General features: G+C 33.4%; 54 protein-coding genes and 1 pseudogene (2 of these 55 cut by a window edge). 24 read left to right on the plus strand and 31 right to left on the minus strand.

The genetic code is table 11. The annotated features are described in order from the left end of the window. The 3 genes from ABZP37_RS10235 to ABZP37_RS10245 all read right to left on the minus strand — a co-directional run. On the minus strand, positions 1-415 hold the start of the coding sequence (locus ABZP37_RS10235) for an aspartate aminotransferase family protein (protein ID WP_366182733.1). It extends 791 nt beyond the left edge of the window; the window shows 415 of its 1,206 coding nt (coding positions 1-415); its start codon is at positions 413-415; its stop codon lies off the left edge, out of view. Positions 416-515: 100 nt separating this feature from the next. Continuing rightward, a complete protein-coding gene (locus ABZP37_RS10240; protein WP_366182735.1) occupies positions 516-2,147 on the minus strand; it encodes an OstA-like protein in 1,632 nt (543 codons plus the stop codon). Between the two features lie 89 nt (positions 2,148-2,236). Beyond that, entirely contained in the window at positions 2,237-3,112 is an 876-nt protein-coding gene (locus ABZP37_RS10245; protein WP_366182737.1) for a DUF808 family protein, read from the minus strand. A 298-nt stretch (positions 3,113-3,410) separates the two neighbouring features. On the opposite strand from ABZP37_RS10245, the gene ABZP37_RS10250 reads away from it, so the two are divergent. Continuing rightward, complete coding sequence (locus tag ABZP37_RS10250; RefSeq protein ID WP_366182739.1) at positions 3,411-5,201, plus strand: alpha-amylase family protein; 1,791 nt, start codon at positions 3,411-3,413, stop codon at positions 5,199-5,201. 61 nt (positions 5,202-5,262) lie between these two features. On the opposite strand, the gene ABZP37_RS10255 is transcribed toward ABZP37_RS10250, so the two are convergent. From ABZP37_RS10255 to rsfS, 7 genes are all read right to left on the minus strand, one after another. Then, on the minus strand, positions 5,263-6,042 hold the full coding sequence (locus tag ABZP37_RS10255) for a superoxide dismutase (RefSeq protein ID WP_366182740.1): 780 nt from the start codon (positions 6,040-6,042) through the stop codon (positions 5,263-5,265). After that, positions 6,029-6,322: an acyl-CoA-binding protein gene (locus ABZP37_RS10260; protein ID WP_366182741.1), complete on the minus strand. Its 294-nt coding sequence runs from the start codon at positions 6,320-6,322 to the stop codon at positions 6,029-6,031. Before ABZP37_RS10260 ends, ABZP37_RS10255 begins: the two co-directional genes overlap by 14 nt. Continuing rightward, positions 6,322-6,975, minus strand: coding sequence for a phosphatidylserine decarboxylase family protein (locus tag ABZP37_RS10265; protein ID WP_366182742.1), 654 nt, complete (start codon positions 6,973-6,975; stop codon positions 6,322-6,324). The genes ABZP37_RS10260 and ABZP37_RS10265 overlap by 1 nt, the downstream gene beginning before the upstream one ends. Next, complete coding sequence (locus ABZP37_RS10270) at positions 6,965-7,810, minus strand: phosphatidate cytidylyltransferase (RefSeq protein WP_366182744.1); 846 nt, start codon at positions 7,808-7,810, stop codon at positions 6,965-6,967. Before ABZP37_RS10270 ends, ABZP37_RS10265 begins: the two co-directional genes overlap by 11 nt. A 1-nt stretch (position 7,811) precedes the next feature. Next, entirely contained in the window at positions 7,812-8,414 is a 603-nt protein-coding gene (locus ABZP37_RS10275; protein ID WP_366182746.1) for a lactate utilization protein B/C, read from the minus strand. A 114-nt stretch (positions 8,415-8,528) separates the two neighbouring features. Beyond that, complete coding sequence (gene ftsH / locus ABZP37_RS10280) at positions 8,529-10,457, minus strand: ATP-dependent zinc metalloprotease FtsH (protein ID WP_366182747.1); 1,929 nt, start codon at positions 10,455-10,457, stop codon at positions 8,529-8,531. A gap of 16 nt (positions 10,458-10,473) precedes the next feature. Next, positions 10,474-10,845, minus strand: a complete 372-nt coding sequence (gene rsfS, locus ABZP37_RS10285; RefSeq protein WP_239866498.1) for a ribosome silencing factor — start codon at positions 10,843-10,845, stop codon at positions 10,474-10,476. Between the two features lie 98 nt (positions 10,846-10,943). Between rsfS and ABZP37_RS10290 the strand changes: the two genes are divergently transcribed. Continuing rightward, positions 10,944-11,675, plus strand: coding sequence for a biotin--[acetyl-CoA-carboxylase] ligase (locus ABZP37_RS10290; RefSeq protein ID WP_366182750.1), 732 nt, complete (start codon positions 10,944-10,946; stop codon positions 11,673-11,675). 80 nt (positions 11,676-11,755) lie between these two features. On the opposite strand, the gene ABZP37_RS10295 is transcribed toward ABZP37_RS10290, so the two are convergent. Then, complete coding sequence (locus tag ABZP37_RS10295; protein ID WP_366182752.1) at positions 11,756-12,148, minus strand: SRPBCC family protein; 393 nt, start codon at positions 12,146-12,148, stop codon at positions 11,756-11,758. Positions 12,149-12,154: 6 nt separating this feature from the next. Continuing rightward, positions 12,155-12,808, minus strand: coding sequence for an orotate phosphoribosyltransferase (gene pyrE, locus ABZP37_RS10300; protein WP_366182754.1), 654 nt, complete (start codon positions 12,806-12,808; stop codon positions 12,155-12,157). Positions 12,809-12,815: 7 nt separating this feature from the next. On the opposite strand from pyrE, the gene ABZP37_RS10305 reads away from it, so the two are divergent. Beyond that, positions 12,816-13,421: an NUDIX domain-containing protein gene (locus ABZP37_RS10305; RefSeq protein ID WP_366182756.1), complete on the plus strand. Its 606-nt coding sequence runs from the start codon at positions 12,816-12,818 to the stop codon at positions 13,419-13,421. Between the two features lie 152 nt (positions 13,422-13,573). Here the strand turns inward: ABZP37_RS10305 and ABZP37_RS10310 are convergent, their stop codons facing one another. Further along, a complete protein-coding gene (locus ABZP37_RS10310) occupies positions 13,574-14,527 on the minus strand; it encodes an aldo/keto reductase (RefSeq protein WP_366182758.1) in 954 nt (317 codons plus the stop codon). Between the two features lie 257 nt (positions 14,528-14,784). Here ABZP37_RS10310 and ABZP37_RS10315 point away from each other — a divergent pair, with 257 nt between their 5' ends. Further along, positions 14,785-16,140 carry a DEAD/DEAH box helicase gene (locus ABZP37_RS10315; RefSeq protein WP_366182760.1) on the plus strand — a complete coding sequence of 452 codons (1,356 nt, stop codon included), beginning with the start codon at positions 14,785-14,787 and terminating at the stop codon, positions 16,138-16,140. A 187-nt stretch (positions 16,141-16,327) separates the two neighbouring features. On the opposite strand, the gene ABZP37_RS10320 is transcribed toward ABZP37_RS10315, so the two are convergent. The 3 genes from ABZP37_RS10320 to ABZP37_RS10330 all read right to left on the minus strand — a co-directional run bounded on the left by ABZP37_RS10320 (position 16,328) and on the right by ABZP37_RS10330 (position 18,541). After that, positions 16,328-16,906, minus strand: coding sequence for a PhnA domain-containing protein (locus tag ABZP37_RS10320; protein ID WP_366182761.1), 579 nt, complete (start codon positions 16,904-16,906; stop codon positions 16,328-16,330). Positions 16,907-16,964: 58 nt separating this feature from the next. Next, complete coding sequence (gene coaD, locus ABZP37_RS10325; protein WP_366182763.1) at positions 16,965-17,426, minus strand: pantetheine-phosphate adenylyltransferase; 462 nt, start codon at positions 17,424-17,426, stop codon at positions 16,965-16,967. A 143-nt stretch (positions 17,427-17,569) separates the two neighbouring features. Next, the gene (locus ABZP37_RS10330; protein WP_366182764.1) at positions 17,570-18,541 is read right to left on the minus strand and encodes a D-alanine--D-alanine ligase; all 972 of its coding nucleotides are present in this window, start codon (positions 18,539-18,541) and stop codon (positions 17,570-17,572) included. Positions 18,542-18,793: 252 nt separating this feature from the next. Between ABZP37_RS10330 and ABZP37_RS10335 the strand changes: the two genes are divergently transcribed. Next, positions 18,794-19,411, plus strand: a complete 618-nt coding sequence (locus tag ABZP37_RS10335; protein WP_366182766.1) for a PASTA domain-containing protein — start codon at positions 18,794-18,796, stop codon at positions 19,409-19,411. Continuing rightward, entirely contained in the window at positions 19,401-20,441 is a 1,041-nt protein-coding gene (locus tag ABZP37_RS10340; protein WP_366182767.1) for an RluA family pseudouridine synthase, read from the plus strand. The genes ABZP37_RS10335 and ABZP37_RS10340 overlap by 11 nt, the downstream gene beginning before the upstream one ends. A gap of 63 nt (positions 20,442-20,504) precedes the next feature. Here the strand turns inward: ABZP37_RS10340 and ABZP37_RS10345 are convergent, their stop codons facing one another. Next, on the minus strand, positions 20,505-23,783 hold the full coding sequence (locus ABZP37_RS10345; protein WP_366182769.1) for a T9SS type B sorting domain-containing protein: 3,279 nt from the start codon (positions 23,781-23,783) through the stop codon (positions 20,505-20,507). Between the two features lie 350 nt (positions 23,784-24,133). Here ABZP37_RS10345 and ABZP37_RS10350 point away from each other — a divergent pair, with 350 nt between their 5' ends. Beyond that, complete coding sequence (locus tag ABZP37_RS10350; RefSeq protein ID WP_366182771.1) at positions 24,134-24,514, plus strand: hypothetical protein; 381 nt, start codon at positions 24,134-24,136, stop codon at positions 24,512-24,514. Positions 24,515-24,605: 91 nt separating this feature from the next. Here ABZP37_RS10350 and ABZP37_RS10355 read toward each other — a convergent pair whose 3' ends face one another. From ABZP37_RS10355 to ABZP37_RS10365, 3 genes are all read right to left on the minus strand, one after another. Next, positions 24,606-25,931 carry a TIGR00341 family protein gene (locus ABZP37_RS10355; protein ID WP_366182772.1) on the minus strand — a complete coding sequence of 442 codons (1,326 nt, stop codon included), beginning with the start codon at positions 25,929-25,931 and terminating at the stop codon, positions 24,606-24,608. Then, entirely contained in the window at positions 25,915-27,099 is a 1,185-nt protein-coding gene (gene nhaA / locus ABZP37_RS10360) for a Na+/H+ antiporter NhaA (protein ID WP_366182774.1), read from the minus strand. The genes ABZP37_RS10355 and nhaA overlap by 17 nt, the downstream gene beginning before the upstream one ends. A gap of 215 nt (positions 27,100-27,314) precedes the next feature. Next, positions 27,315-28,574, minus strand: a complete 1,260-nt coding sequence (locus ABZP37_RS10365; protein ID WP_366182776.1) for an MFS transporter — start codon at positions 28,572-28,574, stop codon at positions 27,315-27,317. A gap of 150 nt (positions 28,575-28,724) precedes the next feature. Between ABZP37_RS10365 and yaaA the strand changes: the two genes are divergently transcribed. Continuing rightward, positions 28,725-29,483, plus strand: a complete 759-nt coding sequence (gene yaaA / locus ABZP37_RS10370; protein ID WP_366182778.1) for a peroxide stress protein YaaA — start codon at positions 28,725-28,727, stop codon at positions 29,481-29,483. Between the two features lie 399 nt (positions 29,484-29,882). Here the strand turns inward: yaaA and ABZP37_RS10375 are convergent, their stop codons facing one another. From ABZP37_RS10375 to ABZP37_RS10390, 4 genes are all read right to left on the minus strand, one after another. After that, the gene (locus ABZP37_RS10375; RefSeq protein WP_366182779.1) at positions 29,883-31,463 is read right to left on the minus strand and encodes an MDR family MFS transporter; all 1,581 of its coding nucleotides are present in this window, start codon (positions 31,461-31,463) and stop codon (positions 29,883-29,885) included. Between the two features lie 183 nt (positions 31,464-31,646). Further along, positions 31,647-32,726, minus strand: a complete 1,080-nt coding sequence (locus ABZP37_RS10380; protein WP_366182781.1) for an HlyD family secretion protein — start codon at positions 32,724-32,726, stop codon at positions 31,647-31,649. 5 nt (positions 32,727-32,731) lie between these two features. Further along, a complete protein-coding gene (locus ABZP37_RS10385) occupies positions 32,732-34,060 on the minus strand; it encodes a TolC family protein (RefSeq protein ID WP_366182783.1) in 1,329 nt (442 codons plus the stop codon). After that, a complete protein-coding gene (locus tag ABZP37_RS10390) occupies positions 34,050-34,676 on the minus strand; it encodes a TetR family transcriptional regulator (protein ID WP_366182785.1) in 627 nt (208 codons plus the stop codon). The genes ABZP37_RS10385 and ABZP37_RS10390 overlap by 11 nt, the downstream gene beginning before the upstream one ends. A gap of 267 nt (positions 34,677-34,943) precedes the next feature. Here ABZP37_RS10390 and ABZP37_RS10395 point away from each other — a divergent pair, with 267 nt between their 5' ends. Both ABZP37_RS10395 and ABZP37_RS10400 read left to right on the plus strand, forming a co-directional pair. Beyond that, positions 34,944-35,843 (plus strand): glycosyltransferase family A protein, encoded by a 900-nt coding sequence (locus tag ABZP37_RS10395; protein ID WP_366182787.1) that lies wholly within the window; start codon positions 34,944-34,946, stop codon positions 35,841-35,843. A 2-nt stretch (positions 35,844-35,845) separates the two neighbouring features. Beyond that, a complete protein-coding gene (locus ABZP37_RS10400) occupies positions 35,846-36,250 on the plus strand; it encodes an FdtA/QdtA family cupin domain-containing protein (RefSeq protein ID WP_366182789.1) in 405 nt (134 codons plus the stop codon). Here ABZP37_RS10400 and ABZP37_RS10405 read toward each other — a convergent pair. The 3 genes from ABZP37_RS10405 to ABZP37_RS10415 are packed head-to-tail and all read right to left on the minus strand — an operon-like array spanning position 36,233 to position 38,799. Beyond that, entirely contained in the window at positions 36,233-37,159 is a 927-nt protein-coding gene (locus tag ABZP37_RS10405; RefSeq protein WP_366182791.1) for a glycosyltransferase family 2 protein, read from the minus strand. The genes ABZP37_RS10400 and ABZP37_RS10405 overlap by 18 nt on opposite strands. 6 nt (positions 37,160-37,165) lie before the next feature. Then, positions 37,166-37,909 carry a methyltransferase domain-containing protein gene (locus tag ABZP37_RS10410; protein ID WP_366182792.1) on the minus strand — a complete coding sequence of 248 codons (744 nt, stop codon included), beginning with the start codon at positions 37,907-37,909 and terminating at the stop codon, positions 37,166-37,168. Between the two features lie 2 nt (positions 37,910-37,911). After that, positions 37,912-38,799: a glycosyltransferase gene (locus ABZP37_RS10415; protein ID WP_366182794.1), complete on the minus strand. Its 888-nt coding sequence runs from the start codon at positions 38,797-38,799 to the stop codon at positions 37,912-37,914. 190 nt (positions 38,800-38,989) lie between these two features. On the opposite strand from ABZP37_RS10415, the gene ABZP37_RS10420 reads away from it, so the two are divergent. Beyond that, positions 38,990-40,090 carry a glycosyltransferase gene (locus ABZP37_RS10420; protein WP_366182796.1) on the plus strand — a complete coding sequence of 367 codons (1,101 nt, stop codon included), beginning with the start codon at positions 38,990-38,992 and terminating at the stop codon, positions 40,088-40,090. A 31-nt stretch (positions 40,091-40,121) separates the two neighbouring features. Here ABZP37_RS10420 and ABZP37_RS10425 read toward each other — a convergent pair whose 3' ends face one another. Beyond that, positions 40,122-40,808 (minus strand): ATP-binding cassette domain-containing protein, encoded by a 687-nt coding sequence (locus tag ABZP37_RS10425; RefSeq protein ID WP_366182797.1) that lies wholly within the window; start codon positions 40,806-40,808, stop codon positions 40,122-40,124. A 235-nt stretch (positions 40,809-41,043) separates the two neighbouring features. On the opposite strand from ABZP37_RS10425, the gene ABZP37_RS10430 reads away from it, so the two are divergent. The 6 genes from ABZP37_RS10430 (at position 41,044) to gatB/aspS (ending at position 51,890) form a co-directional block, all read left to right on the plus strand. Further along, positions 41,044-44,058 (plus strand): tetratricopeptide repeat protein, encoded by a 3,015-nt coding sequence (locus tag ABZP37_RS10430; RefSeq protein ID WP_366182799.1) that lies wholly within the window; start codon positions 41,044-41,046, stop codon positions 44,056-44,058. A gap of 86 nt (positions 44,059-44,144) precedes the next feature. Continuing rightward, positions 44,145-45,905, plus strand: coding sequence for a TonB-dependent receptor (locus tag ABZP37_RS10435; RefSeq protein ID WP_366182801.1), 1,761 nt, complete (start codon positions 44,145-44,147; stop codon positions 45,903-45,905). A gap of 350 nt (positions 45,906-46,255) precedes the next feature. Next, positions 46,256-46,705 (plus strand): hypothetical protein, encoded by a 450-nt coding sequence (locus ABZP37_RS10440; RefSeq protein ID WP_366182803.1) that lies wholly within the window; start codon positions 46,256-46,258, stop codon positions 46,703-46,705. Positions 46,706-46,888: 183 nt separating this feature from the next. Continuing rightward, positions 46,889-47,158, plus strand: coding sequence for a hypothetical protein (locus tag ABZP37_RS10445; RefSeq protein ID WP_366182804.1), 270 nt, complete (start codon positions 46,889-46,891; stop codon positions 47,156-47,158). Positions 47,159-47,160: 2 nt separating this feature from the next. Continuing rightward, positions 47,161-48,558, plus strand: a complete 1,398-nt coding sequence (locus tag ABZP37_RS10450) for an amidase family protein (RefSeq protein ID WP_366182806.1) — start codon at positions 47,161-47,163, stop codon at positions 48,556-48,558. Beyond that, positions 48,558-51,890 (plus strand): bifunctional amidotransferase subunit GatB/aspartate--tRNA ligase AspS, encoded by a 3,333-nt coding sequence (gene gatB/aspS, locus ABZP37_RS10455; RefSeq protein ID WP_366182808.1) that lies wholly within the window; start codon positions 48,558-48,560, stop codon positions 51,888-51,890. The genes ABZP37_RS10450 and gatB/aspS overlap by 1 nt, the downstream gene beginning before the upstream one ends. A 135-nt stretch (positions 51,891-52,025) precedes the next feature. Here the strand turns inward: gatB/aspS and ABZP37_RS10460 are convergent, their stop codons facing one another. Together ABZP37_RS10460 and ABZP37_RS10465 are read right to left on the minus strand one after the other, a co-directional pair. Further along, a complete protein-coding gene (locus tag ABZP37_RS10460) occupies positions 52,026-52,310 on the minus strand; it encodes a hypothetical protein (RefSeq protein WP_366182810.1) in 285 nt (94 codons plus the stop codon). After that, positions 52,307-52,774, minus strand: a complete 468-nt coding sequence (locus ABZP37_RS10465) for a hypothetical protein (protein WP_366182811.1) — start codon at positions 52,772-52,774, stop codon at positions 52,307-52,309. The genes ABZP37_RS10460 and ABZP37_RS10465 overlap by 4 nt, the downstream gene beginning before the upstream one ends. A gap of 664 nt (positions 52,775-53,438) precedes the next feature. On the opposite strand from ABZP37_RS10465, the gene ABZP37_RS10470 reads away from it, so the two are divergent. The 6 genes and pseudogenes from ABZP37_RS10470 to ABZP37_RS10495 all read left to right on the plus strand — a co-directional run bounded on the left by ABZP37_RS10470 (position 53,439) and on the right by ABZP37_RS10495 (position 55,769). Then, positions 53,439-53,969 (plus strand): hypothetical protein, encoded by a 531-nt coding sequence (locus ABZP37_RS10470; protein ID WP_366182812.1) that lies wholly within the window; start codon positions 53,439-53,441, stop codon positions 53,967-53,969. Positions 53,970-54,109: 140 nt separating this feature from the next. Then, entirely contained in the window at positions 54,110-54,499 is a 390-nt protein-coding gene (locus ABZP37_RS10475) for a hypothetical protein (protein ID WP_366182814.1), read from the plus strand. Between the two features lie 75 nt (positions 54,500-54,574). After that, positions 54,575-54,778 (plus strand): annotated as a pseudogene (locus tag ABZP37_RS10480) (transcriptional regulator); the annotation flags it as partial. Between the two features lie 223 nt (positions 54,779-55,001). Continuing rightward, entirely contained in the window at positions 55,002-55,214 is a 213-nt protein-coding gene (locus ABZP37_RS10485; RefSeq protein WP_366182815.1) for an addiction module component CHP02574 family protein, read from the plus strand. Positions 55,215-55,227: 13 nt separating this feature from the next. Further along, the gene (locus ABZP37_RS10490; protein WP_366182816.1) at positions 55,228-55,470 is read left to right on the plus strand and encodes a hypothetical protein; all 243 of its coding nucleotides are present in this window, start codon (positions 55,228-55,230) and stop codon (positions 55,468-55,470) included. A 47-nt stretch (positions 55,471-55,517) separates the two neighbouring features. After that, entirely contained in the window at positions 55,518-55,769 is a 252-nt protein-coding gene (locus ABZP37_RS10495; protein WP_366187523.1) for a type II toxin-antitoxin system RelE/ParE family toxin, read from the plus strand. Positions 55,770-55,925: 156 nt separating this feature from the next. On the opposite strand, the gene ABZP37_RS10500 is transcribed toward ABZP37_RS10495, so the two are convergent. After that, positions 55,926-56,384, minus strand: coding sequence for an RNA methyltransferase (locus ABZP37_RS10500; protein WP_366182818.1), 459 nt, complete (start codon positions 56,382-56,384; stop codon positions 55,926-55,928). A gap of 746 nt (positions 56,385-57,130) precedes the next feature. Here ABZP37_RS10500 and gyrB point away from each other — a divergent pair. After that, a protein-coding gene (gene gyrB / locus ABZP37_RS10505) for a DNA topoisomerase (ATP-hydrolyzing) subunit B (RefSeq protein ID WP_366182820.1) crosses the window boundary here: on the plus strand, positions 57,131-57,671 show its 5' portion. 1,406 nt of this gene lie beyond the right edge of the window; only the first 541 of its 1,947 coding nucleotides appear in the window; its start codon is at positions 57,131-57,133; the stop codon falls past the right edge of the window.

The raw sequence follows: 57,671 nt of genomic DNA on the forward strand, positions 1-57,671 counted from the left end.
AACCCATTGTGTTTCCATGGTAAGCGTTGTGACACGAGATTAACTGACTTCGACCAGTAACACGCTTGGCTAGTTTTAAAGCACCTTCTATGGCTTCGGTTCCTGAATTGACTAAATAGGTTTTATCTAAAGGAGCGGGTAGGAGAGATGCCAATAGCTTACAGTATTCTACCGCTGGACTTTGTGAATATTCACCGTACACCATAACGTGAGAATATTTGTCTAATTGGTCCTTAATGGCTTGATTTACTCTAGGATGTTGATGTCCTAATGTACAAGCCGAAACTCCCGCAACAAAATCTAAATACCTCTTGTTATTAGTGTCGTAAATATAAGAGCCTTTTGCATATGAAACTTCCATCCCTAAAGGATAGGGTGATGTTTGAGCTTGATATTTTATAAAATCTGAATTCAATATTTTTTTATTTAACCACAAAGATCACAAAGTATATTACTAAGATCACAAAGTTTTTTATTTTAATATGCACTAAGAACTAAATTATAATCACTAATTCTTATTTTTTCTTTTTCTTCTTGTCGTAATCCAAAGTTTCCTTTCTGATTTTCATCGGGACGCTTATTTTTGCTTTGTCAATTTCGCCTTCTTTGACTAACTGATTATTCATTTCGTTGTCTTCTTCTGAGAAGATATCATCTTTGGATTTAATACGTTCTTCTCCTCTCCAGTTGAGACCTCTAAGTTTTCTTGCATTTTCTGGTAATTCTTCCTCGGGATAAATATTTCCATCGACTTGGTTGTAGAAAGTAATAGTCTCAGTGGTATTGTTCTCCATAATCATGTTGATTTTACTGCTTACATTTTTATTAATACCAATTAATTCCTGAGCATCATTTCGCATGTAATAAATTACTTCGGCATTTTTGACAATATCGACTTCATGAAGCTTTCCTTCTCTAAATTTTCCGTATAAATTCAGTCCTTTGACCTGATTGTATCCTGTTCCTAAAGTATCTTTGGAAACTAAAAAAGTATTGTTCAGTACTTTTAAAGAATCTAGTTTTTGGGTTTGATTATCTCCAATAAGATGCATGATGTCACCGGTAATTTGGTTTTCTCCATTCCATAAAATAGGATTTCCAATCAATTTAGTCAGAGCCTCTTTAGAACTGGAATGTAACGAATCACATTTTCCGCTCATATCCGTTTTGTAAAACCGAACGTTATTAAAAGCACGAATAACTCGGTTGCCTTCAGGACCTGTAACCATTAGTCTTTTTCCATGAATGTAAACAGAATCATTATCAACCAGATTAATAGCTACTGCTCTTTTGGTTACAAAAAGAGAATCTTTTTTCTTGTACATTTCAGCATAATGTCCTTTTATGATCCCTTTATTTATGGTGTCTGTGATTTTTACATTCCGTGTCGCTGATGCAAATTCCTTATTTCGGTCATAATATAAACTATCCCCTTCAATAAGTCGGTCATCGTATCGGATGTAAGACTTCCTTAAAAAATGGGCTAGATTTTTCTTCGTATCATAAAAACCTTTTTCCGTATAAATATAATTGGCTTTACTCGTAATTGTTGAAGGCCCAAATAGATACGAGTGCCCAGAATTACTAAAATAATCCAAATGATTCGATTTGATTACATAAGTTGGATTGGTAATGGTTACTGCTGTCAAAAACTGAAATTTCTTTTGTGCCACATAGTAGCGACCTGATTTAGATTTCAATGTGTTTTCACGATTTATAATTGTTCCTTGTGTATTGTAATAGACTTCTTGTGTGTTACGGTTAAAGTTAATTGTATCTGTTGCCAAAGTCGCATCTGGAGAACTCATCACGGCATTTCCAGTAGCAAATGCTTGTTTCATGTTTCCGTTATATTCCGCATATTTACTATTTAGGTAAAGGGTATCACCTTGTACAATTTGTACGTTTCCAAAGGCTTTGATGTAATTTTCTTTTTGAAAATAGTACGCTTTATTACACGTTAAAACAATTCCGTCGTGATTGACACTTACATTACCCGTTAATAAAAAAGCATCCGGTATCTCGGTTTCATTTACATCAGCAAAATCCGAATGTTCAATGATTATTTTTTTTGGAGTTTGTGCCACAAGTGAGTGAATACTTAGTACAAACAAGAAACAACTAATAAAAAAATGAAATGGCTTCAATGGAAATATTTTTGTCAAATTTATGAAAAAGGAAGCAATCATAGAGGGAATTGCTTTCAAGTTTTTAAAAGATGTGTATGTGTATGTGATTATTTTATTTTTTTTGCAAAAAACTTAAAACTACTCACACCAATTAGTGCAATTACTCCAAAAATTAGTCCTAAAACAAACTCGCTTGCAACAGATGGTAAATTATCTAGAAAGTGATGTAAATAAGGAATATTATGTTTGAAAATACCTCCCGATACAAGCAATAAAGCGATAGTTCCAATAAAAGCAAGGGATTGAATTACTTTAGGTAAAGCCTGTATTAATAGGTTTCCAATGAATTTGCTAGTACTGTTTTGTTTTTTACTCAAAATAAAACCAAAATCATCCATTCTAACTATGATTGCTACAATGCCATAAACACCCACCGTGGCAAGTATTGCAATGAATGAAACGACTATGACTTGAATCTCAAGTGATGGCAGCTTTTTTTGATCTTGTACAGTTCCTAAAGCAATGATTATGATTTCTATTGAAAGAATAAAATCAGTGATGACGGCAGATTTTATTTTGTTTTTTTCTTCTGCCAAAATTTCGATTTCTGTTAAGTTTTGAATAACAGGTTTTTCGGCAGAATGATGGTGGGGTACAAAGTATTCATATATTTTTTCGACACCTTCGTATGCTAAATAAACCGCTCCTAAGAAAAGGATAATTGTAATGGATACAGGGACAAAATAACTTAATACAAATGCAAGAGGTAGAATAATCAATTTGTTAAGGAAAGAACCCTTGGTGATTGCCCAAAGAACAGGAATTTCCCTAGAGGACACAAATCCAGAAGCTTTTTCGGCATTTACAGCTAAATCGTCGCCTAAAATCCCTGCTGTTTTTTTGGTAGCAATTTTACTCATTACAACCACATCGTCCATCAATGCAGCTATATCATCTAATATTAAAAAAATTCCCGAAGCCATACGTTTTCTGTTGTATTATTTTGAGTCTAAATAAGTTTTGAGTCTAAAACTGCATCAAATTTAGTACAACAAAAGGAGTAATGAAAACATATTTTAAGTTTTAATAATTTGAAAAAATAATTCAAGTCAAAATTGAGTTTTTATATTTTTAATGGAACAGTATAGTTTTAGAAAAAAAAAGTAAATCCATAGAAAGATAGTTTTTAGAAAATAGTATATTTAGAAAATTGAAATAAATACTGTTATTCATTGGTAACAAAAAATACCAAATAATAAAGCAGAGCGCAATTAACTAAATATGAAAAAAGGAGAAGAAAACACAACGGAAACCAAAAAAGTAGTTTATCACGTTTTTACAAGACTTTTTGGGAATACTAATACAACTAATAAGCCTTGGGGAACCATTGAAGAAAATGGAGTAGGGAAGTTCAACGATTTTACACCAAAAGCATTACGAGAAATTAAAAAATTGGGAGTGACTCATATTTGGTACACAGGAGTGCCACATCATGCATTGATTAATAACTATACAAATATTGGAATTTCTAATGATCATCCCACAGTTGTAAAAGGAAGAGCGGGGTCGCCTTATGCTGTTAAGGATTATTATAATGTAAATCCTGATTTAGCCGTGAATCCCGAAAAGCGCTTAGCCGAATTTGAAGCTTTGATTACACGTACACATAAAGCAGGAATGAAAGTAATTATTGATATTGTTCCCAATCATGTGGCTCGTAGATATGAAGGAAAGACAAATCCAAAAGGGGTAAAAGATTTTGGTGCCAATGATGATACTTCAGTAGAATACAGTCGTGATAATAACTTTTATTATATCCCTAATTCACAGTTTGAGTTGCCTGATATTGAAAAGCCTTTGGGTGGAGAATCCAATCCTTTACTGGATGAACCATTTGTAGAAATCCCTGCCAAATGGACGGGAAATGGCTCTAGAATGGCACGTCCAGATAAAAATGACTGGTACGAGACAGCCAAAATAAATTATGGTGTTCGTCCTGATGGTGGATTGGATTTTCCTAATTTACCATGGGGTTATGATACTGAATCTTATGAAAAACATCACGAATTTTGGAAAGATAAAGTAGTGCCTGATTCCTGGTACAAGTTCAGAGACATTGCTTTGTATTGGACTAAAAAAGGTGTGGATGGATTTCGTTATGATATGGCAGAATTGGTTCCATTTGAGTTTTGGAGTTTTATGAATTCGTCTATAAAAATGAAAAATCCAGATGCTTTTTTGTTAGCGGAAGTTTATAATCCGGATGCTTATTATAACTATATCAAAATGGGTAAAATGGATTATCTATATGATAAAGTGGGGACTTATGATAAGTTGAAAGATGTGATTCAAGGGCGTTCATGGCCAGATGAATTGACTCAAATCCAATATGATTTATGGGATGTTAGCCACCATATGTTAAAGTTTTTAGACAATCATGATGAGCAACGGGTAGCAAGTCCTGAATTTGCAGGTTGTGGAGAAAAAGGAAAACCCATGATGGTTATTTCGGCAACGATAAGTTCTGCGCCAGTAATGATTTATTTTGGTCAAGAAGTAGGAGAAGCAGCTAATGAAAATGCCGGTTTTGGAACTCATTCTCGAACTTCAATTTTTGATTATGTAGGTGTTCCGTCTCACCAACGTTGGGTAAATAATGGAGAATTTGATGGAGGACAACTTACTTCTGAAGAAACTTCGCTTCGTGATTTTTACAAACGTTTGTTAAATTTCACTTTGAAAAGTCCAGCATTGATGGGAGATTTTCAAGAAATTCAATTTGCTAACCGTTATCATACACAGGGTTATGATACCGGTATTTATAGTTATACACGTTGGTCTGATACTCAAAAGTTAATTATTGTAGCTAATTTTTCAGCAGATACAACCAGTACATTTGAATTGAAAGTTCCTAATCTTGTAATTGAAAAATGGGGATTAAAGGATGGTAAATACAAATTAACCGATCAGTTATACAAGAAAACAAAATTAATCATGCAGGTTGTAAATGGAGATGGCTTAATTTCAATCCAGTTAGCTCCTTTGGAATCATTTGTGTTAGAGTTACAATAGAGAATTGATTTTACAGATAATAAAAAAAGCTGATGTGTAAATTTACACATCAGCTTTTTTATTATCTGTATTTTCTTCGGGTGGTTGCTAAGTAAGCTTCGTTTATTTTTTTCCAGTTTAGGACGTTATAAAAGGATTCAATGTAGCTTCTACGTCTGTATTGGTAGCCCAAATAGTAAGCATGTTCCCATAAATCTAAAGCAATAATTGGTGTTCCTTGTATTACTGCATTTCGCATCAAGGGGTTGTCTTGGTTTTGAGTGCTTGTTATTTGAAGTTTTCCTGCTTTATCCACAACAAGCCACACCCAAGAGGAAGCAAACTGTTTGCTGGCTTCAGCTGAAAAGTTTATTTTAAAATTTTCATAAGATCCAAAATCTCTATTAATAAGAGAGGCTATTGTGTCAGTAGGTTTCCCGCCAGCATTAGGAGCCATTGATTTCCAATATAAGTTGTGGTTATAATATCCGCCAGCATTATTTCTTAATTCGGAATTATTTAGATCTAGTTTTGCTAAAACTTCCTCAATAGATAAATTTTCTAAACCTGTTCCAGCAATGGCTTTATTAAAGTTGTTGGTATAGGTAAGATAATGTTTAGAGTAATGAGTTTCTAAAGTTAATGGGGAAACTGTTGGCGCAAGGGCATCATATGCATATGGTAATTTATCCATTAAGAAAGAACCTGGTTCAGCTCTAACGTCTTCAGGGAAACCTATGGTAATCTTTTCTTGGGCAGTAGGCAAAGGAACCTCGACTACTTCGGTATATTTTTTTTTGTTACAGGAAATAAAGAAAAGGACTGATAATGTACTTACTATAAAGAAATTATTCGTTTTCATTGGAATTAGGGTTTTCTAAAAGTGAGTTGATGATTTCGATATATCTTTTCTTGGCTTCTGATGTAGAGATATGACTAATTTGCATCCAAGCATTTGTTTTAAATGCGTCTCTTAGATGGAATGTTGCGTTTGCTTGTTTTGATTCAATTGTCCCAAAAGTTGCTTGTTTGTAATAGGCATATAGGCGCAATTGAACGTCTTGTGGTAAAGAGGCTTGACTCATTTCCGAAGCCTTTTGTAATGCCTCTTGGAACTGTATTTCTAGATCTTTTTTACCCATTATTCTTTAGTTGCAATAATTGTTTTTCCTCCTATGGCTTTTTGGTTTAGAACCACATTTAATTTAGTTCCGATAGGTAAAAATAAATCTACTCTTGACCCAAACTTAATAAAACCAGCATCAGTTCCTTGAACGACTTGCATTCCTTCTTGTGCGTAATTTACAATTCTACGTGCTAATGCACCAGCAATTTGGCGATACAAAATAGAACCAAAAGTTTTATTGTCAATAACAATCGTTGTTCTTTCATTTTCTTCACTAGCTTTAGGATGCCAAGCAACTAAAAATTTACCTGGATGGTATTTACTAAATTTGATCAATCCAGTCATCGCGTAACGGGTAACGTGTACGTTGATTGGCGACATAAAAATAGATACTTGTAGGCGTTTGTCTTTGAAATACTCACCTTCGTATACTTCTTCGATAACCACTACTTTACCATCTACAGGAGCCAGAATATGGTTCTCATTGATAATGGCAGATCTTTTAGGGTTTCTGAAAAATTGTAAAATAATGATCAAAATTAAAAGGGCACTAATTTGCATTAGTTTTTTTACCCATTCGATATCAACAATTTGATCCGATACTAATAGTACAGTTACAGTGAAAATAATTCCTAATAAAATGGTCTTGATTCCTTCTTTATGAAACATAATTTAAAATTTGATAAAATAAAAATACAATTGGTGCTACAAATATAACACTATCTAGTCGATCTAGTACGCCTCCATGTCCTGGCATTATTTTTCCGCTGTCTTTAACTTCAGCTACTCGTTTGAATTTGGATTCAATTAAATCACCAATGGTGCCAAAAACGCCAACAATTACGGCAATCACAATCCAAATATACAAATTTGACTCGGCAATTTGAATATAATATTTAGCAATAATATAACTAGCTAATACGGTGAAAAAAACTCCTCCAAAAAAACCTTCGAATGTTTTTTTAGGTGAAATTCGTTCAAATAGTTTAGTTTTTCCTATAGATTTCCCCACGATATAAGCAAAGGAATCGTTAGTCCAAATCAAAATAAAAATACTAATAAGAATTTTAGGGTTGTACCCTGTTTTTCCAAATGGAATTTTAGTAATAATTATAAATGGAAGTATAATGTATCCAATAAGATAAATGTATTTTGATAATGAGTTTATTGTTAATGCTTTACTGTCAAATAAGAAATGAATGCATTTTGCGGATACAAATAATGTTGTGCCTAATACGATTAAATCAAACGTTTTGTTGAATTTAAGAGAAAGTAAAATGCCATTTGTTGCGAAAGTTATACTATAGAAAAAAGCATAACATAGTGTCGCTATCAAAAATGGAGCTATTTTGTTAATTTTTACCAACGAGCAAAATTCAACCGTAGCAGTTAATAGGAATGCACCAAAAAGTATAAAAAAACTTTCTGTAGAATATAAGATGCTAAATATTAATAAAAATACATATACAGCGCCTGACAAAGATCTCTTGAGGGTTTCATTCATTTTAAAGATCTTCTAGAAGCAATAGATAAAGGTTTTTTGCAGAACTTCCATATTGTGTAAAATCTTCTTCTTTTGCTTTTTCAAAATATTTTATGGCTGTAATATTCGTTGGGTAATTCCCTTCGTATTTCTTTTTTATAGCACTAAGACCATCAGTTTTAAAAGCAAGTATTTGACTTGTTTTTGCGAAAATGATGATGTTAGCAGGTAGCTCATGTGGTTTGTGTTGTTTGATTTGTCGAGATGAAAACAAGACAGAACCTTCTTCCGCAATAAGATTTTCACAACCTGAAAATAAAAATTTAGGAACACTAGCTTTTGCGTATGTTAGTTTATTTTCATCCAAGATGTTAAATAGATTGGACTCATAACAGAGGACTTCACTTTCGTACCAATCATTTTCTTCTAATATGTTTTCAAATTGGTCTTTAACTTCTTCTTGGTTTTCGCAATATAAAAATTTACCACCATTTTTTTTAAAATTATACATGAACTGCTCATCTATAGTCATGTTTTTTTCAGAAAAAGAATTTTCATTTTCTTTGTCATTATCTTCTTCTGAAGCCGGACTACTAGAACCAAAAAGTTTACTGAAAATACTCATATTATAAAAAGGGGCTTTATTTGTTATCTGAAAAACGTTCAAAGATAAAAAAATCTTAATTCAAAAGTGTTTTTTGAATTAAGATTTTAAAATTATTTATAAATAAAGTCTTTATTAAGACACTACTTCCCCTAGATTTTTGTCAAAAGTTCTTTTTCCAAATATTGTTTCTAAGTCATCTTTGAAAATCACTTCTTTTTCAATCAAGATAGCAGCAAGGTCATTCAGTTTATCTTTGTTTTCTTCTAAAATAGCAATAGCCCTTTGGTATTGACTTTCAATAAGTAAGGATATTTCGCTGTCAATGATCTTAGCAGTTTCTTCAGAATACGGTTTTGCGAAATTGTATTCGTTTTGGCCTGTTGAATCATAATAAGTAACATTTCCTATTTTGTCATTCAAGCCATATATAGTAACCATAGCACGAGCTTGTTTGGTTACTTTCTCTAAGTCACTTAAAGCTCCTGTAGAAATTCGGTTAAAAATCACTTTTTCTGCCGCTCTACCACCCATTGTAGCACACATTTCGTCTAGCATTTGATCTGGACGAACAATTTGGCGCTCTTCGGGTAAGTACCAAGCCGCTCCTAAACTTTGACCTCTAGGAACAATAGTTACTTTGATTAGTGGGGCAGCATGTTCTAGCATCCAACTTACTGTGGCGTGTCCTGCTTCGTGAATAGCAATTGCTTTCTTTTCTTCAGGAGTTACAATTTTGTTTTTCTTTTCTAGACCTCCCACGATACGATCTACAGCATCTAAGAAATCTTGTTTGTCAACTGCTGTTTTGTTGTAACGTGCAGCAATCAAAGCTGCTTCATTACATACGTTAGCGATATCTGCTCCAGAAAAACCAGGTGTTTGTTTGGCTAAAAAGTCTAAATCAAGACCTTCTACTTTTTTCAATGGTGCTAAATGCACTTTGAAAATTTCGGCACGCTCGCGAATGTCTGGTAAGTCAACAAAAATTTGTCTGTCAAAACGTCCGGCACGCATTAAAGCTTTATCCAGAACGTCCGCTCTGTTAGTTGCTGCTAATACAATTACATTTGTATTGCTGCCAAAACCATCCATTTCTGTTAGTAATTGGTTTAATGTGTTTTCACGTTCGTCATTACCACCTGACATATTATTTTTCCCTCTCGCTCTACCAACAGCATCAATTTCATCAATAAAAATGATAGAAGGCGATTTTTCTTTAGCTTGTTTAAATAGGTCACGTACTCTAGAAGCACCAACACCTACAAACATTTCCACAAAGTCAGAACCGGATAAAGAGAAAAACGGTACTTGAGCTTCACCAGCGACAGCTTTCGCTAATAAAGTTTTACCTGTTCCAGGTGAACCTACTAGTAAGGCTCCTTTAGGGATTTTACCTCCCAAATTGGTGTATTTTTCAGGATTTTTCAAGAATTCTACAATTTCTTGTATTTCTTCTTTAGCTCCTTCAAGACCAGCAACATCTTTAAAAGTTGTTTTTACATCTGTTTTTTCGTCAAAAAGTTTGGCTTTTGATTTGCCAATGTTGAAGATTTGACCTCCGCCACCTCCGCCACCACCTGACATTTTACGCATGATAAACAACCATACTCCAATGATGATGATGATAGGTAATAAACTGATGATGATATCAGACCAATTGCTTTTAGCTAAAAAGTTAAAATCTTTTAGTTTTCCTTCTTCAACAGCTTTTTCTAACTTGGTTTGAAAAATTTGATCGTTTCCAATCTCAAAAGTATATTGAGGACCTTTGGTATTTGGTCTGTCAAATAGGTCTTTTGATACTTTTTTATGTTCAGCAAGTTTTAAAGCATCTGCTTTTAAGAAAACTTCTGCTTCTGATTTGTTGTAAACAATTACTTTGTCAATTTGCCCTTTATCTAAAAAAACATTGAATTTAGATGAAGTCAATTGAGCAGGTTCTTGAATATTTGAACCACCAGTTACGAAACTAATAAATAAGAAAATAAGTAATATGGCCGTATAAACTAACCAAGGGCTTACTTTAAATTTATTTGGAGTTGGATTATTATTTTTTGCCATTCTATATTTTTGTCTTTTAGTATTTGTTTTCTATAGTAGTGATTTTAGCATCGCCCCATAGACTTTCAATATTATAATATTCTCTGATATGTTTTTGGAAAACATGTACTACAATATTAACATAATCCATAAGAACCCACTCAGCGTTATCTGTTCCCTCGATATGCCATGGCTTATCTTTTAGTTCCTTAGATACTGTTTTTTGGATGGAGTTTACAATGGCGTTAACCTGAGTATTTGAATTTCCGTTACAAATAATAAAATAATCACAAACGGAAGTATCTATATCTCTTAAATCAAGAATATCTATGTCATTACCTTTTACTTCTTCTATTCCTTTTATGATGTTCGCTAAGAGATCATCATTATTTACTGTTTTTTTTGCCATGAATTATTTTATGTGTGTAAGTTCGCAAAGTTATCATTTTTTGTCATTATTTTTGAACCTTAACATAATATTAAATTACGTCTGTCAAATAATAACTAATGAAACTAATCAAACTCAATGCCATAGATTCTACAAATGATTTTCTCAAAGCCTTAATAATAAAGGAAAAGGTTGAAAACTTCACCGTTGTTACAACCGAAAGACAGACAAATGGAAAAGGACAAATGGGGTCTATTTGGGAAACAGAAGAGGGTAAGAATCTCATAATGAGTGTTTTTGTTAAGGATTCTATTTCAGGTGTTGATGAGATATTTAATTTAAATGTAACCGTTGCAGTTTCCATAATTCAAGCCCTAGAAACTTTTAAGATCCCTCAATTGAGTATTAAATGGCCTAACGACATTATGTCATATCAATTTAAAATAGGTGGCATTTTAATAGAAAATAGCCTAAAGCCAGATGGAAACGTTCATTCTGTTATCGGTTTGGGGTTGAATGTTAATCAAATTAAATTTGATCATTTACCCAAAGCTTCCTCTTTATCGGTAATTTGTAAAAAGGAATTTGATAAAGTGGCCATTTTACAAGCGATTATTGAAAAAATAAAAGAAAACGTAATACTCCTTTCTGAAAATCCACTAACAATTTGGAAGACCTATTCGGGTTTACTATTCAAAGTAGGAATTCCAATGGCTTTTAAAAATAGTAGAACTCACCAAAATTTTATGGGTATTATCCAAGGTGTTGATTCAAATGGTCAACTTCAAGTACAATTAGTAGATGACAGTATTGCAAACTACGGAGTTAAAGAAATTCAAATGCTATATTAGGAAATTTAAATTATCTTATAAACAACAATTCCCTTTTAGTCAAAACTAAAAGGGAATTGTTGTTTATAATGTATGGTTGTTTATAGTTTACCCATATTACCAGCCAATGTTTCAATTAATTTACTAATAGGACCTTTAACCATCATTGCCATCATGGCGTTAAATTCGCCTTCAAAATCAAATTTAATAGCACTTGAGTTATCAGAAATACTATCAATGTTAGCTACTAAAGTAAACGGTAGTTTTCCTGATGCAGCCACTAATACAATTTTATTTGGAGCAGTTTTTTCTTTTATTTTAAGATGGATTTCAGGCATACCTTTCAGGCCAAAAATAAAAGATTCATTTTCAACTACTTCAAATTTAGCGATGTTTTCAGGCATTAATTTTTTAAAATTGTGGACATCTGTCAACAAATTAAATAATTCTTGAGCTGATTTTTCAACAGTTACTTTTGGGCTTTTTAGATTCATCTTAAATTATTTTTCTATGACTACATTCCATGTTGATGGGGTAACGCTCCATTCTCTCAAAGTGGTCTCTTCTTTCTCTGTAATATAACTTTTAGCTACCGCAAGATTTAATAAATTTTGGTAGTTACTCAGTGTATATAAATCAATATTTGCCGATTTAAAGTTTTGTTCCGCAACATCAAAACCATAAGTAAAAATTGCTGCCATCCCTTTAATGTTTGCGCCAGCAGCTCTTAAGGCTTCTACTGCCATCAAACTACTGTTTCCAGTACTGATTAAATCTTCTACAACAACAACATTTTGTCCTTTTTGTAAAAAACCTTCCACTTGGTTTTGACGACCATGCTTTTTAGCTTCTGGTCGCACATATACAAATGGTAACCCCAAGCTTTCGGCAACGAGCATACCAATTCCTATGGCTCCAGTTGCAACACCAGCAATAACATCAGGTTTTCCAAATTGTTTTTCAATGTTCTTAGAAAATTCATCTCTTACATAATTTCTTATGGCTGGAAAGGATAGAATTAATCTATTATCGCAATAAATTGGCGATTTCCATCCTGAAGCCCATGTAAAAGGATTTCCTGGATTCAATTTAATTGCATTTATTTGTAAAAGCAATTCGGCTGTCTTTTCGGCTGTTTCTTTATTAAAAATCATATTACAAATGTATAAAGTTTTTGTGAACGACAAACCACTTTTTTTGACAAATAAAATATCAAAAGAAACCGATTTTCAATTATTTCTCCTTGAAAGTATTGATATTAAGCAACTTATTGTCAAAATTTTTCAAAATAAAATTCAAAAAGCCTATCTCTATCATCCTGATGAGAGCGAAATTTTGAAAACTTTAAAGACGAAAATTCCTGTAAATAAAGCAGGTGGAGGCTTGGTCTACAATAAAAAAGGGGAAGTTCTTTTTATTTTTAGGAACGGAAAATGGGATTTACCCAAAGGTGGTACAGAAAAAGGAGAAGATATTGAGCAAACTGCCATGCGTGAGGTCGAGGAGGAGACTGGAGTCAATCAATTAAGAGTAACTAATAAGCTTCAAAAGACCTATCACGTTTTTAAACGTAATGGTATTTATAAGTTAAAGATTACGCATTGGTTCGAAATGCAATCCGACTTTGAAGGGGTTCCAGTAGGACAATTAGACGAAGGAATCGAAAAAGTAGCTTGGATTAACCCAAATGACATTCCAGACGTGTTGAAAAATTCCTACGAAAATATTAAATTATTGTTTGAAGAAGAAAAAAAGATAAATATTTAAAATTTTTTTGGGCGTACCACCAGTCAGAAAAAAGGGCTAATTAATTTTGCAATTAGGAGCCCTTTTCTCTGGTTGCTGTCGTGCTATGCGCTCCGCCGTGGCGGATTGCTTCTATCACTCACGTGGAAAATGCCTAGACCAATTTTGTGTCCTTAATTCCATTCTAATTGTTTTCGTTCTGACCAATAATCAGTGGATTTAACACCAAAAAATTGAAGTTGCTTTAATTCTTCATCAGATAATTTAAAATCATTTACTTTCCAGTTTTCTTGCAGTTGATGCGTATCTCCTGCACCACTTAATATCATAAAAGGTTCAGTTGTTTGCATACAAAAACGCAATGCAACGGCATCAATACCAACCCTGTATTTAGTGGCAAGTTGTTCCAATAATCCATACATTTTTTGATAATGCGGAAAATTTGTATTAGGTAAAAGTCTGCCATTAGCCAACCCTTCTTTAATGATAATTCGGCTGCCTTTCTCTTTTAGAATATCCAAAATACTTGATAAACTTTGTTCTAATATGTTATACGTAACTTGAAATACATCAAAAAGAGGTTGATTGTCTATATTGATTTCCATCGCTTTTTTCAAAACATCCACTTGATTATCGCCTGAAGTCGTTATTCCAATTCGGATATCATAGTCTGATTTTATTTGGGCTAATTTTTGTAAAACAGCTTCGTTTTCTAAAACTCCTGTGTCAAAAGTGGCGGAATGAATTTGTAAAGTGGTGAGGTTTGGTAACAATTCCTTCGAAACTTCCCATTGTTTGATCAGTTGTTCTAAGCTGTGATCTTTCACTTCATGAATAGTTGCGCTAGGATCAAAATTAGCGGTATAAACATAGCCCCACTTGGTCGCTACTTCTATCATTGGATCATTCTTAGTTTTTACCCAATCCAGCAATAATTGTTCTGCCAGTCCATACCCAGGAGCGGTGTCGTAATAGCGAATCCCTTTTTTATAAGCGATTTCCAAAACGGCAATTCCTTTGGATTTGAAGTTTTCTAAGTCAAAAGGTTCTCTTTCTTTATTTTGGATATTTATATATAAAGGGCGACCTATGGCTGCCGTTCCTAATCCTAATTGAAGTGTATTCATTTCTTTTTTTTTCAAATATATTTAAAATAAAGCCTTTAATAAAGGATTCTAAACAGTTTGATACGATTTTGTGTTTCAAATTCGCTAATTATAATTTCAGAACGAAAAAATTCGTGGAATTATTCTTTTCTACGTTTTAAAATTAGTGCAAATTGGTGTAATTCGTGTCCAAAAAATAATGCTGTGTTTGCGCTGAGATTCTACAAAGTACTCAATCTCTGCCAATATTTTTAACTACCTTTGCCTAAATTATAAAAATGAATCCAAAGCACCTTCCACAAAATATTCTTAAAAATTTAGGAATAGAACAACTAAACGAAATGCAAGAAATGGCACAAGATGCTATTTTACATGATAATAATATATTGTTATTGTCACCTACGGGTTCTGGAAAAACATTAGCTTTTTTGTTGCCTGTTTTGGAGTTGTTGCAACCTGAGATTTTGTCTGTTCAATGTCTGATACTTGTTCCTTCACGTGAGTTAGGATTACAAATAGAACAGGTTTGGAAAAAAATGGGAACGGATTATAAAGTGAATGTATGCTACGGTGGACATTCTATAGATACTGAAATTAAAAACTTAAGCAATCCACCAGCTGTTTTAATTGGAACTCCTGGGCGTATTGCAGATCATATAGAAAGAGGAACTTTTCGTTTGGATAAAATCCAAACCATGATTTTGGATGAATTTGACAAGTCGTTGCAATTGGGCTTCCATGAGCAAATGTCTTTTATCATTGGGAAATTACCAAAGTTGAATAAACGCGTTTTAGTATCCGCAACTTCTGATATTGAGATTCCAAAATATACAAGAGTTGTCAATCCTACTATTTTAGACTTTATTCCTGAAGAGGAAGAAAATGATAGCAATCTTGCCATGCGATTAGTGGTTTCTAAGGAAAAAGATAAAATTGGGACTTTGTTCAATTTGATTTGTTCGTTAAAATCCGAGTCGGCGATTGTTTTTTGCAACCATCGTGATGCAGCAGAACGCATTAGTGATACACTAAACGAAAAAGGAATTTATGCTACATATTATCATGGTGGGATGGATCAAGATGAGCGTGAGCGTGCTTTGATTCAGTTTCGTAATGGTAGTATGAGTTATTTAATCACTACTGATTTAGCCGCCCGTGGTTTGGATATTCCAGAGATGAACCACGTAATTCATTATCATTTGCCTTCTAAAGGGGATGAATTTACACATCGTAATGGACGTACTGCACGTATGTTAGCCTCAGGGACAGCCTATATTTTGACACATGACAGTGAGAAAAAAGCAGATTATTTAGATTATTCGATTCCGGTTTTGGAAGTAGAAATTGCTAAAAACATCCCAAAACCGCCACAATTTCAAACGATTTACATCAGTGGTGGAAAGAAAAATAAATTAAATAAAATTGACATCGTAGGTTTCTTTTCTCAAAAAGGAAAACTAGAAAAAGGTGATTTAGGTTTAATCGAGGTGAAAGATTTTATTTCATTCGCAGCAGTAAAATTCGGAAAAGTACAGGAACTTTTGAAAAATATTCGAGACGAAAAAATGAAAGGTAAAAAATTCAAAATTGAAGTCGCTAGAAAAGTGATTAAGAAAGTAGAGGAGGAGAAGTAGGTTTCAGTGTTCAGCTTACAGTGATTGTGGTGAGAAAGTATTCAGTCTCAGTTTAAAGTAAATAAAAAACGTTAGTAGAAATTTTCTGCTAACGTTTTTATGATTTTTCATGTAATATCATTCTGAGTCAGAAAACTGATCACTAAAATATCCACAATTTAAATAAACTGAACACTGAATACTGGAACTAAGTTTTCTTTACGTATTGCGTTATAATCACAATCGTTTGGCCATCTACTTTTCCTTCAATGTATTCGGCGTTTTCGTGGTCTAAGCGGATGTTCCTTACTGCTGTTCCTTGTTTGGCAACCATGCTAGAACCTTTTACTTTTAAATCCTTGATCAAAACTACAGAATCTCCGTGTTCTAGGATCACTCCGTTACTGTCACGGTGAATGATTTTGTTTTCGTCTTCTTCGCCTTCACCTGTAGCTTGTGCCCAAGCCAAAGTATCTTCGTCAAAATACATTTGTTCCAATAATTCCTGTGGCCATCCTGTTGAACGCAAACGGCTCAACATTCTCCATGCTACAACCTGAACGGGAATGTGCTCGCTCCACATGCTGTCATTAAGACATCTCCAGTGGTTTAGGTCTTCGTTTCCTGGGGTTTCAATTTGGTCAATACAGGTTGAACAAGCAAAAATACTTTCGTCTAGTCCTCCTTTTTGAGTTGGTAATACGGCGTATACTTTAAGGTTTTCTGTTGCGGCGCAAAGTTCGCATTGGGATCCACTGCGTTTGTTTAATTCTCTATCTATGCTCATTGTTTTGTTTTAAGGTAGCTAAGGTACTACCATTTTTAGCCTAATTGATTTTTTGGTGTTATTTTTTGCTTACTATAACTGCTTTCGGAACTAGTTTTTGATACTCTCCGCCATGTCTAATTACGTCACGCACAATGCTCGAACTAATATAAGAAGTGCTGGCAGCGGTCAATAAAAAGACTGTTTCTATTTTTGATAAATCCCTATTGGTATGTGCGATGGCTTTTTCGAATTCAAAGTCGGCGGGATTGCGTAAACCACGAAGAATAAAATCGGCATTTATTTTTTGACATAATTCTATGGTCAATCCTTCGTAGGAAATCACAGAGATTTTAGGTTCGTCTTTGAAGGTTTCCTCAATGAAACGGATTCTTTCTTTGAGTGAGAACATGTATTTTTTTTCGGCATTGACACCAATGGCAATCACGATTTCGTCAAAAAGTGGAATGGCTCTTTTAATGATGTCTTCATGACCGAGGGTTATGGGGTCAAAGGAACCGGGGAATATGGCTTTTCTCATGTTTTTTTTTATATAAACACATAGGTTCATAGGTTTTGTAGCTTAAAAAAAAGACGTTTTACTTAATTTAAGGAAACATTGCTATGAGTTATTATTGTGTTTGTTTTACTATTTGAATATAAAGTTAATCAAATAATGATCAATTAGTTTATCGCCAATTCAATCGCATTACCAAACAAATCTTGTAATGAAATCCCCGCTACTGCGGCTTGTTGCGGTAGTAAACTTTCGTTTGTCATTCCAGGAATGGTGTTCATTTCTAGCATGTGTGGTTCGTCGTTTACGATGATGAATTCTGAACGGGAGAATCCTTTCATTTTTAAAACTTCATAAGCACGTTTGGCGATGGCTCCTACTTTTTCGGTCATTTCATCTGAAATTCTGGCTGGAGTGATTTCTTGCGATTTCCCCAGGTATTTGGCTTCGTAGTCAAAGAAATCATTTTCGGACACGATTTCGGTCATTGGAAGCACGGTTACCGTTCCTTTGTAGTTGATTACACCTACAGAAACTTCGGTTCCGTCAAGGAAGCTTTCGATGATGATTTCGTTATCTTCTTTGTAAGCTGTTTCGATTGCTGTTGGCAGTTCTTCAATCGTTTTTACTTTTGAAATTCCAAAGCTAGAGCCCGCTTTGTTTGGTTTTACGAAACAAGGTAAGCCAACTTTTTTGATGATTTCGTCAATATTGATTTCATCACCCAAATTTAGGTAATAAGAAATAGCTGTTTTGATTCCGTATGGTTTTAGAACCGACAATAAATCTCTTTTGTTGAAAGTCAGTGCAGCTTGGTAATAATCGCATGCAGTTTGTGGCATGTTGATTAATTCAAAATAGGCTTGCATCAATCCATCCTCGCCTGGTGTGCCGTGGATGGCATTGAAAACACAGTCGAAAGTGATTTTGGTCCCATCTACGGTTGTTGAGAAATCGTTTTTGTCGATTGAGTATTCATTATCGTCTGCATCGACATAGACCCATTTTTCTTTGAAGATGTGTATGCGAAATGGATTGTATTTGGTTTTATCTAAATTTTGATAAACTACGTTTCCGCTAATCAAGGAGATTTTGTATTCGCTTGAATAACCGCCCATGATGATGGCAATATTTTTCATTTAGTGCTATTTTTACTTTTGTTGTATGTTCTATTCCAGTTCTAGTTTAAAAAATGAGTTTGTTTTGGAACGAGTATTTTAGCCCCGATAGTAGCGAAAATCCTTGTGGGGGCGGGCTTTATGCCCCCATAAGATTGAAGCGGATAGCGGGAAATAGCTCCTAAATAAAGCAGTCATCCTTTTGTTAAACAAAATTATCATTTTTTTTGGAACGAAATAGCTATATCTTTGCCGTATTATAAAAATTAATTTATGAGTTTACCTAAATACCTTACTAGCCGAGTATTTTTTGTACAAGCTTTTTTGGCACTTTTGATTATTGTAGTTTTGGGATATTTGTTGATGCATTGGCTGACTTTTACCACGGATCATGGGAATGAGATCACGGTTCCTAATTTGAGTAAGTTGACTGAGGAGCAGGTTGAGGAAAAATTGGACGAATTGGATTTGGCCTATATACTTTTGGATAGTATGGATTATAGAAGTGATTATCCAAAATACAGTGTGGTGCAACAAGATCCATTGCCTGGTGCAAAGGTGAAAGTGGGAAGAAAAGTATATATTAAAATCAATTCTTCAGGGTTTTCATCAGTGAAAATTCCAGATTTAATTGAGAAAACGTATAGAGAAGCGGTACCGACATTGAGAGCTTTGGGTCTTGAGGAAGGAACGATTACCTATATACCGAATTTAGGAAAAGATATGGTGCTGGAAATGCGTTGTAAAGGACGCAATATAAGCCCAGGAGATAAAGTATTGAAGGGTTCTAAGATTGATTTAGTTTTAGGAGACGGAAAAGCGAGTTACGAAGAGAGTATACCAACGGATAGCATAGCTAATCCAACAAGTGAAATGCCAAATGAACAATAATATAGAGTCGGTTGATTTAGAAGAAGAATTATTTGAACACCATCGATTTGAGGTGACTAAAGGTCAGACACCGTTGAGAATTGATAAATATTTGATGGGATTAATCCAAAATGCAACTCGAAATAAAATTCAGATTGCCGCTACGGAAGGAAACATTTTTGCGAATGATATTCCAGTAAAATCCAATTACAAAGTAAAACCATTTGATGTTGTGACGGTGATGTTGACACATCCGCCGTATGAAAATCATGTTTTACCAGAAAATATTCCTTTGAATATTGAATATGAGGATGATGTTTTATTGCTTGTAAACAAAGAACCAGGATTGGTAGTACACCCTGGTCACGGAAATTATACGGGGACTCTTGTGAATGCTTTGGCTTTTCATTTTGAGAATTTGCCGATGAATAGCAGCGAGCGTCCAGGATTAGTACATCGTATTGATAAGGATACTTCTGGTTTGCTTGTTATTGCTAAAACAGAGGCTGCAATGACGCATTTGGCGAAACAATTTGAGGCTAAAACTACCGAAAGAGAATATGTAGCCCTTGTTTGGGGAAATATAGATGAAGAAAGTGGAACAATAGAAGGAAACTTGGCTCGACACTTGAAAGACCGTATGCAAATGGCAGTTTTTGCTGATCCAGAAATAGGTAAACCAGCGATTACACATTACAAAGTGTTGGAACGTTTTGGTTATGTGACTTTGGTTTCTTGTGTTTTGGAAACGGGACGTACGCACCAGATTCGTGCTCATATGAAACACATTGGTCATCCTATTTTTAATGATGAGCGCTATGGTGGTCATTTGATTCTAAAAGGGACTACGTTTACCAAATACAAACAGTTTATTGATAATTGCTTTAAGATATTACCAAGACAAGCCTTACACGCTAAAACCTTAGGGTTTGTTCATCCTACGACGAAAGAACATATGCGTTTTGATACCGAATTACCACAAGATTTTCATGATTGTATTGAAAAGTGGAGAGGGTACTCTAAGTCGCATTCTGTTGATGAGGAAGAATAAATAAAAGAGTTTAATTGTTTAACTGATTAATCGGTTAAACAATTAAACAATTAATCATAAGAATTACCTTTTTAAACTAAAATGTCCTTTGGCTTCTCTGCCGTCTTCTAGTTTTACAGTATACCAATAATCAGAAGTTGGAAGTTGTCTTCCTGTGTAAGTTCCATCCCAACCTTGGTCTAAAGGTTTTAATTGTTTAATGAATTTCCCGTAACGATCATAGATGTATATTATTGAATTGGTATTGAATGTGTTGTCAATTCCTTTAATGTTCCAATAATCATTAAAGCCATCTCCGTTTGGAGTAAAAAACTGAGGAGCACCAATTACATATATTGTTTTAGCGTCAAAGCCGCAATTATTGATGTCTTTTACATATACATTGTATATGCCAGATTCAATGTTATTAAAGGTGTTTTTATCTTGGAATGGACCACTACTTCCGTTTAGGCTGTATTCATATTTTCCTAAGTTGTCGGTTAAGATGATTGTAGCTGAATTTGTTGGACTTAAATCTATAATGTTTATGGACGCTATAGTTGGTGCCTTGGATGGAATAACTTTAAGGGTTCTTGTACTGCTGCATTTAGTAGCTTTTGAAATGACTTCTACAGTGTAATTGCCTTCGATGTTTACATTATTTAGAACAGACGACGTTTCCCCATTTATGATAGTTCCGTCTTTTGACCAAATAAAATCATAGTCTGAATCAGGTGTGCCATCTTGGATTGCTGCATCTAATTGTACCAAAAAACCAGGGTTATCTGAACAAATTAATACATCTTCATTGCCATTTGCATTGGTGTTAATTTTTGGTAATGGTTTTACGGTAAACTGAATACTTCCTGTACTGAAACAAGAAGGATTTATGGTGTTTTCTACTCTTACTGTAATGTTTTGTGTAGTTGTGAGAAATGAAGTTGGCAATGGAGTAGGTATCACGTCTCCATTTTGAGCTAAATATTTGATTGTCATTCCTATTTGTCCACCTAAGATTGTTGATTCAAAAGTAGCTGTGTTAAATGGAAATTGACCATCTTGAGTAAGGGGGCTAATATCATCGTCACAAGCTGTTGTTAAACTTGGATTGATTGGGAATACTTGTGGAATTGAAGTTACAATTATTTTTATAGTTCTTGTTGCGATACAATTTGTTGTTTTTGAGGTTACTTGAACGGAGTAATTTCCAGCTGAAGAAGCATTTAAAGTAGCGTTTGTTTCACCAGAAATTACGGTTCCACCTTTTGACCAAATATAGGTGTAATCCGTAGTTGGTGATCCATCATTTATACCCGCATCAAGTGTGCTAGTGATAACTGTAGAATTTGAGCAAATATAAATATCTTCACTGCCATTACTGTTGGTCTTTATTTTAGGCAAAGGCTTTACAATCAAAGGAAATGTTGTAGTCACAAAACAAGAAGCATTCGAATTACGCTCAATTCTAACAGTGATGTTTTGAGTGTTAGTAATAAAAGGATTGGGTAATGGACTAGTTAGAGAGGCTCCCGCTTGGTCAGTATATTTAATTGTCATTCCTGTTTGTGATCCCAAGAGAGTAGCTTCAAAAGTTGAAGTATCAAAGCTAGCTTTTCCATCTTGAAGTATCGGATCAGTTTCATCGTCACAGGTAGAAGTCAGGTTAGCTGGTATTGGGTTAATTTGAGGAGGAACTCCAATTGTTATTATAATGTTTCTTATTGAAGAACAATTTGTCGTTTTTGAAGTTACTTGAACCGAATAGCTTCCTGCCGATGTTGCATTTAAAGTTGCATTTGTTTCCCCAGTAATAACGGTACTACCTTTTGACCATATATAGGTGTAATCCGTAGTTGGTGTACCATCATTTATTCCTGCATCTAGTGTTGTAGAAAAAACTGTAGAATTAGAACATATTTGAATATCTTCACTACCACCATTATTGGTTTTTATTCTAGGTAATGGTTTTACAATCAAAGGAATTATGGCAGAAGTAAAACATGCTGGATTTGAGGTTTGTTCAATTCTAGCGGTAATGTTTTGGGTTAAGCTTCCAAAAGGATTAGGTAATGGACTAGATAAAGTAGCTCCTGATTGACTAAAGTATTTTATGACCATTCCTGTTTGCGATCCTATAAGAGTAGCATCAAAAGTTGAAGTATCAAAATTAGCTTTTCCATCTTGATTTAACGGATTGGTTTCATCATCACAGATAGTTGTAAGACTAGTAGGGATTGAATAAATTTGTGGCTGAGTTTTTAGGACTTCATAAAATATGGAATAAGTTGTTCCGTTTAACAATAAATTCAATCGGTATTTTTGAATACCCGCGGTGGCAGTTACGGTAAGTTCTCCTGCGGTTGCTCCAGAAATAGGGTCATAATTATTAGTTACTGTATTTAATTGAAACCATTGCAAACTTGAAGTAGCGGTAAATTCAAAAATTGGATAGGAATTCCGGTTTGGAGTATCATTTGGAGCATCATTCCATTTAATTCCACGGTTTTGAAATTCAAATTGGGCATAATCTTCATCGTTAGAACCTCCTATTTCATACAGTTGGAAAGGCGGTGAGTTTCCTGGTGCATCCCGGTAATCATTGGGTTCACCATCACTCCAATTAGCATAAGTCATTGGTGTTCCATCTATCCAATACCATCCTCCTTGGACTGCACTATCGCTAAAATTGCTTGCATTGCCATATTGTTTTAATCCTAGCCAAAAAGCAATACCATCGTCGCCAATAGTACCATTTGTTAGACCTAAACTAGTCAATGCATTATAAACTGCTGTTTCTTCAGTTGTACTATTAATGATGTACATCGATGCTCCCGGAATGGCGTTAATGAGATTGTTGGCGTTTTCCCAAGACATTGTTTCTTTTTTTACATAGTAAGTTGAATTGCCTATTTGGGTGACTTTAGTAAGCTTAAGACCTAAACCGTTAGTGTTTTCAGTACTAAATTGTTCGCTTGATAATAAGTTGTTCCCTGAAAGTTTTACCGTTTCACCAGTGCATATATTACTTGTTTTATCAGCGGTTATTGTGGGGGTTATTTGATAAACAATAGTTTGTAATCGTGAGCCAATAGCAGCAGTAGGAATGGTTTCCAAAAAATATTTTTTACCGCTAATTAATGGAGTTGTGGGAAGAACGATATTGCCGCCTGTAAGTGCATCATACCAAAAAGGAGTTGCGCCAGTGGGTAAACTGATTACTTTTAAGTCAGATACAGTATATATTTTAGTAGCCGAATTCAAATAAGTAAAAGTAGGTTCAACTTTTACATTTTGTGAAAAGCCAAAATGGAAAGAAAGTAGAAAAAGAAAAAAAAATATATTCTTAAAGTTGAATAGTTTCATGATACAATCGGTACGTATTGATATAATTAATTTTGAATAGGAATTGTTACAATCTAATTCTCTAGCAAATTATTTAAAAATTATTTAAAAATATAGCTTTTTTTTATCATATTAAGAGTCTATTTTGTCTTTTTTGCTTAAAAAAGCATTTAAATTGCATTAATTAAATTTATGCAATTAAATTTTTGATAGTTTTATATAGATTTTTTTCGCTCTTAATCAAATAAGTAAGCAAGCGTTTAAAGTGGAGATTGAAGTGTTTTTTCTCCTTTAAACGATTTTAATTTTATAGTTGGGGATATAGTAGTAGGTTTGAGTGTATTTAATAAGAAACTTAATACTGCCGCGGTATGGAAGATATTTTTGATCCAGTTTACAGACAAGGTTATATAGAAGGATATTCACTTGGTTTAAACCCCTTTTATCAACTTAATTATAGTATAAGAAATTGCCAAGCTTTTAATTCTGGTTTTAATTCTGGTAGATCTGATTATGAAAGATTGAATGGTAAAATAGTCAATGGAATTCCAAATCGAATAGTTACTAAGAAAGTTTTGGATGAGTTTCAATTGGCAGGTATGCTTGGTATGAGTATTGACTCAGAAGGGTTTACTGCTTATCAGTTGAATGTTATTGAAGAATGGTATAAAAGTGGAGTTGAAAAGTATGATCTTGACGAAAGCTTATACCTTTTAGCTATTCTAGAGAATAATGGTATTCAAACGATGTAAAAAGTATAGTTTTTCGAAGAAAATCCCCTCAATGCATTTTTTTTTTAGCTTGAGGGGATTTTTTATGTGTAAACCTACTTACTAAAATATTTTATTTCACCTCAGACTTAGGACTTTGATTATAAATTTGGATTTCTTTTTTAGACAATCTTTGTTGCAACCATGAGGTTAATTTTTTTTCAGTTTCCATTTCAAGTCTTTTTTTACTTTTATAAACAAGGACAGGAATTACTTTGAGGCTATCTGTTTCTTCATTAAAACTGAGATTGGCTATTGCAATATTCTCAATAATGGGAAATAAAATTTGAATTTCGGCTAATAATGATTTGTTATTGTAATGGTTGTCTGTGATCTGTTTTTTCAGTTTTAAAATAGCTACATCTTTTTCACTTAACACTGATTTGTTGTAATTTATTTCGTTTAGAATATCACTTTTAAGATCCGTAGTATCCTGCATAATCACTAATTGGGTATTGTTGATTTCGTATAATTTTAGTTTTAGATTCAGTGCTTTAATTTCTTTGTCAGTAAATTTTTTAGTCAGGAAGCCTAGTTCTAGTTTTTTTGGACTTCGATTAAAAAGGGTCTTTTTGTACATAATAGCAATCCCTTTATTGGTAAATTCATTTTCCATAAAAATGTCAACATCGTGTTGGTATTTTTTTTGTTCAAAAAGTAGGTAAGCAAAATAAATACTAGGAAGAATTAAGATGGTTATTAATGTCGATATGATGTACTTGACTTTTTTTTGATTTGTCTCTTCTAGTTGTTTTTTTGTAGGATACTTTAAATATTTGACTATAAAAAATGTTGAAATACAGATAAATACACAATTGATAGTATATAGATAGATTGCTCCAAAGAAGAAGCGATAACTACCTATTGCCAGACCATATCCAGCAGTACAAAGTGGAGGCATAAGTGCCGTTGCAATGGCAACTCCAGGAATTGGATTTCCTTTTTCGACTCTAGTGATTGCAATTGCCCCTACTAATCCTCCTGAAAAAGCGATTATGATATCATAAAAATTGGGCGCAGTCCTAGAAAGTAATTCGGGTTGTGTTTCTTTAAAAGGACTTATGTAAAAATATAAAGTAGACACGAATAACCCTACAACTGTAGCGACTAATAAGTTTTTAAGTGATTTTTTTAATAAGTTGAAATCATACGTTCCTAAACCAAATCCAGCACCTACAATAGGTCCCATTAAGGGAGAAATAAGCATGGCTCCAATAATAACAGCTGTGGAATTAACGTTTAAGCCCACAGAAGCAATTACTATAGCACAAGCCATAATCCAAAGATTTGAACCACCAAATGAAATATTAGATTTTACATTTTCTAATACTTTTTTTCGATCTTCTTCGCCCTGATTAAGGTTTATGAATCTAAGGAAATCACTAATTATTTTTTTCATTATGATTTCTTTTTAACGTTTTTTTAAGTAAGAAGAAGCCAATGATACCTGCAACAAGTGAAGATAATAGAATTACGAATTTAGCATTATTTATAATTTCGGGATTATCAAAAGCAAGTAATGTGATGAAAATAGACATGGTAAAACCAATTCCTCCTAAAAAACCAACTCCTATGATGGTTTTCCAACTTAAATCATCAGGAAGCTTGCAAAGTCCTAATGAAACTGCAATGAAACTAAACAGAGCTATACCTACTGGCTTTCCTACAATTAAACCTAATGCAATTCCAATACTGTAATGTTGCTCTAGTGTTTCTCCTATGTTTGATCCGAGTACAATTGCTGTATTTGCCAATGCAAAAAGAGGAAGTATGAAGAATCCAACAGGCTTGTGTAGAAAGTGTTGTAGTTTGTATGAGATAGAGGTTTTTTCTCCGTGTTGAAATGGGATTACAAATGCCAAAAGAACTCCAGTAATAGTAGCATGTATTCCTGAATTTAACATAAAATACCACATGATGGCTCCTCCAATTAAATAAGGAAGTAGTTTATGAACTTTCATTCTGTTCATAATAAACATTACTAATAAAACAGCTAAAGCAGAAAGTAAGTTAGTCCAAAATATTGTCTTAGTATAAAAAGCAGCTATGACCAAAATTGCTCCCAAATCATCAATAACAGCTAATGCAGTTAAAAATACTTTTAATGATAATGGCACTCTATTACCTAATAAAGAGAGCACTCCAAGAGCAAAAGCAATATCAGTTGCCATAGGAACTCCTGCTCCTCTTTGAGTCAGATCACCATAATTAAACAATAGATATAGTCCAGCAGGGACAAGCATTCCCCCAAAAGCAGCAAAAATAGGAAGTAATGCATCTTTGATATTAGACAATTCTCCTAAGTAAATTTCTCTTTCTAACTCTAGTCCAATTAATAAAAAGAAAATAGCCATTAAACCATCATTAATCCAATATTCAAGACTTTGACCGCCAATTGGAGTTAGCCAAGTATGGTGGTATTGTTCTCCAAAAATTGAATTAGCAAGAATCAATGAAATTAAAGTACAACCTATTAATACAAGACCACTTGACTTTTCGTTTTCAAAAAATTCTTTAAATAAATCGGATTTGTAAATGTTCTTTATGTTTTTTATGCTTTTTCTCATAGGGGTTTGATTTCTAGAAAGTATTCTAATGGGATTATTATTGTTATTTTATAATTTTCTCAAAAATACCTAATTTGATATTAATTCCATAACTAAATCTTAGGATATTATGATGCTTTTAATACATTTTTGCAATATAAAGCAACGAAAACGATTTTTTTCTAATTTTGAGGATCATAGTCTAATTTTTAATAGACATTGAAATTATGTCAAGGTTAATTTTTCTCAATAAAATCTAAGTCGGTATGGAAGGTTTCTTTAAGCTTCCAAAGTGCTATTAGTGCAATAACTGATAATATACTACCTACAACCATTCCAGCATTAAGAATATTTCCATCAAATAAGTCGTCTCTGAAAAATGTGTAAATTAAAATTATCAAAGGTAAAAGTCCACGCACAAAATTTGGGACTGTTGTCGTTACTGTTGCACGAATATTAGTTCCAAATTGTTCTGCGGCAATGGTGATGAATAAAACCCAGTAGCCTACTGAAAATCCCATAGCCAAACAGATGTAATAAAAAGTTTGTACCCTGATTCCGAACGAGTTCAAGAATATAAATACCATTCCCAGGTTTAAAAGTAAAAACAAAAACATGATTTTTTTTCTGCTTTTAAACCATTGACTCAATATTCCACTTCCGATATCTCCAAGTACAAGTCCCGAATAACACCAAGCAATGGCTTGACCTGCAGAAACGGTATCAGCTGCTTGAACATTTAGCGCTTTGGCAAATTCTGGTGAAAAAGTAATTAACACTCCAACTAAAAACCAAATCGGAATTCCGATAAGGATGCATTGAAGGTATTTGAAAAATCTTTTTTTGTTCGAAAATAAAGATAGGAAGTCGCCTTTTTTCTCGTTGCTATCGGCTACTTTTTGGAAAATACCAGATTCATTTAATTTGATTCTCATAAAAAGTAAAAGCACACCTAAAACTCCACCAGCATAATAGCACAAGCGCCAATCTTGAAATATTTGATACACCAAATAAGCTGCAATAGCTCCCGAAACACCAATAGAAGCCACAATCATGGTTCCGTAACCACGCTTTTCTTTCGGTAAGCTTTCTGTAACCAAAGTAATTCCAGCGCCTAATTCGCCTGCCAATCCAATTCCAGCAATTAAGCGCCAAAAAGCGTAACCGTCAACCGTAGTTACCATTCCGTTGGCAATATTTGCTACAGAATAGATTAGTATAGAACCAAAAAGCACCGAAATACGGCCTTTTTTGTCGCCCAAAATTCCCCATAAAATCCCTCCAAACAACATTCCGCCCATTTGCATACTGATAAGGTATTCTCCTTGATTGCGAATTGCATCTCCTACCACACCTAAATCTTTTAGGCTGTCGGTACGCACGATTCCGAATAGGAGTAAATCATAAATATCGACAAAATACCCTAAAGCAGCCACAATAACTGCGGAGTTTAAAATGGAAACAGGTTTGGTTTCGAGAGAAGTAGTGGTGGTCATGTAGTATTTAATTTTTTTTCAAAAATAATATAAATCCATTGGATTGCTATTTTTTATAGGACTATTATAGATTTCAATTAATGTCATGGTTTATTGTTGTTTTCAATTTGTATTTTTGGACTGTTAATTATTTATTTACCATTTCTACCTATGAAAATTGTTATTTCGCCTGCCAAGTCCTTGAATTTTGATAAAGAATTACCAACACCACTTTTTTCTGAATCTAATTTTTTGAAAGAATCACGTCTTGTACATAAAGTTTTGAAAACCAAAAAACCAGAGGATTTGTCTAGTTTGATGAGTATTTCTCAAAAATTAGCCGACTTGAACTGGCAACGAAATCAAGACTGGAAAACGCCTTTTACGACAGAAAATGCGCGTCCTGCGGTTTATACTTTTGATGGGGATGTGTACACTGGATTGGATGCTTATACTATTCCGCTTGAGAAACTGGATGGTTTACAAGATAAATTACGAATATTGTCTGGCTTGTATGGACTATTGAAACCGCTGGATTTAATGCAAGCGTACCGACTAGAAATGGGAACTAAAATGCCGATTGGCGAAAACAAAAATCTTTATGAATTTTGGAAGCTAACAATTACTAAAGCTTTGAATAAAGAGTTGAAAGAGGAGGAGTTGTTTGTGAATTTGGCGAGCAACGAATATTTTTCGGTGGTAGACACCAAAGCGTTAAAAGTGCCTGTAATCACTCCTGATTTTAAGGATTATAAAGATGGAAAGCTAAAAATAATTAGCTTTTTTGCCAAAAAAGCTAGGGGAATGATGGTTCGGTATATTATAGATACCAATGCAGAAACGATAGATGATTTAAAAGGATTTAATTATGATGGTTATCAATTTGATGCCAATCTGTCCAAAGGGAATCATTTGGTTTTTACGAGATAAAGAAAACGCTGTATTTAGAAATGCAGCGTTTTTTTTGGGTTTTCAATCTACGTCAGTTCTAGTGCTTTTATGTTCAAATGTGATAGCTTTTGGACGTAAAAGTGTATCGAGAACTTTTCTAGAAATAAGACGACTTCTCGATACATTTTTATTCCGCTAGGCTTCATAAAAACACTCGAAGTGACGGTGGAAATAAGTACTTCTGGATTTATTTTATTTCGCTGCGTTAAATTAAAGTGCTCGAAGGAACTGTCAACAAAAAAATATTATATTGCTGTATCGAATGTTGCGTGAAGGATCGCAGCGGCATCCTTTTTTGGGGCTTTTTCTGCCCCAAAAAAGATATAGCGTAGAGCCTGACCCGCAGTTTTTACGGAGGGGCACGCCCAAATTAAACTTTTAGTGCATGGCATCAGCTGGATTGATTTTGCTTTTTCCAGGTCTAACCAATAGTATTATCGGAATACAGAGTAAAAATAATATTCCGAGATAGAGGAATATATCCATGTAGGCGAGTACGGTGCTTTGTTTCATCACCGAGAAATCGATGGCTTTGTAAGCTTTATTTAGGGCTTCGTTGGCCGAAAACCCTTTGGACATAAAACCGCTTTGCAATTGTTGTAAACGCTGTTGTACTTCAAATTTACTTCCGTCTAAATGGGATACCAAATCCACTCGGTGTTTTTGACTGAAACGGGTGATAAACGTAGTAATAATGGCGATACCAAAAGAACCTCCCAATTGTCTCATCATTCCGGTAAAAGCAGCTCCTTCGCCAATTCCTTTACCCGAAAGAGTAGAGAGCGACATGGTGGTAATGGGTACAAAAAGTAATCCTAAACCAACTCCTCTAAGGATTAAAGGCCAGTACAAATGCTCAACGCCTGTATCTGGCGTCATGACATTGTGCATCATTAAAGTGAAGATGAAAAAGGTTAAAAAACCGGCAGCAACCATATAAGTTTGCGGTATTCCTTTTTGAATCATTCTACCCACAATGGGCATCATGAAGGCTGTGGTGATGGAACCTGGAATCAATAATAATCCGGCATCTAATGCTGTCCATCCTAAAACGGATTGTGTGTAAATGGGGATAATTAATGTTGAGCCATACAAACCAAAACCTAAAATAAAACTCATTATGGTTCCAATACGCAGGTTTCCATCTTTCAGAACGCTAAGGTTTACAATTGGATATTTGTATGTCATTTGTCTCCAAATAAACAATACAAGACCAAATACAGATATGGTACTCAATGTTACAATTAAGCCGTTATTGAACCAATCGTCTTGCTGACCGTGTTCCAAAACAAATTGTAACGAACCAATAAACGAGGCCAAAAGAACAATACCAATCCAATCTACTTGGTTTGATTTTAGTTTTTCGCCGTATTTAGGGCTTCTCACAAAGCTTAAAGTCAATAAAGTTGCGATAATTCCCAAGGGAATATTGATGTAAAAAATATAAGGCCATGAAAAACGGTCTACCAAATACCCACCTAATGGCGGTCCTAATGTTGGTCCTACGATAACTCCCATTCCGTAAATAGCTTGCGCCATTCCACGTTTTGCAACGGGGTAACTCTCTGTAATAATGGTTTGAGCCGTTACTAATAATGCTCCACCACCAAGGCCTTGAATGAATCTAAACGCTACTAGTTCCCATATATTAGTTGCGTTTCCGCATAAAAAGGAGGCCACCGTAAAAATCACAATCGATACGGCAAAGTAGTTGCGACGTCCAAATTGTTGCGATAACCAGCTCGTCATTGGAATAATGATTACGTTTGCGATGGCATAAGCCGTAATTACCCAAGCCACATCGGTCAAAGTGGCACCTAGACTTCCTCGCATGTTGGTCAGGGCTACGTTTACAATGGTGGTGTCTACAATTTCTAATAAGGCACAGAGCACCGCAGTTATCGTGATGATAACGCGTCTAAATCCGTATTCTACTAAATCGTCTTGTCCTTGTTTCATTTGTATAGAGGAAGGGTTTTTAATTTGGTTTTACCGTTGATTTTGTGAAAGGTTTTTAAACATGCATCATTTTAAACCATTAAGAGATTAAGAAAATTTAGTGCTGTATTGACTTAATGAAACTTAATATCTTAATGGTGAACTTTAGATGATGTCTGTTTTAATTAGGTACCAGTAAAACCTTTAGTTTAAATGTACGTCCACATCTACATTCATTCCGGGGCGTAAAAGTTTTATTTTATCGGCATCGTTGTCTTTGTCAATGCTGATTTTTACTGGCAATCTTTGAATTGTTTTTACAAAATTCCCTGTAGCATTATCTGGAGGCAAAATTGAGAAACGAGAACCTGTTGCTGGCGAAAATGATGTTACCGTAGCATTAAATTCATAATCAGGATAAGCATCCACTTTCAGTGTTACTTTTTGTCCTGCAATCATTTTGTTCAACTGCGTTTCTTTGAAATTAGCAATTACCCAAGCTTCATTGTTGTTGATAATGTAGAACAGTGATTGTCCTGGTTGTACCAATTGCCCTGGTTGAATATCAATTTTTGATACTTGCCCGTCGATTGCCGCCGTAATCACTGTATAGGTTAAATTCAATTGAGCTGATTCTAATATTGCTTTTGCTCTTTTGATATTGGCAGCAGCCACATCTGTTTGTTTGTCGGATACTTTTGATTTGGCTTGAATTACTGTTTTCTGAAAAGAAGACGCTTTTTGTTGTTGTTCCAAAATGCGAATTTGATTTTCAGCCTCTTGTTTAGCTGCTAGTGACTGTTCGTACTGTTGTTTGGTAATGGTATGACTTTGGTACAAATTGCTGTAACGGTTAAAATCATTGGTTGCCAAACCTAATTTTATTTTGGCAGATTGGATGTTTCCAAAAGCCGATTTTACATTGGCGTCAGAAACGGAAACACTTGCCAAAACACTTCCAATATCAGCTTTCGAAACTTCAAAATTTCCTTCGGCACTTGCTAAATTAGCGATTGCTTCGTCTATTTTTAAACGGTATTCTTTGGAATCAATAGTGAACAAAGTATCTCCTTTTTTTACAAAATCATTGTCTTTGATATATACTTTACTCACATAACCAGAAACTCTTGGGATGATTGGATTCATGTTTTTCTCAATTTGAGCATCATCAGTTTCTTCGTGTGAAAGGGAGTGCATGTATTTGAAAGTTCCGTAAGTAACGCCTAGGATTACTAATGCAGAAATGATTACTATGAATTTTTTATTGGTGGTTTTCTTTTCCATTATGATTATATTTTTGAAAGATTGAAAGTTTGGTTTAATTGTCCTGAGGCCGAAAGCAAAGCATAATATTTTTGAATGCTATTGGCTCTAGTTAAAGTTTGATTGATTTTGGAGGCAAGTTGCTCCACATCTGCTTCTAGTAAATCGTTGGTGTCTGCTAGACCATTATCGTATTTATCTTTGATGATTCTGTAGTTCTCTGTCGCTTGACCAACAGCTTCTTTGTACACTTGCTCTTGTTTAAGAGAAAGTTCATAACCTTCTATAGCACGTTTTACTTCGATTTTAATATAATCGGTCAGCATTTCTTCATGGCTTTTTAATTCTTGTGCTTGACTTTTGGCCAATTTTACAGCCGTTCCATTTTTCAAAATACCACTTAGGTCATACGATAAACCCACGCCAAAATTCATGGCGTTTTGTACCGTAATCACATTTTTTAAATCAAGAGTTGTGTATCCACCCACAAGAGATAAAGAAGGGAAGTAGCCACTTTTTGCTACTTCAATATTGTCCAGACTTGCTTTTTGCTGGAGTTGAATCGCTTCTAAGTCTTTTCTACTCGTTAAGGCAGTTTGTTCGCTCGTTGGAATTCCGTTCATTTCAAAATTAGCAAAATCACTTTCTTTTACTTGTATCACTGTTTTCGGGTCTAATTTTAAGAAATTCGTAAGCTCATAATTTATCGTGTTCAAATCACTCGTTGCGCTATCAAGGGATAATTGCAGTTTAGAAACTTGCAATTGTGATTTCAGTAAATCATTACGAGGTATAATTCCGTTTTTTTCTAGCTGAATAAAATCGGTTACCCTTTGTTGTGCACTTTTTTTGTTTTCAGTGATTAAGTCAATTGTTTTTTGCGCTTTATATAAGTGAGCGTAGAAATCAATCACTTTCATAGCGACTTCTTCTTTGGTTTGCAAAGCGTTTGCAGTTTCGGCTTCGTATAAATGATTAGACGATTTGATGCTGTTTTTTAGCTTAAAACCATTAAAAACAGGAAAAGACGCAGTTACTTGACCCAACATTAATTGGTCAACGGCTGGTGTCGATTCGCTACTTGAAGAGCTACTACCCGTTTTTAGATTTACTTTTGCATTGGCCAAACGTTGATATTGTCCAGATACTTTTAAATCGGGATAAGCATGATTTTTTATCGATTGTACTTCCAGTGATTTGCTTAAAACTTTAGCGTCTGCCAATGAAACTTCGTTGCTTTTTGTCCAAGCTAAATGAATCGCTTCTTCGAGCTTTAAACTCGTTTTTACCTGCGCTTTCAGGCTAGGAATCAGGAATAATGAAATCCCTAAAACTAGGTAGGTATTAATTTTCATAGATAAGAAGTGCTTTAATAGTTTGTTGTATGTGTTGCGTTAGGCTTGTAGTGATATAGTCCTCAAACGCTTTTTCAGTTTTTAGATTTAGTAAGTTTTGGAAATAATCTTTATTCATATAAAAATGAAAAAATGTCCCCAAAATTGTGGGTGTAATCAGGGGGATAATAATGTCTTTTCTGAAGATGCCTTTGCTTTGTCCTTCCTCAATTATTGCAGTAAGTGAGATGAGATTTTTCATCCTTATATCATCCAATACTTGCATTTTTAAATCAGTCTTACTACTTGTAACTTCAAAATGTAAAATTCTATAGATTCCTTTGTTACAGTTGATTTTATTGATGTACAAGGCAATCATTCTGTTTATTTTTTCCATTGGTTCTATTGTCTCAATGGAAATGTTTTCAATCTCAAATCCTAAATCTTTTGTTCGGTAGTAAACCAAAGCTTGTAGTAATTTTTCTTTAGAACCAAAGTAATAGGACACCATGGCGACATTTATTTTGGCTTCCTTGGCAATAGTCCTTATAGAAGTCCCTTCAAACCCTTTATCACCAAATAAATTTTCGGCTACTTGTAGTATTTCGATTTGTTTTTCGTTAAAATCTGCTTTCATACTCACGATAGATTTTTTATTCGAGTACAAAATTAAACAACCGTTTAAATTAAACAGTTGTTTAGTTTTTATTTAACAAAGTATTAACGAAGTAAGAGCTGTAATTAGGAACAGGAAATCACGGTTTTATGAACTTTTAGTCTCATTATTTACAATGTCTTTTTAATACTTTTATAGTAGTAAAAATGGCACTTTACTCCTGTTAGAGTTAGAATGTAATACTTAAGTGCTGTTGTAACTATTATACAAAAAAAGGAAGTTTTAATTATGAAAAAAGTATTTTCATTTCACCAATATAAATACCTATATTTGTGTAAGTGTGCTAATAAATTAATAGATAAGTTGAACAATAAATTAGGTAAACAAGATTTGGAAATATTGATTTCCACAATGGATAGAAATTCCCTAGATTTTTTAATTCCAATGTTTCCTTTTTGTCATTTTTCTGAATTCTCATTACTAATTGTTAATCAAACAAAAGGAAATAATACATTAATTTCTGAATTTCCCAATGTTAGAGTGATCAACTCGTATGAAAAAGGCATATCTAAAAGTAGAAATTTAGCTATTAGAAATGCTTCAAAAAAGATTTGTTTAATTGCCGATGATGATGTTGTTTATTTCCTAAACTTCGAAAAAGGAATCATTGTTGCTTTCAATCAGAATCCAGAAGCTTCTATAATTACATTTAATCATCAACGAATTGGACTGCAAAAACCTCATAAAAATTCTAAAATTGAATATGAACATTCTAATAAAAGTGTTTATGAAGTAATTGCTATTGAAATAGCATTCAGGTTAAATGTTATAAAAGATAAAAAAATATTCGTCGATGAATATTTTGGGTTAGGATCTTATTTTGAAACGGCCGAAGAATATTTGTTTTTGCGAGATGCAATTAAATTAAGGCTGATTGTACTATTTAGTCCATTTGTCATCGTTTCTCATCCTTTATTATCCTCGGGAGAAAATTATGGGTCGGATAAAATTTTATTTGCTCGAGCTGCTTTATTCTATAAAATAAAAGCTAATTTAGTTTACATTTGGCTGCTTAAATATGTGTTTTTTCTTGCAAGAAAAAACTATATTAATTGGAACGAATGTATAAAAAAATATAAAATAGGTTTGTCTGGAATTCAAAAATATAAAGAACTCGTAAAATTATAGTAATGACTATTGAAAATGTTCAATTAATTGAAGTCCCAAAAGCGCATGATGTGAGAGGAAATCTTTCCGTTATAGAAGGAAATACAATACCTTTCGAAATAAAAAGAGTTTATTATTTGTATGACATTCCTACATCCAGTGTTCGTGGCGGTCACGCACATAAGAATTTGAACCAACTTTTAGTTGCTTTAAGTGGCAGTTTTGATGTTGTGTTAAAAGATGGAATTTCACAAAAAGTGATAACACTTAATAAACCCAATTTTGGACTATTAATTCCCACAGGAATTTGGAGAGAATTACAAAATTTTTCGTCAGGTTCTGTTTGTTTAGTTTTAGCTTCTGAGGTTTTTGACGAAGCAGATTACATTCGTGATTTTGATGAATTCCAATCATTTAAAAACGGATGAACCTAAGCCTATTTCAGCTAAAAATTGTTTTAGATTAATTAACGGCTTTAATAATAGAGTAGGAATCAATAGTAAAACTCTCTTTTTATGACTTAATTTTTTTAAATCAATAGCTTTATAGTAGTGATTAAATAGTTTGTAGTCTCTAGCTATTTTACATTTTATGGCTAATGAAAAACGATTTAAATCTAAGAATTTTTTCAAATTAGGATTTGTTTTTTCTTGTTCGCTATATTTTTCAAAATTTAATTTAACGGTACTAAATTGATCTTTTTTTGAAAGACTGTCATTAACAAAAACATATCGAGCTAAGGTTTTCCAATAAAATAAAATGGGGTAGAATAATCCAACACGAATCCACATGTCGATATCTTCACCACTCTTTATATTTATATCAAAGTTTCCCGTTTCTTCAAAAACACTTTTATGAAAAACAGCACAGGAAGTACAAATTACGGATTCCTTTAGGCTAGCAGTGAAATAATTTACAATTTCGTAATCTCCTGTTTTTACAATAGAATAACTTGAGGGAATAACTTTCTTGGAAGTTTCAATTTCTATAGCTGCCGAGAACACTTTTAATTCTGGGTATCGATTGATATTTTTGAAAATTTCCTGTAAAAAAGCCTCATACCAATAATCATCAGCATCAATGAAAGTAATATAGTTGGATTTAGATTTTCCTATTCCATAATTTCGTGCAGAAGAAACACCTTCGTTTTCTTTATAGTAGTACTGAATCCTAGAGTCACTAAATTTTAAAACTTTTTCTTCGCTTGAATCTGTGGAGCCATCATTTACTATAATTACTTCAAAGTCAGTAAATCGCTGATCAAGAACACTTTTTAATGTGTTTTCAATGAAGTTTTCTTTGTTGTAAAGTGGGATAATAATGGAAAAAAACGGCATTTTTTATCAATTTAATGGTTTGGTTATCACAATTATTTTTTCGTTCCTATCATAACAATATTTATTATCAACAGAAAAGTTTTCTCTAATTTCAACTAAAAAGCCACAGCTTTGTAGGCGTTCTTTTAATCCAACCACGGAATAAATTCGAACATGGTCCTCTTGTCCAAAATGTTTTAATCGATCTTCGTTTGATACAAAAGTATAATCTTCATAAATTTCACCTTCTTTAAAAGGAGTTTGAATCAATGCTTTAGCTCCCGGTTTCATAACTCGAATTAACTCTTTAATTGCTCGAATATCATTATTAATGTGTTCTAAAATGTGGTAACAAATGACCAAGTCTAAAGTGTTATTAGCTATTTCCAGATTAGTTATGTCAAATTGATGATCAGCAATAAAATCTCCTGATAAATCAGTGCTATAGTAATTGATGTTTGCTGTTTTTTTTAATTTTCGATACAAACATCTTGAAGGGGAAAAATCTAAAATTGAAGCTTGTGGAAACAGAAATTCCGTTTTTAAAAGAGACCATAATCTTCTGTTTCTTTTTACACTTCCACAATTAGGACATAAAGATTCGTTGTTCGATAGGGTGATAAACTTTCTTAATTTTTTACTACAAACGTTACATTGATAGTTGTTTCCAGTGTAAAAAAGGGCATACCAAGACCTTAAAGTTTCCTCGTATTTGAAAATGAATTTTCGTGAAACAATTTTCGTGATGGTATTTTTAAAAGTTTGATACATAATTATTTGTTTTCAAGTTGGCATAAATAGCCTAATCGGTATAAGTCAAAAATAAACAAGGAAGGATATCTACTGGATAAGTTTTTCAAAAACAGAAAATTTGTCATTTTATGAAAAAGCACAAAGATTGGAATCAATCTGTAGTGCTTAATTTTGGTGAATAATTTTGAAATCCGGACATAATCTGTAGGTATTAATTGATTGTCAATCAGATATTTCAAAGCTAACAAAGATTCCTTTTCCTTTCGAATAGCAACTATAAAATCATCTAATCCATTGTGATAAATAGGATTGTCAATGTGTTCTATTTTGATTTTCCCTTGCATCAAATTATAAGAAAACAAAGTATCTTCATGTCTTAAATTGGGAATAGTTTCATTGAATGAAATTTTTTCAAAAATAGATTTATGGATTAAAATATTCAAGGTTAAAGAACTTAAATAAGGCTTTTTAGATCTAGTTTTATAATCAAGTGCTTCTCTTTTTCTTCCATAAACCCAACGTAGTAGTTTGTTTTTTTCTGGTTTTTCATTTTGATATAAAAGACCACCGTTTACTATTTTTTCTTCATTGTTGATATGTTTAATATATGTTGATATGAAATTTTTATTTTTAGGAAAAACATCAGCGTCTAGAAAAAGTAACCAATCGTAATTTGCTGTTCTGCCTAATAGATTCCTGATTTTACTTCTCCCAATATTGGAGTCTAAAACGGTATAATTGGAATTGTTTAAGGTATTTGTCTTCTCATTCTCGACACAAATACTGCTTGAAAAATCATCAATCACAATAATCTCAAAAACTATTTTAAGTTTTAAACATTGAGCATGCAGTTCTAAAATTAGCGGATAAATATTATAATTATAGACAGGGATTAATATAGAAAGCATTAACGCTATTTTTTGTAATTAGATTACAAAGAAAATATAATTTATCCAAAAAAAGGATATTATTAATACAATTGATATTTTAATTTGTAGCCTCAAATAAAGTTATAAATAAAAAGGTGTACGGAGCTTAATAAGATTTATTGGTTAAAACTTATTATCTTTACTTTGTGTAAATTATTAGGTATAAAAAATGAGAATACTTTTGTTAGGAGAATGTAGCAATCTTCATTCAACTTTAGCTGATGGTTTGAGGATATTAGGTCATGATGTTACGGTTGCATCTGATGGTAGTAAATGGATGGGGAATGATAGAGATATTGATATTTCACGATCAGGATATGATTTTTTGCCCTCCATCAAATATTTAGCGAGTTTGCACAAGACCTTCCGAACGTTTAGAAACTTCGATATTGTACAAATAAAAAATCCTCTGTTTTTAGATTTAAAGATTAGTCGCAACCTTAGTTTCTTTCATTATTTAAAGAAGCATAATGCTAAAGTATTTTTAGGTGCTTTTGGAACAGATTATTTTTGGGAGAAATCATGTTTTGATAAGAAAACTTTCAAATATTCAGATTATTATATTGGGAATATTCCAACAAATTTTGGTACGACAAATATTTTGCAAAATGATTGGTCAGGTACAAAAAAACAGGAAGCTAATATTGAAATGGCAGATTCTTGTGATGGTATTATTGCCTGTCTTTATGAATATTATAAATCATATGAGCCGTATTACAAAAATAAATTAGCTTATATTCCATTGCCAATTAATACTTCATTATTGGATTATAAACAAAAAGGCAATGATGGTGAAAAACCTAAATTTTTTATTGGTATTCAAAAAGATCGTTCAGAATATAAGGGAACTGATATTCTGTATAAAGTATTATTGAAAATACATGAAAAATACCCGGATGAGTTATTTATAAATATGGTGGAATCTATTCCTTTATCCCAATATGTGAAAATTATGTCAGAATCAGATGTGTTACTAGATCAAATTTATTCTTATACGCCTGGAATGAATGGGCTAATTGCCATGGCACAAGGTTTGGTATTGGTTGGTGGAGGTGAACCTGAAATGTATGAATTGATAAACGAACACGAAAATTTCCCCATAATTAATGTGTATCCGTCTGAGGAAGATATTTTTGATAAGTTGGAGGATTTAATTATAAATAAAAATGATATTCCAAACCTCTCCTCTAATAGCCACGATTTTGTACAAAAACACCACGATTACGTGAAGGTTGCACAACAATATTTATACTTTTGGAATAGCAAATAAAGGACGTTAATAGTAGTAGATCATGAAAAAATTATGAAACCGTCCTTTGAACTACTTCAAATATCTTAGCATCCTCACATTTTAAGGTTTTAGCAGGATACTTCATAAGTAGCGCATAATCATGTGTTGCCATGATAATAGTTTTTCCGTTTTCGTTGATTTTTCTTAATACTTCAAGTACTTCAGTACTAGTTTGTGGATCAAGGTTCCCTGTAGGTTCATCCGCAAGAATCAACTCAGGGTCATTTAATAAAGCTCTTGCAATAGCCACACGCTGTTGTTCCCCACCAGAAATCTGATGTGGCATCTTGTTAACATATTGTTTCATTCCAACTTTGTCTAATACTTCATCAATTTTACGATCCATTTCTTCTTTTATGGTCCAACCAGTAGCTTTTAAAACAAAAATCATATTCTCTTTGATACTACGGTCTGGAAGTAATTTGAAATCTTGGAAAACAATCCCTATTTTTCTTCTTAAATAAGGAATATCGTTGTCTTTTAAACCGACTAAGTCAAAATCCACAATATGTCCTTCGCCTTCAGTTAAGGGTAAATCTGCATAAAGTGTTTTCATTAAACTACTTTTTCCAGTTCCTGTTTTTCCGATGATGTATAAAAATTCACCACGATTAACTTCTAAATTTACATTTGATAAAATAGTTTTATCCTCTTGGTAAATAGTTGCGTTTTTTAAAGAAAGTATAGGTTGAGACATAATATAGGATTCATTTATTGTGTAAAAGTAATAAGATAACGGTTGTATTCAAAATAAATTTCATTAGATATAGTTAATTTTAAAAAAGGGGCATTATTGTTGCTAAGCTCAATGGAGTTCTAAAGCAATTCTAATACATTACAGTTGTTAAAAGAATGTTTATAATAAAATGGAATTAGAATTCGTTATAAACGTTAGAATATGATACTTTTGAATAGATAAAAAAAAATAGACAATGCGTAAATTTTCTTGGTGCCTCATTTTCTTGGTTTTTACAAATGCAATATCCCTTTTTGCACAAAAATCAACGATATATACTCATGAATTAAAAGATTTTAATGAAGCTGTAGCTTTATATAGAGATGGACAATTTGCTTCGGCACAAACCATATTTGAAAAAGTATTTTTAGAGAATAAGAATCCAGAGGTAAAGTCTGATTGTGCTTATTATGATGCCAGTTGTGCGATTCGTTTGGATCGTGCTAATGCAGGAGATTTAATAGAACGCTTCCTGTCTGATTATCCTACAAGTGCTAAAAGTAATCAAGCTTATGTTGAAGTAGCATACTATTATTTTGACCAAAAGAATTACTCAGGTGCCTTGAGAAATTTTGAAAAAGTACAAGAGTTTCAGTTAAAAAGTGAAGACAGAGATAAGTTTAATTTCCAAAAAGGGTATTGTCTTTTTAGTGCTAAAAATAAAAAAGAAGCCACTTTATATTTTAACAAAGTCTTGAAATCACGAGAATATGGTTCTCAAGCCAAATATTATTTAGGTTTTATGGCCTATGAAGGCAATGATTATTCTCAAGCCAATAAATATTTTGATGCCGTTTCTGGAGATGAAAAATACAAAGAAAAGCTTTCCTATTATCAAGCTGATATGAATTTCAAACAAGGAAATTTTCAAAAAGCTATTGAATTAGGTGAAAAAGCCATGACAAAATCTACAGCTCTGGAGAAATCAGAGTTGAATAAAGTTATTGGTGAAAGTTATTTTAATTTAAAAAAATACGATAAAGCTATTCCTTATTTAACAGCATACAAAGGAAAAAGAGGAAGATGGAGTAATACTGATTACTATCAATTAGGTTATGCCTATTACAAACAAAATGATTACGAAAAAGCCATTGCGCAATTCAATAAAATCATTGGAGGTAAAGATGCTGTTGCTCAAAATGCTTATTACCATTTGGGAGAAAGTTATTTGAACCAAAATAAAAAACAGGAAGCATTAAATGCTTTTAAGAATGCTTCAGAAATGAGTTTTGATGCTGCAATACAAGAAGATGCTAGTTTGAATTATGCCAAATTGAGTTATGAAATTGGGAATTCATATCAAAGTACTCCTGAAGTATTGCTTGGTTTTATTACTAAATATCCAAATAACAGTAATAAAGCGGTAATTGAGAAATTGCTGATTGACTCCTATATTTCATCTAAAAACTACAGTGAAGCATTGGTTTTATTAGAAAAAAGTAAAAGGCCTGAAAATAAATTAGCCTACCAAAAAGTGACTTTCTATAGTGGATTAGAATTATTTATAAATAGAAGTTATCAGGAAGCTGAGAAAATGTTTAAAAAATCACTTGAAAATCAAATAGATAGTGAGTTTACTGCAAGAGCGACTTTTTGGAAAGGAGAAACAGAGAATAAATTAGAAGATTATCAAAATTCCTTGCTAAGTTTTAAACAATTTATAGGTTTGACTCGTGCGAGTGCAACACCTGAATTTAAGAATATCAATTACAATATTGCCTATGCGTATTTTAAGTTAAAAGAGTATGACCAAGCGGGGAATTATTTTCAAAATCAAATTGATAAAGGGAAAAGTGACCAAGACCGTTTGAATGATTCCTATTTACGTTTAGGAGATTGTCGATTTGTGAATTCAAAATATTATCCTGCAATGGAAGCTTACAATAAAGCAATAGAATATAACGGTTTTGATGCTGATTATGCTTATTTCCAAAAAGCACTTTGTTATGGTTTTGTGGGGAAAAGTGATAAAAAAATTGAGGAACTGAATTCTTTTATTAATATGTATTCTAAATCTAGCTATAAAGATGATGCTTTATATGAATTAGCAAATACTTATGTTGCGACTAATAAACAAGAATTAGCCTTAAATACCTATGACCGATTGATAGTCGAGTATAAAAAAGGTTCTTTTACAGCTAAAGCCATTTTGCGACAAGGTTTAGTGTATTACAACTCGGATAGAAGTGACTTAGCTTTAACTAAATTTAAAAAAGTAGCGTCAGAATTTCCCAAAAGTCCAGAGGCTTTAGAAGCCGTTTCTACAGCTAGATTGATTTATGTAGATAATGGTAGAGTAGATGAATATGCTACATGGGTAAGAACGTTAGATTTTGTAGCCGTTTCAGATGTTGAATTGGATAACGATAGTTACGAGTCGGCTTATAAACAATTTAGCCAAAAAAATAATAGTCAAGCAATATCTGGTTTCAATGCCTATATTTCCAGTTTTCCTAGAGGGTTACATAACTTACAAGCCAATTTTTATTTGGCACAAACCTATTTTTCAGAAGGACAGGAAAGTAAATCAGTTCCAAGCTATGAGAATGTGATTAGTCAATCTCGAAACGAGTTCACGGAACAATCCTTAACACGTTTAGGACAGATTTATTTAAAAAATAATGACAAAACGAAGGCGATTACAGTCTTGCAACGTTTGGAAAATGAAGCAGAGTTGGGGCAAAACAAAATTTTTGCACAGTCTAATTTGATGAAATGCTATTACGATAAAAAAGATTATGCAAATTCAGTGACCTATGCAGAGAAAGTGTTGAATGCAGTTAAAATTGATGATAATGTCAAAAGTGATGCGCAAATTATCATTGCACGTTCAGCAATGCAAACAGGTGATGAAGCAAAAGCTAGAGCAGGATATTCTAAATTATTATCAATTGCTAAAGGAGAATTAGCTGCCGAAGCATTGTTTTATGATGCTTATTTTAAAAACAAAGACGGGAAATATGAAGCGTCAAATATAACGGTACAAAAGTTAGCCAAGAGTTATTCTAGTTACAGATATTATGGTGCCAAAGGATTAGTAGTGATGGCTAAAAACTTTTATGGTTTAAAAGATAGTTTTCAAGCAACTTATATTTTAGACAACGTGATTCAGAATTTTACAGATTACCCAGAGGTAGTTTCAGAAGCTAAAACCGAATTAGCTTTGATTAAATCTCAGGAGTCAAAAACAAATTCATCGATTCAAAATTAATTTTAAAGTTTCAAGAAAAAGTTAAGTTTAAACAAAATTCATTAAAAGGTATTTCGTTATAGACCGAATTCCAAAAGAAAAAAAATATGAAATTCAATTTCCAAAATAATATAGCCATAGCAATTGTAGTAATGACTGTTCAAGTGTCATTTGCTCAAAAGAGGGATGGTAACATTGGCTCAGAAGAAGTGACGGTTGTTAAATCCTATAGTCCAACTATTTCTGATGCAGTGAAAATTAGTGAAACACCTTCACTTGATGATGATGGGAATACTAAGAAAGAAACGATTAAATATTCTATTTTTTCATTTCCTGTAGCTTCTACGTTTGCACCTTTGAAGGGGAAAGCAGAAGGAGTGGAGAAGTCAAAACAAGAACATTTATATAACAATTACGCAACCTTAGGATTTGGAAATTTCCAAACTTTAAATGCAGAACTTTTTGTAAACCAAGAATTAAATAATAACGATTATGTAGGAGGAATGTTTCGTCATCTATCATCTCAAGGGGGAGTGAAAAACGCCGAATTAAATGCTGATTATTTTGATACTGCAATTGATTTGACTTATGGAGCGAACTATAATGACATGTCATTTAATTTAGACTTAGGATATGAAAACCAAATTTACAACTGGTACGGTTTGCCAGCAGACTTTGGTAGTTCATTAGCCCCACAAGATAGATCTGATTTAATCTTTGGGATTAATCCTCAACATTCTTTTAATACCTATTCTATTGGAGGAAGAATTGGTTTTGGTGAAAGTTTCTTAAGTGATGCTAATTTGAAGTTTTTACATTTTGCTGATACTTTTGGTTCTGCCGAAAATCGTTTTTATGTTAGACCTACCTTTAAATTTGAAGTAGGAGAACAAGCGGTTAAAACTAATTTAATAGTTGATTATGTAGGCGGAAGCTTTGAACATAATGATGACAAAAGCAATACTCAAGCCATTAAATACGGCTATACTAATATAGGAATTCAACCTAGTTTTGTAATGCTAAAAGACGACTGGACATTGAATTTGGGAGCTGGAATCTTTTACAGCATGGATTCTGAGAACAGTAAAGGCTCCTTGTATGTTTACCCACAAGTAAATGCTTCATTGAAAGTGGTTGGTGATTTAATGATTTTCTATACTGGAGCAGAAGGAAGTCTAGAGCAAAATTCGTATCAACAATTTGCTGATGGAAACCCGTTTTTGTCACCTACTATGGGAGACAAAACAACTGCTGGATTCATCAAGCCAACCGACAAACAGTATGATATTTTTGCGGGATTAAAAGGAAAGCTGGCTAATAATGTGAGTTATAATTTAAAAGCGTCTTACTTGAATGAAAGGAATAAGGCTTTGTATAGAAGTAGTGATTATACAGAGGTTATAACTAATGAACCTTACGCTTTTGGAAACTCTTTCCAAGTGGTTTATGATGACATGAAAACCTTGAGTTTCTCGGGGAATTTAAAAGCTAGTTTTTCCGAGAACGTAACTTTTGGACTTACTGGAACTTTCAGTAGTTATACCAACAATTTTGAGCAAGAAGCTTGGAATCTTCCAACGGTAAAAGTAGAATCCAATTTGGATGTTAATATCACTCAAAAATGGTTTACAGGTGCTCAAGTATTTTATGTAGGTGAGCGTATGGACATGATGCAGAATTCCACCAACACTACAACATTAAGCAGTTATTTTGATATAAACGCACATTTAGGCTATAAACACAGCGACCGTTTAACAGGTTTCTTAAAAGCAAATAACATCGCCAATCAAGGATATCAACAATGGTTGAATTATCCAGTACAAGGATTTCAAATCGTAGTTGGGGCTAATTATAAATTCGATTTTTAATATTTTACCCACAGAGTTTATAAAGAAAGCACAAGGTTCACAAAGTTATATTAGGCTTTGTTCTTGTGCTTTTTTAAATTTACCGTTATGAATTTTCAGGGCGTGCCCCTTCGTAAAAACTACGGGTCAGGCTATACGTTTCAAACGAAGTTCACTGAACTCCGATGAAAATAAGTGCGAAGTGAAGTAATCTTTTTTGGGGCAGAAAAAAGCCCCAAAAAAGGATTTCCACTTCTATCCTTCACGCAAAAATATCGACAAATTTTGAATTTAAATTCATATGCCAAAGGATTTTAGAATTTTTTTAAAAAAACTTAGAAACTTAGTATCTTAGCCACTTACACAAAAAAATGACTTTCAAACAAAAAATACATTCGCATTATTCCCAACAAGTCCAAGACAGGATTGATGTTTTTAGAGACATGATTTCTAGCTTGACCGAAGATGCCAAGAACGACGCCAAAGGTTCAGCAGGAGACAAGCACGAAACCGCTTTGTCAATGATGCACTTGGAACAAGAAAAACTCAATGCCAAATTGAGTGAAGTAATCACGCAAAAATCAGTTTTAGAAAAAATCAATCCCGAGATTATTGCCGAAACGATTTCGTTAGGAAGCCTCGTCAAAGCAAACGGAATTTATCTATACCTTTCTTTGGCTTTGCCAAAAATCAACATCGACGGGGTGAATGTAATTGCTTTATCTCCACAAGCACCATTAGGAAATAAGTTGATTGGAAATAGAGTAGGTTTTACTTTCGAAATAAATGGAACTACCTATTTGATTGAGAGTGTGGAGTAGATTCTGCTTTTTGCAAAATCAGTGTTTTCGAGCTGAAAAAATATAATAAAATCTCCAAACTCTGTTTTTTCAAGCCTCTTTATGGCTTTTACACAACTGAAAATAGTAAAAAAAAGTGTTTCCCAAACAAATCTTTCGTAATTTCGCGACCGTAAAAGTTTGACTTTAAAACTAAATTAAATTATGAGCAAAATAATGACAGTCGACGTCTTGTCGAGTATTAAAGGAGCACAGCCTTCAGAGAGTGTGAATAAATTGTTTGATGTAATCAAGAATGCAAATGCATCAAATAATAATGCTACCAATAATGTCAATTATAATTGCGTGCCTGTAAGTGATTTAAGAGATGATGTGGTGATCGAAAGCTCGGCTATCGAGAAAGAACTCATCATGGAAAATTTCCCAAACAAGAAAAATGGATTTTTAGTAGTTGCTAAAGTTATAGAAGGATAATGATGGAATCTCAGATAAAAAATATACACCAACAATTGGTGTCAAAAGAAATAACTTGTACTGCTTTGGTGCAAGAAAGACTCGATTTGCTAAAGCAAAACACCTATAATTCGGTAAATGCTTTGCTAGATACAATGGCGCTTGAATTGGCGGCAAAAGTAGATGCAAAAATCGCAAATGGAGAAACAATCGGTTTGTTGGAAGGTATTCCGTTTGGAATAAAAGATGTGTACATGGTACAAGGAACCTACACAACAGCAAGTTCTGATTTGTTGAAAAATTATAAATCACCTTATACGGCAACTGCCATCCAAAAATTATTGGATGCTGGTGCTATTCCGTTAGTGAAAGAAAACTGCGATAGTTTTGGTCACGGTTCTTCTAGCGAAAACACCATTTTTGGAGCGGTAAAAAATGCCATTAACCCCGAATTGGTTGCAGGTGGTTCAAGCGGAGGTTCTGCTGTGAATGTTGCCAAAGACTACACCGTTTTTTCTATCGGAGGAGACACAGGAGGTTCGATTCGTCAACCTGCAGGTTACAATCATATTTATGGTTTGAAACCTACCTACGGTCGTGTTTCTAGATTTGGTTTGATGGCATATGCGTCTTCTACAGATTGCGTTGGACCATTGGCAAAATCAATCGAAGACATTCGTATTGTGATGAATGTCATGAGCGGAAAAGATCCAAAAGATCAAACTTCGATTGCTTCAAACGAAATTTCAGAAGAAGCTATTGCTCATTCGACAGTAAAAACAATCGGTTATTTTAAGAATTTTATCGAAAGTGATGCTATCGATGCGCAAGTAAAAGCAGACTTCTTAGCAGCTATCGAAAAAATAAAAGCCAAAGGAATTGTAGTTAAAGAACTGGATTTCTTTAAATCAGATATTTTAGTTTCTACTTATTATACCTTGGCAATGGCAGAAACGGCTTCAAATTTATCACGTTTAGACGGGACAAACTACGGAAACCGAATTGAGTCTGAAAACTTAATTGATACTTACGCAGTAACCCGTTCTGAAAATTTTTCGGAAGAAACAAAACGCAGAATCGTAGGAGGGAACCAAGTATTATCTCAAGGTTTCTCGGATGCGATTTACTTAAAAGGTTTGGCTTTGAGAGACCAAATTTCTGAAAATTTCCGTAAGGATTTTGAAGAAGTAGATATCATTTTATCACCAGTGACGCCAGGTACACCTCCAAAAATCGGAGACAGTTTGAAAGATCCTTTGGCGATGTATTTGTCAGATGCTTATACAGTAGGTTTTAGTTTGGGACAATTACCAACAATGACGGCGCCACAAGGAACAAGTACAGGACTGCAAATTACGGCAGCAAAAAATAATGACGAATTAGTGATGCAATTTGCTAACTTCTTAAAAGATACACTATAATGGAATTGGAACAATTAAATGCGGCGATCATTGCCCACGATTTAGAATTGGTAATCGGAATTGAAACTCACGTTCGATTAAATACCAAAACCAAGTTGTTTTGTTCTTGTCCAAATCAAGAAATTGAAACACCTAATCAAAATATCTGTTCGGTTTGTACGGGACAAATGGGCGTTTTGCCTGCCCTAAATAAAGAAGCGATAACCAAAGCGATTTATTTTGGAAAAGCGGTAGAATCGACCTTTAGTAACGAAGTAATCTCTTGGGATAGAAAGCACTACGAATACCCAGACAACCCAAAGAACATTCAAATTACACAATATCATAATCCGGTAATTCCTGATGGTCACGTTTCTTGCTATAGAAATGATGGTTCTCAGTTTACAGTTAACCTGACTCAGGTCCATATCGAAGAGGACGCTGCCAAATTGATGCACGAAAAGAAAATTTCGTTAGTCGATTTCAACAAAGCAGGTGTGCCATTAATCGAAATTGTGACGGAGCCTTGTCTTCGAAATATAGAAGATGCTTCAACTTATGCGCAGTACATTCAGCGTATTGTTCAAAATCTAGGAATCTCTGAAGCGAACCTTGAAAAAGGAGAATTCAAATCGGATGTTTCGGTTTCGTTACGTAAAAAAGACAGCGCCGAATTAAATCCAAGAACGGAAATCAAAAACTTGAACTCGTTTAAGTTTATGGTCGAAGCTTTGAAAGAAGAAGTAGAGAAGCAATTCAATTATTTTATCGAAAATAAAGCGTTTAGACCCGATCAAACCACGGTTTTATGGGATGCCGATTTGAAGCAAACCAAAGTGATGCGTAAAAAGGAATTCGAAGCAGATTACCGTTTTATTTCGGAGCCAGATTTACCTTTTGTAAACATCAAAAAAGAAATTGAAGCTATTTCTGTAGATACTGCTTCTTTGCCTTTCGCAGTAGAATCAATTTTGATAAAAGGTGGTGTATTGCCGCAAGATGCTAAGTTTTTTACAGCTGATGCTTTGCGTTCTAGAACCTTTGTAACTTTAAATAATTCGATAAATGATCCTTCGTTTGTGGCTAAAACTTTAGCTAACAATGTGAAGGCAGAGGATTATGTCAAAATTAATAACATAGCGCATTTAATTACCATTTTTGTATTATTCAAAGCTGAAAAAATCACTGCAGTTTTAGTTCAAAATGCGATTTCGGGCTATTTGAAAGATCATAATTTTGATTACAACAAGTATTTCGAAGAAAACACTATTTCTGAAGAAAAAATCCAAGAAGTAATAACTAAAGTACTTGCTGAAAATGAGGCTGTAGCCAATGACATCAAAGCCGGAAATCAAGGGAAAGCGGGTATTTTGGTTGGTAAAGTTTTAGGTGTAGTTGGAAAAGGTGCCGATGGAAAAGTAATTCGTCAAATTATTCTAGACCAATTGGGAGCTGCAGCAGTTTTAGAAAAGAAAGAAGCCGCTCAAAATGATTCGAAAGAAATAGAAGTAGAAAGCAAAGGTCATCAAGAAGAAACACTTCCTGAAGTGCCAATTATCATAAAAGACAATTATAGAACACACAAAATCTCGCAATTGTCTGAGGAAAACATTAGTCAAGAAGTGGAATTATCTGGTTGGGTAGCGTCTGTGCGTGACCACGGAGAATTGATGTTTATCGATTTGCGTGATTCTAGTTACGAGATTTTCCAGGTTCGAATTAGTAGAGAATCGTTCCCAAATATTGATGATTTGGTGAAATTGAAACCAGAATCGGTGATTTCTGTAAAAGGAATTGTCGTTGGTCGTAATGAAGATGATTTCAACGCAGGTTTGCGTACGGGTAAAATCGAAATGGAAACGTCGGTTTTAGAAATTTTGAATTTATCGAAAACCTTGCCTTTCGAAATAAAAAGAGCTGCCAAAACAAATGAAGCAACTCGTTTTCAATACAAATTCTTAGATCATAGAAATGATGAGGTTCGTAGAGCCATTGTCAACCGTCATAAAGTGATTAAGTTATTGCGAGACATCTTAGATGAAGAAGAGTTTTTAGAAATTGAAACTCCAATTCTAAGTGCCGGAACCGATGAAGGAGCACGTGAGTTTATCGTTCCAACACGTAAACAAGCAGGTTTCTTTTATACGTTGCCACAAGCGCCACAACAGTTCAAACAAATGTTGATGGTGAGTGGTTATGAGAAGTATTTCCAAATTGCTCGTTGTTTTAGAGATGAGGATTCTCGTGGAGATCGTCAACCAGAATTTACACAGTTGGATATCGAAATGGCATACGCAAGCATGCAACAAATTATCGATTTGAACACCAAAATGTTCAATAACATCGTTACAAAAATATACGGTAAAAAATGGATTTTGCATCCGTTTGAAGTCATTACCTATAAAGATGCTATGGATTTTTACGGTTGCGATAGACCTGATTTACGTTACGGATTGAAGATGCAAGACATTACCGAAATCGTAAAAGAAACCACTTTCCAAGTATTCAGCAAACCAATTGATGAAGGCGGAATTGTAAAATGTATCAAAGTTTCGGCTCAAGAGCAAGGAAACAAACGTATGTCTAAAGGGCAAATTGAAACGTTGACTGCAGTTGCACAACAACACGGTTTAGGTGGTTTGGCTTATATTATTGTGAATGAAACCGAATTGCAATCTCCGATTATTAAATTTTTGGGTGAAGAAATTGCAGCAGGAATCATCAAAGCGACTGATGCGCAAGTGGGAGATATTGTATTCTTCTCAGCAGCAGATTATGCTACGGCAAACAAAGCTTTGGATGCCGTTCGTCAAGAAATGGGTAGAATGTTGAACTTGATTAACCCGAAGGAATTGCGTCCGGCGTGGGTAGTTGATTTCCCAATGTTCGAAAAAACAGACGAAGGAAGATGGACGTTTACACACAACCCGTTCTCCATGCCAGCAATCTATGATTTGAAAAAACACATGGATGGTAACGAAGACGAAATTGGAACGATCATCGCACAACAATACGACATTATCTTAAACGGTTACGAAATAGGAGGAGGTTCTGTTCGTGCACACAAATCGGAAATTCTAGAAGCAACTTATAGAAATATGGGTTACAACAAAGAAGAAATGATGAAGAGCGTAGGAACAATGTACAAAGCCTTCCAATACGGCGCACCACCACACGGAGGAATCGCATGGGGAATTGACCGACTAATGATGATTTTGGAGAAAAAAGCTTCTATTAGAGAAGTAATGGCTTTCCCAAAAACAGGATCTAGCGAAGATTTATTATTCGGAGCACCATCACTTTTATCTGACAGAAAGGTGGAGGAGATGAACGTAAGGATTATGAGGAAATAAGGATTTAAAATCTTTAAATAATTTAAAAAGCGGGTTTGTATCGAAAGATATGAATCCGCTTTTATAATATAAAATTGTCGGTATCTACGCCAATTAAGAGTAAGAATATTAGTAACTATTGTAGCTGTGTGATTTTTAAGCCTCAATATCGTCATCACTATAATCAATGTCAAAATCATCTTCCGTATCTTCTTGCTGATTTTTATTATCAGTTTTGTTAAAACTATTTGAATTCGAATTATTTTCTCTTTCCTCTGGAAAAAATAATTTTGCTAAAAAGCTTGCAAGAAAGAATGTTGGAATGATAACAACTGCAAAAGCGCCATCGCCTAGAATATTTACTAATGGCTTTAATGTAGCCATTACAATTACGAACGATACTATTATTATTAGACATCCTCCAAGTCCAAGTTGTTTCATATTTTAAGTTTTTTGATGGTAGATTCTTTGAATTGATTAATCATTTCTAAATCATCAATTGTAAATTTTATAAATTCACCATCAATTTTAGAAAATTTATCATCTTTAATATTTACAGAATAGATGTTTTGAAGATAATTAGACATCTTATTAATATTTTCAAGTTTTCCAAGTTTTTCATCCTGTATAAAAAAATTTCCAAATCTTGGATAGTGTTTCAATTGAATGAAATCTTCTGTGTCATTTAGTTTTATCACATATTCATTAATGTTTTCGCATAAATCAATGGATACTAAATAATTAGTTTCATTTTTTGAAAACTCATTTAATAATTCCTCAATTGAAGTTGTTCCATTATCTATATGTTTAATAGAACCTATTAAATAAGGGATTGTTAATCCTGAGCCAATTGGAGTTTTTTCATAACACCAATAAAACAAAAGCCTAAACCATAGATTTTTCATATTTTTAAAGTTATAAAAGTCCAAACCATTTTAATTTTCTATAATATATGATTATGATATAATGTGTGTGTACTTATTAATTTAATAAAATTCTCCTCGTCAATATCAGGTAAAAGAAATAGTTCAAATTCAATAAATAGACTCTCTTTTCTTGTCATTTTATCTGTGTAATTTATTAATTTAAAATATAACTCATTGAATTCTTTCTCTTGAGAAGGGGTTGGTTTTTTTATTTTTAATATCATAATGTTACTTTTATTATTTAATTGTGTCCAAAATCTAAATCTGCTTTTCGAATATTTACACGGTGCAATTGAAAGTGCGAAATTTTTCCGTTCCAAAACCAATTGCAGGCAAACAAATCTAACAAAATAATTCCTGCATTATTATCTAAATTTCAAAATTTCTCACAAAAAGAGAATAATAAGAAAAGTGTTATTTTTGAAACCAGCTCCCTGCTGGTGCGGGCGTAAAAAACACGCTTAGTTAGTTCGAGCGTCGCGCTTATACCTATAACGATTGGCCAACAAAGAAACTACAATCAATAAAATGGTTGTAGTTTTTTATTTATATTTGTTTTGAATTTGATTGTGGGTAAGAGGGTAAGCTTGCGCTATCGGTGACGTTAACAGCTATTTTCAGAACTAATAAACGGAAAAATTATATGAATTATCTTGTCCTGGAAACGGAAAAACTATTTAATAAGATTACAATTTATTCAAAGCAATATGTAATTACAAAAAGTAATTTGAAATATGAAGGGGATCACCGCATTCATATTTTCCTTTCACTTGAAAAAATTACTCAATATATTTTACCGTGCGACAAAAAATTAAATTTTGAAAAAATAAAATATTCTGAGGAATGGTGTTGCGAATCAACTTATATGAATAAAATTTTACCAATATACATTTATAGAGCAAGAACTAACGATTGGTCCCGAGGAGAAATTAAATATACTTCTCTAAAATCTGAATTAAAGTATTACATAAAATCGACATACAAGAATTATAATCAACTTGAAGAGGGTACATATATGCGTAAAGATTTTTCATTACAAAGTATTATAAGGAAAATATTGCAATTTGGTTTTGAAGAATCATTAACAGAATTACTTTGGATTATAAAATTTACTCCATCAGGAATTATATTTGTTTGTGAGCCTAATTTAGGTCAAGATGAACCTCCGTTTTAAAAGTCATTTTCAAATACATTTTTTTGCTTCCTGTTGAAAAACAGACCAACGATATTGAAAATAAAACACTAATTAATTTTTTAATAAATGATACCGAAAAAAAACACTAAATATTTATCCTAAAAAAAAACAAAATTAAAATGGGCTTTACTATCATACCGCTTTGTAAACAATGTGGATACCAAACGAAAGCAATTGCTGTTGGTGGCGGAAAATTAAATCATCTTACTCAATGTGGAGCGCCAGCTTTTAATATTGAATCTAATGAGATTGAACAGGTAAATCTTTATGATTGCACAAGTTCTGAAATAGTTAAACAAAGATTTCTTTATTTTTTTTATCGAAATGTCACTGTTGTTAAAACAGATGATAGATATATTCCATATTACGAACCTAAAATGTTCGTTGACGACAAGAAAATTGGAAGCCATAATTGGAGTGGTAAATATTATAAGAAAAGTAAAAATTTCTGCCCAAAGTGCAAATCATTTAATTTAGATTTTTTAAATGGAGGAGTTTATTTTGATTAGTTAGAAAAACTAAACGCCCAATCGTCACGCTGAATATGATAAAATAAACGCAGACACAATTTAAAATCTAGAATTATGGAAATAGCTCCTATAAAAACTGAAAACGATTACGATAAAGCACTGGAAAGATTGGAAGTGATTTTTGATGCTACTCCAAATTCTATTGAGGGTGATGAAGCTGAAATTTTGTCATTGTTAATAGAAAATTACGAAAACCAATTTTTTCCTATTGAAGCTCCAGATCCAATTCAAGCAATAAAAATAAGAATGGAAGAAATGATCCCTTGCAGGCGCGAGCAGAAATAAGCTCAACAGCTAGCGCGAGCATCTTGCTCGTGCCCACAAAGTAAATCAACAAAGCTACAACCTTAAAAAGTTGTAGTTTTTTGTTTTAGAAATAAATGATACTAGCAAACTGTTTTAGCGATTGGCTTGATAAAGTTATTAAACGCAATAAAGTTTTTTTGTATCTTTGATAAAAGCTATTTAAATCATAATCAGTATGAATGTTCAGTATATATCCGATAATTTAGGAAATAAGACAGCTGTTGTAATTGCTATAGAAGATTGGGAAATCATGAAAAAATGCTACCCTGATATTGAAAATCTAGAAGACGAATTTCCTAAATGTGATAAAGACATTGTTTTGAGTAGGCTAAATGATCCTCAAGCAACTATGGACGCTTTTGAAATGATTGACGATTTGGAAAAATAAAATATATATAGCTATGACACTACAATTTATTCACGATAAACAAGGGAATACAACAGGGGTTCATATTCCTATTGAAGAATGGCAAAAGCTGAAAACAAAGTATTCGGATTTGCAAGAGGAAGAAGCTCAAGACAGTTCTGAGTTAAGTTCGTGGCAAAAAAATATTCTTAACGAGCGTTTAGAAGATTATTACAAAAAACCTAATGATATAGTTGATTTTTATACTACACTTGACAAAATTAGAAAAGGAATATGAGTTATGGTTTTGTAAATTAACCCGCTGTAGCTTTTGATATTCAAGATATTGTTGATTACTACAAAAATATAAATCCCGAACTTGCCATTGCTTTTTTAGATAGGATTGACGAAGCTAAAAAACACATTGCCGATTTTCCCACTTCCTTTCAGATAAAATACAAGAATTTTAGAACGGTTCTATTAAAACAATTTCCGTATCATATTCATTACATTATAAACGATACTAAAAAGCAAATCGTTGTTTTAGCTGTGATTCACGCTTACAGAAATCCTAAAGATTACTCACTTAGAAAGTAAGAAAAAATTTAGAATTGTTTTTTTGCGATAAATTGCATTTGCAAATTTTCAAAATAGGCATTTCCATGTTTGTTTTGAAAATTTGTGTTTTGTAAAGGGTTATTTTGATTTTTGAATTTTGAAATTGACTTTTGATATTTGATTTTTGCCTTTTGACTAAGACCTCGGTTTACCAAGTCCTCTATCATAAAGCACAATACTCCCAGCAACAGAAACATTCAAACTTTTTTCGGATTTGAATTTTATTAGTGAATGGCATTTTTCTATGGCTGCTTTAGAAAGTCCGTTGTCTTCGGCGCCTAGTAGGTAAACACATCTTCTTGGGTGTTCAAAAGTTTCTAAATCTTCGGCTCTATCGTCTAACTCCACACCAACCAACCGTGCGCCTTTGGGTAGGTTTTTGAAGAAATCATCAAAATTGTCGTAATGAAAATACGGAATTGATTTTACGGCATTGTGCGTGTCGCAGGCTTGTTTGGCATAGCGATTTCCAATTGTGAAAATATAGCTGGCACCAAGGTTTTGTGCAGTTCTCCACAATACACCTAAGTTCTCTGGTGTTTTTCCGTTTTGTATTCCAATTCCGAAATATTCTGTTATAAAATTATCATTCATGCCGCAAAAATACAAACTGTTATTGGTCTAGTCAAGTTTTGTATTTGTTTAAACATGAATTTTTTGTTTGATACCATTTATATAATAGTCTATTGTTTTTTGTCCTATCGAGGAGTAATTTTTATTCTAAAAAAAGCAATATAAAATGACGTTATTTGAATGTTTGCACTTCTAATTCCCCTCTTGAGAGAGGCTAGGGGTGTGTTTTTTAGGTGTCTGTAATTTAGGTATTTAAATCAAAACGTCATAGGTAGCGCAGTCGAGATGCTGTTGTGGTTCTCGACTGCGCTCGAACTGACAATTAGACATGTTTTTAATCATAATTTGCATAAGAGTATTCGGAACTGTTTTTTTATGAAAATGATATTCCAATAAATTTAGTGTTGATTTCGGGTTTGCGTGAGGGATAGGAACTATCCGCCGCGGCGGAATGGATAGCCTGACAGCAGCAAGTAAAGGGGCTAAATATGGATCTGCAAAAGTCAACCCCTTTGCTTGGTGGTGGCACGCCCAAATTATCTTTTTGGTGGAAAATGTTTGAATCTTCATCTTTTTTATAGCAGTCACAAATTTTGAATAGTAAGGGATGTTCGTTTTTTTAGGGATTGCGTTGAAAATGCTATAGAAATTGACACTTATTGTTAATAACTTAAGCTGTTAAAAGCTGATTTTGGCTATGTTCTAATTTCAGTTTTTATATATTTGTTCGTTAGACAAAAAATAATACATTTTTAGAATAAAAAAACATGAGCGAAGAAATCAAGAAGGAAAATAATTATTCAGCAGATAGTATTCAGGCATTAGAAGGAATGGAGCACGTAAGGATGCGCCCTTCCATGTATATTGGAGATGTAGGAGTTCGTGGACTTCATCACTTGGTTTATGAGGTTGTAGATAACTCTATTGATGAGGCAATGGGAGGTCATTGTGATACCATTATAGTAGATATAAATGAAGATGGTTCAATTACAGTAGAAGATAATGGTCGTGGTATTCCGGTTGGAATGCACAAAAAAGAAGGAGTTTCGGCTCTGGAGGTAGTTATGACCAAAATTGGAGCTGGGGGTAAATTTGACAAAGACTCTTATAAAGTCTCTGGAGGATTACACGGTGTTGGGGTTTCGGTGGTAAATGCATTGTCAAACCATTTGAGAGCAACTGTTCATAGTAATGATGGTAAGATTTACGAACAAGAGTATGAAAAAGGAAAATCACTTTATCCAGTAAAACAAATTGGAGAAACGACTAAAAGAGGTACAATTGTAACTTTTTATCCAGATCCAACTA

Source organism: Flavobacterium ovatum, assembly GCF_040703125.1.
Lineage (GTDB): Bacteria > Bacteroidota > Bacteroidia > Flavobacteriales > Flavobacteriaceae > Flavobacterium > Flavobacterium ovatum.

What these genes read in the sequence shown, in the direction of transcription:
- ABZP37_RS10265 (WP_366182742.1), bottom strand. Translation starts at nt 6,975, where the DNA reads ATGTTTCATAAAGAAGGAATCAAGACCATTTTATTAGGAATTATTTTC.
- ABZP37_RS10340 (WP_366182767.1), top strand. Translation starts at nt 19,401, where the DNA reads ATGAACAATAATATAGAGTCGGTTGATTTAGAAGAAGAATTATTTGAA.
- ABZP37_RS10275 (WP_366182746.1), bottom strand. Translation starts at nt 8,414, where the DNA reads ATGAGTATTTTCAGTAAACTTTTTGGTTCTAGTAGTCCGGCTTCAGAA.
- ABZP37_RS10435 (WP_366182801.1), top strand. Translation starts at nt 44,145, where the DNA reads ATGAAATTCAATTTCCAAAATAATATAGCCATAGCAATTGTAGTAATG.
- ABZP37_RS10475 (WP_366182814.1), top strand. Translation starts at nt 54,110, where the DNA reads ATGGGCTTTACTATCATACCGCTTTGTAAACAATGTGGATACCAAACG.
- ABZP37_RS10470 (WP_366182812.1), top strand. Translation starts at nt 53,439, where the DNA reads ATGAATTATCTTGTCCTGGAAACGGAAAAACTATTTAATAAGATTACA.
- ABZP37_RS10385 (WP_366182783.1), bottom strand. Translation starts at nt 34,060, where the DNA reads ATGAAAATTAATACCTACCTAGTTTTAGGGATTTCATTATTCCTGATT.
- ABZP37_RS10335 (WP_366182766.1), top strand. Translation starts at nt 18,794, where the DNA reads ATGAGTTTACCTAAATACCTTACTAGCCGAGTATTTTTTGTACAAGCT.
- ABZP37_RS10245 (WP_366182737.1), bottom strand. Translation starts at nt 3,112, where the DNA reads ATGGCTTCGGGAATTTTTTTAATATTAGATGATATAGCTGCATTGATG.
- ABZP37_RS10330 (WP_366182764.1), bottom strand. Translation starts at nt 18,541, where the DNA reads ATGAAAAATATTGCCATCATCATGGGCGGTTATTCAAGCGAATACAAA.
- ABZP37_RS10255 (WP_366182740.1), bottom strand. Translation starts at nt 6,042, where the DNA reads ATGAAAACGAATAATTTCTTTATAGTAAGTACATTATCAGTCCTTTTC.
- ABZP37_RS10490 (WP_366182816.1), top strand. Translation starts at nt 55,228, where the DNA reads ATGACACTACAATTTATTCACGATAAACAAGGGAATACAACAGGGGTT.
- ABZP37_RS10355 (WP_366182772.1), bottom strand. Translation starts at nt 25,931, where the DNA reads ATGAAAAAAATAATTAGTGATTTCCTTAGATTCATAAACCTTAATCAG.
- ABZP37_RS10500 (WP_366182818.1), bottom strand. Translation starts at nt 56,384, where the DNA reads ATGAATGATAATTTTATAACAGAATATTTCGGAATTGGAATACAAAAC.
- ABZP37_RS10440 (WP_366182803.1), top strand. Translation starts at nt 46,256, where the DNA reads ATGACTTTCAAACAAAAAATACATTCGCATTATTCCCAACAAGTCCAA.
- ABZP37_RS10425 (WP_366182797.1), bottom strand. Translation starts at nt 40,808, where the DNA reads ATGTCTCAACCTATACTTTCTTTAAAAAACGCAACTATTTACCAAGAG.
- ABZP37_RS10295 (WP_366182752.1), bottom strand. Translation starts at nt 12,148, where the DNA reads ATGAATCTAAAAAGCCCAAAAGTAACTGTTGAAAAATCAGCTCAAGAA.
- ABZP37_RS10460 (WP_366182810.1), bottom strand. Translation starts at nt 52,310, where the DNA reads ATGAAACAACTTGGACTTGGAGGATGTCTAATAATAATAGTATCGTTC.
- ABZP37_RS10485 (WP_366182815.1), top strand. Translation starts at nt 55,002, where the DNA reads ATGAATGTTCAGTATATATCCGATAATTTAGGAAATAAGACAGCTGTT.
- ABZP37_RS10375 (WP_366182779.1), bottom strand. Translation starts at nt 31,463, where the DNA reads ATGAAACAAGGACAAGACGATTTAGTAGAATACGGATTTAGACGCGTT.
- ABZP37_RS10350 (WP_366182771.1), top strand. Translation starts at nt 24,134, where the DNA reads ATGGAAGATATTTTTGATCCAGTTTACAGACAAGGTTATATAGAAGGA.
- ABZP37_RS10445 (WP_366182804.1), top strand. Translation starts at nt 46,889, where the DNA reads ATGAGCAAAATAATGACAGTCGACGTCTTGTCGAGTATTAAAGGAGCA.
- pyrE (WP_366182754.1), bottom strand. Translation starts at nt 12,808, where the DNA reads ATGATTTTTAATAAAGAAACAGCCGAAAAGACAGCCGAATTGCTTTTA.
- ABZP37_RS10450 (WP_366182806.1), top strand. Translation starts at nt 47,161, where the DNA reads ATGGAATCTCAGATAAAAAATATACACCAACAATTGGTGTCAAAAGAA.
- coaD (WP_366182763.1), bottom strand. Translation starts at nt 17,426, where the DNA reads ATGAGAAAAGCCATATTCCCCGGTTCCTTTGACCCCATAACCCTCGGT.
- ABZP37_RS10465 (WP_366182811.1), bottom strand. Translation starts at nt 52,774, where the DNA reads ATGAAAAATCTATGGTTTAGGCTTTTGTTTTATTGGTGTTATGAAAAA.
- gatB/aspS (WP_366182808.1), top strand. Translation starts at nt 48,558, where the DNA reads ATGGAATTGGAACAATTAAATGCGGCGATCATTGCCCACGATTTAGAA.
- ftsH (WP_366182747.1), bottom strand. Translation starts at nt 10,457, where the DNA reads ATGGCAAAAAATAATAATCCAACTCCAAATAAATTTAAAGTAAGCCCT.
- ABZP37_RS10395 (WP_366182787.1), top strand. Translation starts at nt 34,944, where the DNA reads ATGAAAAAAGTATTTTCATTTCACCAATATAAATACCTATATTTGTGT.
- rsfS (WP_239866498.1), bottom strand. Translation starts at nt 10,845, where the DNA reads ATGGCAAAAAAAACAGTAAATAATGATGATCTCTTAGCGAACATCATA.
- ABZP37_RS10315 (WP_366182760.1), top strand. Translation starts at nt 14,785, where the DNA reads ATGAATCCAAAGCACCTTCCACAAAATATTCTTAAAAATTTAGGAATA.
- ABZP37_RS10430 (WP_366182799.1), top strand. Translation starts at nt 41,044, where the DNA reads ATGCGTAAATTTTCTTGGTGCCTCATTTTCTTGGTTTTTACAAATGCA.
- nhaA (WP_366182774.1), bottom strand. Translation starts at nt 27,099, where the DNA reads ATGAGAAAAAGCATAAAAAACATAAAGAACATTTACAAATCCGATTTA.
- ABZP37_RS10270 (WP_366182744.1), bottom strand. Translation starts at nt 7,810, where the DNA reads ATGAATGAAACCCTCAAGAGATCTTTGTCAGGCGCTGTATATGTATTT.
- ABZP37_RS10400 (WP_366182789.1), top strand. Translation starts at nt 35,846, where the DNA reads ATGACTATTGAAAATGTTCAATTAATTGAAGTCCCAAAAGCGCATGAT.
- ABZP37_RS10250 (WP_366182739.1), top strand. Translation starts at nt 3,411, where the DNA reads ATGAAAAAAGGAGAAGAAAACACAACGGAAACCAAAAAAGTAGTTTAT.
- ABZP37_RS10380 (WP_366182781.1), bottom strand. Translation starts at nt 32,726, where the DNA reads ATGGAAAAGAAAACCACCAATAAAAAATTCATAGTAATCATTTCTGCA.
- ABZP37_RS10290 (WP_366182750.1), top strand. Translation starts at nt 10,944, where the DNA reads ATGAAACTAATCAAACTCAATGCCATAGATTCTACAAATGATTTTCTC.
- ABZP37_RS10320 (WP_366182761.1), bottom strand. Translation starts at nt 16,906, where the DNA reads ATGAGCATAGATAGAGAATTAAACAAACGCAGTGGATCCCAATGCGAA.
- ABZP37_RS10345 (WP_366182769.1), bottom strand. Translation starts at nt 23,783, where the DNA reads ATGAAACTATTCAACTTTAAGAATATATTTTTTTTTCTTTTTCTACTT.
- yaaA (WP_366182778.1), top strand. Translation starts at nt 28,725, where the DNA reads ATGAAAATTGTTATTTCGCCTGCCAAGTCCTTGAATTTTGATAAAGAA.
- ABZP37_RS10415 (WP_366182794.1), bottom strand. Translation starts at nt 38,799, where the DNA reads ATGCTTTCTATATTAATCCCTGTCTATAATTATAATATTTATCCGCTA.
- ABZP37_RS10405 (WP_366182791.1), bottom strand. Translation starts at nt 37,159, where the DNA reads ATGCCGTTTTTTTCCATTATTATCCCACTTTACAACAAAGAAAACTTC.
- ABZP37_RS10260 (WP_366182741.1), bottom strand. Translation starts at nt 6,322, where the DNA reads ATGGGTAAAAAAGATCTAGAAATACAGTTCCAAGAGGCATTACAAAAG.
- ABZP37_RS10310 (WP_366182758.1), bottom strand. Translation starts at nt 14,527, where the DNA reads ATGAATACACTTCAATTAGGATTAGGAACGGCAGCCATAGGTCGCCCT.
- ABZP37_RS10305 (WP_366182756.1), top strand. Translation starts at nt 12,816, where the DNA reads ATGTATAAAGTTTTTGTGAACGACAAACCACTTTTTTTGACAAATAAA.
- ABZP37_RS10390 (WP_366182785.1), bottom strand. Translation starts at nt 34,676, where the DNA reads ATGAAAGCAGATTTTAACGAAAAACAAATCGAAATACTACAAGTAGCC.
- ABZP37_RS10365 (WP_366182776.1), bottom strand. Translation starts at nt 28,574, where the DNA reads ATGACCACCACTACTTCTCTCGAAACCAAACCTGTTTCCATTTTAAAC.
- ABZP37_RS10410 (WP_366182792.1), bottom strand. Translation starts at nt 37,909, where the DNA reads ATGTATCAAACTTTTAAAAATACCATCACGAAAATTGTTTCACGAAAA.
- ABZP37_RS10420 (WP_366182796.1), top strand. Translation starts at nt 38,990, where the DNA reads ATGAGAATACTTTTGTTAGGAGAATGTAGCAATCTTCATTCAACTTTA.